Source organism: Mycobacterium gordonae, from assembly GCF_002101675.1.
In the GTDB taxonomy this organism is placed as follows: Bacteria; Actinomycetota; Actinomycetes; order Mycobacteriales; family Mycobacteriaceae; genus Mycobacterium; species Mycobacterium gordonae.
In genome coordinates this window covers 1-55,478 of sequence record NZ_LQOY01000119.1, presented here as the reverse complement: position 1 = coordinate 55,478, position 55,478 = coordinate 1, and the positions used below count along the sequence as shown (strand labels likewise).

The 55,478-nt window shown below is 67.4% G+C and carries 47 protein-coding genes, 1 tRNA gene and 2 pseudogenes; 24 read left to right on the top strand and 26 right to left on the bottom strand.

The genetic code is table 11. The features are described from left to right. A partial coding sequence (locus AWC08_RS36625) for a PE-PGRS family protein (RefSeq protein ID WP_159460009.1) occupies nt 1-1,708 on the top strand: 1,708 nt, incomplete at its 5' end. Between the two features lie 9 nt (nt 1,709-1,717). Here AWC08_RS36625 and AWC08_RS19060 read toward each other — a convergent pair. From AWC08_RS19060 to AWC08_RS19050, 3 genes are read right to left on the bottom strand one after another with little or no spacing between them, the layout of a single operon-like run. Next, the gene (locus AWC08_RS19060) at nt 1,718-2,932 is read right to left on the bottom strand and encodes a GNAT family N-acetyltransferase (protein ID WP_069434849.1); all 1,215 of its coding nucleotides are present in this window, start codon (nt 2,930-2,932) and stop codon (nt 1,718-1,720) included. 26 nt (nt 2,933-2,958) lie between these two features. Further along, nucleotides 2,959-4,419 (bottom strand): FAD-dependent oxidoreductase, encoded by a 1,461-nt coding sequence (locus AWC08_RS19055; RefSeq protein WP_069434850.1) that lies wholly within the window; start codon nt 4,417-4,419, stop codon nt 2,959-2,961. Continuing rightward, nucleotides 4,416-4,817, bottom strand: coding sequence for a hypothetical protein (locus tag AWC08_RS19050; RefSeq protein WP_065133599.1), 402 nt, complete (start codon nt 4,815-4,817; stop codon nt 4,416-4,418). The genes AWC08_RS19055 and AWC08_RS19050 overlap by 4 nt, the downstream gene beginning before the upstream one ends. Before the next feature lie 95 nt (nt 4,818-4,912). Here AWC08_RS19050 and AWC08_RS19045 point away from each other — a divergent pair, with 95 nt between their 5' ends. Next, on the top strand, nt 4,913-5,488 hold the full coding sequence (locus AWC08_RS19045) for a TetR/AcrR family transcriptional regulator (RefSeq protein ID WP_069434851.1): 576 nt from the start codon (nt 4,913-4,915) through the stop codon (nt 5,486-5,488). Here AWC08_RS19045 and AWC08_RS19040 read toward each other — a convergent pair. Genes AWC08_RS19040 through AWC08_RS19030 form a run of 3 tightly spaced genes read right to left on the bottom strand, consistent with a single transcriptional unit; the run spans nt 5,466 to nt 8,458 of the window. Next, complete coding sequence (locus AWC08_RS19040; RefSeq protein WP_065133601.1) at nt 5,466-6,929, bottom strand: flavin-containing monooxygenase; 1,464 nt, start codon at nt 6,927-6,929, stop codon at nt 5,466-5,468. The genes AWC08_RS19045 and AWC08_RS19040 overlap by 23 nt on opposite strands. Further along, nucleotides 6,926-7,870 (bottom strand): patatin-like phospholipase family protein, encoded by a 945-nt coding sequence (locus AWC08_RS19035; protein ID WP_232008062.1) that lies wholly within the window; start codon nt 7,868-7,870, stop codon nt 6,926-6,928. The genes AWC08_RS19040 and AWC08_RS19035 overlap by 4 nt, the downstream gene beginning before the upstream one ends. Before the next feature lie 24 nt (nt 7,871-7,894). Beyond that, nucleotides 7,895-8,458, bottom strand: a complete 564-nt coding sequence (locus AWC08_RS19030) for a PadR family transcriptional regulator (protein WP_065133520.1) — start codon at nt 8,456-8,458, stop codon at nt 7,895-7,897. 121 nt (nt 8,459-8,579) lie between these two features. On the opposite strand from AWC08_RS19030, the gene AWC08_RS19025 reads away from it, so the two are divergent. Further along, on the top strand, nt 8,580-8,990 hold the full coding sequence (locus tag AWC08_RS19025; protein WP_065133519.1) for a nuclear transport factor 2 family protein: 411 nt from the start codon (nt 8,580-8,582) through the stop codon (nt 8,988-8,990). A 2-nt stretch (nt 8,991-8,992) separates the two neighbouring features. Beyond that, complete coding sequence (locus tag AWC08_RS19020) at nt 8,993-10,033, top strand: LLM class F420-dependent oxidoreductase (RefSeq protein WP_065133518.1); 1,041 nt, start codon at nt 8,993-8,995, stop codon at nt 10,031-10,033. 7 nt (nt 10,034-10,040) lie between these two features. On the opposite strand, the gene AWC08_RS19015 is transcribed toward AWC08_RS19020, so the two are convergent. Next, nucleotides 10,041-10,715 carry a TetR/AcrR family transcriptional regulator gene (locus tag AWC08_RS19015; protein ID WP_065133517.1) on the bottom strand — a complete coding sequence of 225 codons (675 nt, stop codon included), beginning with the start codon at nt 10,713-10,715 and terminating at the stop codon, nt 10,041-10,043. Nucleotides 10,716-10,896: 181 nt separating this feature from the next. Between AWC08_RS19015 and AWC08_RS19010 the strand changes: the two genes are divergently transcribed. Continuing rightward, nucleotides 10,897-12,852 carry a flavin-containing monooxygenase gene (locus AWC08_RS19010; RefSeq protein WP_069434856.1) on the top strand — a complete coding sequence of 652 codons (1,956 nt, stop codon included), beginning with the start codon at nt 10,897-10,899 and terminating at the stop codon, nt 12,850-12,852. Nucleotides 12,853-12,893: 41 nt separating this feature from the next. Here the strand turns inward: AWC08_RS19010 and AWC08_RS39415 are convergent. Continuing rightward, nucleotides 12,894-12,989, bottom strand: a pseudogene (locus tag AWC08_RS39415) (TetR/AcrR family transcriptional regulator); the annotation flags it as partial. A 325-nt stretch (nt 12,990-13,314) separates the two neighbouring features. Here AWC08_RS39415 and AWC08_RS19005 point away from each other — a divergent pair. From AWC08_RS19005 to nrfD, 4 genes are all read left to right on the top strand, one after another. After that, nucleotides 13,315-14,466, top strand: a complete 1,152-nt coding sequence (locus AWC08_RS19005; RefSeq protein ID WP_083271329.1) for a cytochrome P450 — start codon at nt 13,315-13,317, stop codon at nt 14,464-14,466. Nucleotides 14,467-14,545: 79 nt separating this feature from the next. After that, nucleotides 14,546-17,818, top strand: a complete 3,273-nt coding sequence (fdh, locus tag AWC08_RS18995; protein ID WP_142283663.1) for a formate dehydrogenase — start codon at nt 14,546-14,548, stop codon at nt 17,816-17,818. Further along, nucleotides 17,818-18,780 carry a 4Fe-4S dicluster domain-containing protein gene (locus AWC08_RS18990; protein ID WP_065133513.1) on the top strand — a complete coding sequence of 321 codons (963 nt, stop codon included), beginning with the start codon at nt 17,818-17,820 and terminating at the stop codon, nt 18,778-18,780. The genes fdh and AWC08_RS18990 overlap by 1 nt, the downstream gene beginning before the upstream one ends. After that, nucleotides 18,777-19,841: an NrfD/PsrC family molybdoenzyme membrane anchor subunit gene (gene nrfD / locus AWC08_RS18985; RefSeq protein ID WP_308203303.1), complete on the top strand. Its 1,065-nt coding sequence runs from the start codon at nt 18,777-18,779 to the stop codon at nt 19,839-19,841. The genes AWC08_RS18990 and nrfD overlap by 4 nt, the downstream gene beginning before the upstream one ends. 6 nt (nt 19,842-19,847) lie before the next feature. Here nrfD and selD read toward each other — a convergent pair whose 3' ends face one another. Continuing rightward, a complete protein-coding gene (gene selD, locus AWC08_RS18980) occupies nt 19,848-20,819 on the bottom strand; it encodes a selenide, water dikinase SelD (RefSeq protein WP_069435585.1) in 972 nt (323 codons plus the stop codon). Between the two features lie 583 nt (nt 20,820-21,402). Here selD and AWC08_RS18975 point away from each other — a divergent pair. The 4 genes from AWC08_RS18975 (at nt 21,403) to AWC08_RS18960 (ending at nt 25,915) form a co-directional block, all read left to right on the top strand. Beyond that, nucleotides 21,403-21,496 (top strand) — tRNA-Sec (locus AWC08_RS18975). Nucleotides 21,497-21,534: 38 nt separating this feature from the next. Then, nucleotides 21,535-22,842: an L-seryl-tRNA(Sec) selenium transferase gene (gene selA / locus AWC08_RS18970; protein ID WP_065137148.1), complete on the top strand. Its 1,308-nt coding sequence runs from the start codon at nt 21,535-21,537 to the stop codon at nt 22,840-22,842. Between the two features lie 11 nt (nt 22,843-22,853). Next, the gene (gene selB, locus AWC08_RS18965; protein WP_244906512.1) at nt 22,854-24,629 is read left to right on the top strand and encodes a selenocysteine-specific translation elongation factor; all 1,776 of its coding nucleotides are present in this window, start codon (nt 22,854-22,856) and stop codon (nt 24,627-24,629) included. Nucleotides 24,630-24,658: 29 nt separating this feature from the next. Beyond that, nucleotides 24,659-25,915: an adenylate/guanylate cyclase domain-containing protein gene (locus tag AWC08_RS18960; RefSeq protein ID WP_065137150.1), complete on the top strand. Its 1,257-nt coding sequence runs from the start codon at nt 24,659-24,661 to the stop codon at nt 25,913-25,915. Here the strand turns inward: AWC08_RS18960 and AWC08_RS18955 are convergent. After that, nucleotides 25,912-26,943, bottom strand: coding sequence for a phosphotransferase family protein (locus AWC08_RS18955; protein ID WP_065137151.1), 1,032 nt, complete (start codon nt 26,941-26,943; stop codon nt 25,912-25,914). The two genes, AWC08_RS18960 and AWC08_RS18955, sit on opposite strands and share 4 nt — an antisense overlap. After that, entirely contained in the window at nt 26,940-28,160 is a 1,221-nt protein-coding gene (locus AWC08_RS18950; protein WP_065137152.1) for an acyl-CoA dehydrogenase family protein, read from the bottom strand. The genes AWC08_RS18955 and AWC08_RS18950 overlap by 4 nt, the downstream gene beginning before the upstream one ends. 80 nt (nt 28,161-28,240) lie before the next feature. Here AWC08_RS18950 and AWC08_RS18945 point away from each other — a divergent pair, with 80 nt between their 5' ends. Next, nucleotides 28,241-29,347 (top strand): NDMA-dependent alcohol dehydrogenase, encoded by a 1,107-nt coding sequence (locus tag AWC08_RS18945; protein ID WP_065137159.1) that lies wholly within the window; start codon nt 28,241-28,243, stop codon nt 29,345-29,347. Here AWC08_RS18945 and dmpG read toward each other — a convergent pair. The 3 genes from dmpG to AWC08_RS18930 are packed head-to-tail and all read right to left on the bottom strand — an operon-like array spanning nt 29,334 to nt 32,073. Beyond that, nucleotides 29,334-30,353 carry a 4-hydroxy-2-oxovalerate aldolase gene (gene dmpG / locus AWC08_RS18940; RefSeq protein WP_065137153.1) on the bottom strand — a complete coding sequence of 340 codons (1,020 nt, stop codon included), beginning with the start codon at nt 30,351-30,353 and terminating at the stop codon, nt 29,334-29,336. The genes AWC08_RS18945 and dmpG overlap by 14 nt on opposite strands. Continuing rightward, nucleotides 30,350-31,273 (bottom strand): acetaldehyde dehydrogenase (acetylating), encoded by a 924-nt coding sequence (locus tag AWC08_RS18935; RefSeq protein WP_065137160.1) that lies wholly within the window; start codon nt 31,271-31,273, stop codon nt 30,350-30,352. Before AWC08_RS18935 ends, dmpG begins: the two co-directional genes overlap by 4 nt. Before the next feature lie 32 nt (nt 31,274-31,305). Continuing rightward, nucleotides 31,306-32,073 carry a 2-keto-4-pentenoate hydratase gene (locus tag AWC08_RS18930; RefSeq protein WP_069434881.1) on the bottom strand — a complete coding sequence of 256 codons (768 nt, stop codon included), beginning with the start codon at nt 32,071-32,073 and terminating at the stop codon, nt 31,306-31,308. A gap of 101 nt (nt 32,074-32,174) precedes the next feature. On the opposite strand from AWC08_RS18930, the gene AWC08_RS18925 reads away from it, so the two are divergent. From AWC08_RS18925 to AWC08_RS18915, 3 genes are read left to right on the top strand one after another with little or no spacing between them, the layout of a single operon-like run. Next, nucleotides 32,175-33,740 (top strand): bifunctional 3-(3-hydroxy-phenyl)propionate/3-hydroxycinnamic acid hydroxylase, encoded by a 1,566-nt coding sequence (locus AWC08_RS18925; protein ID WP_069434882.1) that lies wholly within the window; start codon nt 32,175-32,177, stop codon nt 33,738-33,740. Further along, the gene (locus tag AWC08_RS18920; protein ID WP_069434883.1) at nt 33,737-34,612 is read left to right on the top strand and encodes an alpha/beta fold hydrolase; all 876 of its coding nucleotides are present in this window, start codon (nt 33,737-33,739) and stop codon (nt 34,610-34,612) included. Before AWC08_RS18925 ends, AWC08_RS18920 begins: the two co-directional genes overlap by 4 nt. Further along, on the top strand, nt 34,605-35,591 hold the full coding sequence (locus tag AWC08_RS18915; protein ID WP_069434884.1) for a VOC family protein: 987 nt from the start codon (nt 34,605-34,607) through the stop codon (nt 35,589-35,591). Before AWC08_RS18920 ends, AWC08_RS18915 begins: the two co-directional genes overlap by 8 nt. Here the strand turns inward: AWC08_RS18915 and AWC08_RS18910 are convergent. The 3 genes from AWC08_RS18910 to AWC08_RS18900 form a co-directional block, all read right to left on the bottom strand. Then, nucleotides 35,588-37,825, bottom strand: a complete 2,238-nt coding sequence (locus tag AWC08_RS18910; protein WP_069434885.1) for an NADP-dependent isocitrate dehydrogenase — start codon at nt 37,823-37,825, stop codon at nt 35,588-35,590. The genes AWC08_RS18915 and AWC08_RS18910 overlap by 4 nt on opposite strands. Nucleotides 37,826-38,010: 185 nt before the next feature. Next, on the bottom strand, nt 38,011-39,039 hold the full coding sequence (locus tag AWC08_RS18905) for an NAD(P)H-dependent flavin oxidoreductase (RefSeq protein WP_069434891.1): 1,029 nt from the start codon (nt 39,037-39,039) through the stop codon (nt 38,011-38,013). After that, the gene (locus AWC08_RS18900) at nt 39,036-39,599 is read right to left on the bottom strand and encodes a TetR/AcrR family transcriptional regulator (RefSeq protein ID WP_069434886.1); all 564 of its coding nucleotides are present in this window, start codon (nt 39,597-39,599) and stop codon (nt 39,036-39,038) included. The genes AWC08_RS18905 and AWC08_RS18900 overlap by 4 nt, the downstream gene beginning before the upstream one ends. Nucleotides 39,600-39,779: 180 nt before the next feature. Between AWC08_RS18900 and AWC08_RS18895 the strand changes: the two genes are divergently transcribed. Both AWC08_RS18895 and AWC08_RS18890 read left to right on the top strand, forming a co-directional pair. Then, on the top strand, nt 39,780-40,679 hold the full coding sequence (locus AWC08_RS18895) for an SDR family NAD(P)-dependent oxidoreductase (RefSeq protein ID WP_069434887.1): 900 nt from the start codon (nt 39,780-39,782) through the stop codon (nt 40,677-40,679). A 28-nt stretch (nt 40,680-40,707) separates the two neighbouring features. Then, entirely contained in the window at nt 40,708-41,628 is a 921-nt protein-coding gene (locus AWC08_RS18890; protein WP_069434892.1) for an alpha/beta fold hydrolase, read from the top strand. Here the strand turns inward: AWC08_RS18890 and AWC08_RS18885 are convergent. From AWC08_RS18885 to AWC08_RS18860, 6 genes are all read right to left on the bottom strand, one after another. Continuing rightward, a complete protein-coding gene (locus AWC08_RS18885; protein ID WP_069434888.1) occupies nt 41,610-43,223 on the bottom strand; it encodes an FAD-binding protein in 1,614 nt (537 codons plus the stop codon). The two genes, AWC08_RS18890 and AWC08_RS18885, sit on opposite strands and share 19 nt — an antisense overlap. Before the next feature lie 96 nt (nt 43,224-43,319). Next, nucleotides 43,320-44,057, bottom strand: a complete 738-nt coding sequence (locus AWC08_RS18880; protein ID WP_159460008.1) for a PP2C family protein-serine/threonine phosphatase — start codon at nt 44,055-44,057, stop codon at nt 43,320-43,322. Between the two features lie 11 nt (nt 44,058-44,068). After that, nucleotides 44,069-45,427, bottom strand: coding sequence for an aromatic ring-hydroxylating oxygenase subunit alpha (locus AWC08_RS18875; protein ID WP_069434890.1), 1,359 nt, complete (start codon nt 45,425-45,427; stop codon nt 44,069-44,071). Between the two features lie 9 nt (nt 45,428-45,436). Further along, entirely contained in the window at nt 45,437-47,197 is a 1,761-nt protein-coding gene (locus AWC08_RS18870) for an N-acyl-D-amino-acid deacylase family protein (protein ID WP_085088086.1), read from the bottom strand. 111 nt (nt 47,198-47,308) lie between these two features. Further along, nucleotides 47,309-47,737: an ATP-binding protein gene (locus AWC08_RS18865; protein WP_069434526.1), complete on the bottom strand. Its 429-nt coding sequence runs from the start codon at nt 47,735-47,737 to the stop codon at nt 47,309-47,311. Between the two features lie 48 nt (nt 47,738-47,785). Then, a complete protein-coding gene (locus AWC08_RS18860; RefSeq protein ID WP_065132805.1) occupies nt 47,786-48,163 on the bottom strand; it encodes an STAS domain-containing protein in 378 nt (125 codons plus the stop codon). 266 nt (nt 48,164-48,429) lie between these two features. Between AWC08_RS18860 and AWC08_RS18855 the strand changes: the two genes are divergently transcribed. The 4 genes from AWC08_RS18855 (at nt 48,430) to AWC08_RS18840 (ending at nt 52,205) form a co-directional block, all read left to right on the top strand. After that, nucleotides 48,430-49,479 carry an ABC transporter permease gene (locus AWC08_RS18855; RefSeq protein ID WP_069434525.1) on the top strand — a complete coding sequence of 350 codons (1,050 nt, stop codon included), beginning with the start codon at nt 48,430-48,432 and terminating at the stop codon, nt 49,477-49,479. A gap of 3 nt (nt 49,480-49,482) precedes the next feature. Continuing rightward, nucleotides 49,483-50,475 carry an ABC transporter ATP-binding protein gene (locus AWC08_RS18850; RefSeq protein ID WP_065132798.1) on the top strand — a complete coding sequence of 331 codons (993 nt, stop codon included), beginning with the start codon at nt 49,483-49,485 and terminating at the stop codon, nt 50,473-50,475. 93 nt (nt 50,476-50,568) lie between these two features. Further along, entirely contained in the window at nt 50,569-51,654 is a 1,086-nt protein-coding gene (locus AWC08_RS18845; protein WP_232008019.1) for a catalase family peroxidase, read from the top strand. Beyond that, nucleotides 51,651-52,205 (top strand): cytochrome b, encoded by a 555-nt coding sequence (locus tag AWC08_RS18840; protein WP_069434524.1) that lies wholly within the window; start codon nt 51,651-51,653, stop codon nt 52,203-52,205. Before AWC08_RS18845 ends, AWC08_RS18840 begins: the two co-directional genes overlap by 4 nt. Before the next feature lie 5 nt (nt 52,206-52,210). Here AWC08_RS18840 and AWC08_RS18835 read toward each other — a convergent pair whose 3' ends face one another. Beyond that, nucleotides 52,211-53,152: a CE1 family esterase gene (locus AWC08_RS18835; protein WP_065132800.1), complete on the bottom strand. Its 942-nt coding sequence runs from the start codon at nt 53,150-53,152 to the stop codon at nt 52,211-52,213. A gap of 76 nt (nt 53,153-53,228) precedes the next feature. Between AWC08_RS18835 and AWC08_RS18830 the strand changes: the two genes are divergently transcribed. Beyond that, entirely contained in the window at nt 53,229-53,681 is a 453-nt protein-coding gene (locus AWC08_RS18830; RefSeq protein ID WP_083271275.1) for a MarR family winged helix-turn-helix transcriptional regulator, read from the top strand. On the opposite strand, the gene AWC08_RS18825 is transcribed toward AWC08_RS18830, so the two are convergent. Together AWC08_RS18825 and AWC08_RS36620 are read right to left on the bottom strand one after the other, a co-directional pair. Next, complete coding sequence (locus AWC08_RS18825) at nt 53,569-54,954, bottom strand: acyltransferase family protein (protein ID WP_083271274.1); 1,386 nt, start codon at nt 54,952-54,954, stop codon at nt 53,569-53,571. The genes AWC08_RS18830 and AWC08_RS18825 overlap by 113 nt on opposite strands. A 66-nt stretch (nt 54,955-55,020) precedes the next feature. Then, nucleotides 55,021-55,478 (bottom strand): annotated as a pseudogene (locus AWC08_RS36620) (hypothetical protein); the annotation flags it as partial.

The following is a 55,478-nucleotide window of genomic DNA, read 5'->3' as shown; positions in this document are numbered from 1 at the left end:
TGGCAACGGCGGCAACGGTGGTACGGCCCAAATTACCGCTGGGGGAGCCGGTACCGCGATCGGCGGCGGCGGCGGTGCGGCGACTCACCTCGGTACCGGCAACGCCATCGGCGGCGATGGCGGGGTTGGTGGAGCCGGCAGCGCCGGTGCGGGCGGCTCAGGCGGAACGGGCGGCGACGGCGCCATCAATAACGCATCCTCAAAGGCTGGCGCCACGGGCGGCACCGGCGGAAAGGCCGGCGCCGGTACCACCGGCGGCAGCGGTGGGAGCGGCGGTGCGGCGACTCACCTCGGAACCGGCACGGCCGCAGCGGGTAACGGCGGGCTCGGTGGGAGCGGCAGCACAGGTCAGGGTGGCTCGGGTGGTAACGGCGGCAACGCAACCATCACCAACACGTCGTCAACAAGTGGCGCCACGGGCGGCACCGGCGGCGACGGCGGCACCGGTACCAGCGGCGGCAACGGCGGAAATGGTGGAAAGGCATCGACCAATGGCCTCGGAAACGTCACCCCCGGCAGCGGCGGGAAAGGTGGCACCGGCCTCACGGGTGGCGGCGGCAGCGGTGGCCGCGGCGGCAACGCGGAAGTCAGCAACGCTGCTTCAACGGTGACCGTCACCGGCGGCGCCGGCGGCAGCGGCGGTGACGGGATCAACAACTCCGGACCCACGCTGGGGCGCGGTGGGACCGGCGGCGACGCGAAGACCACCAGCACCACGGCGGACGCCTTCGGCGGCACTGGTGGGGTCGGCGGTGACGCCACTACCGGTACCGGCGGGCGTGGGGGCGGCGGTGGCGAAGCGCTCCACTCCGGGATCGGTACTGGAAACGCGATCGGCGGCGCGGGCGGTTCGGGCGGCGCCGGCGGGACGGGGGGCAGCGGCAACATCATCGACACGGCGTCTTCAGGTAACGCCAGCGGCGGCAAAGGCGGAGCCGGGGGCGTCGGCCCCGCAGGCGGGGGGGCAGGTGGCAGCGGCGGCACCGGGATCAACAGTGGGACCGGGAACGCGGTCGGTGGCACCGGGGCCGACGGCGCCGACGGTGGACTCACCGGTACCGGTGGAAGCGGAGGTTCAGGAGGTTCCGCCCTCATCAGTAACGGCTCGTCTTCGGGAATTGCCATCGGCGGCAACGGGGGAGCCGGACGTGGCGGCACCATCGGTGGAATCGGCGGAAACGGTGGTACGGCCCAAATTACCGCTGGGGGAGCCGGTACCGCGATCGGCGGCGGCGGCGGGATTGGCGGCGACGGCGTCACCGGCGGCGCCGGCGGAAGCGGTGGTTTGGCCAGCACCAACGGAATCGGCAGTGTCACCGGCGGAAACGGAGCCGCAGGCGGAGCCGGGACCAGCGGCGACGGCGGCAAGGGCGGCGCCGGCGGCGCCGCAACCATCAATCAAGTCGCCTCCACGGCTACGGCCACGGCGGGTGCCGGCGGGTCGGGCGGCGATGGCGCCAACGGTGGGACGGGCGGTAGTGGCGGCGCAGCCTCCACCAGCGGGACCGGGTCTGCCAAGGGCGGCAACGGCGGCGGTGGCGGCGACAGCTCGGCGACGAATGCCCAGGGCGGGTTCGGCGGCGACGGCGGCAACGCGCAGGCTGCCGTCGTGGCCAATGCCACGGCTGGCGTCGGAGGCAAAGGCGGAACGGGTGGTCCGCCCGCTGGTCTGCCGGGCGATGACGGGGCCGACGGAGTCGCGTCCTAGAGCGTCTGCTCAGAAGTAGAAACCGGCATACGGTGCGTCGGGCACCGCGAACAGGCGGTCGGCGGCGGCCAGCGCGGCAGCGTCCTCGGCCCGGGCCAGCCCCGCGACCGCGAGGCTCTGCCAGGATGCGCCGCCGAGCAGCACGGTGCCGAGTCCTTCGACGCCGACGTGCACCTGGGCTCGTTGGTCGGTGGGGCAGGCTCCGTCGCCGCTGATGGCGAACGTCGCCGAATTACGTTGCAGCACTGGATCGGTGACCGCTATGACAATGGCGTCGTCATCGTCGTAACTCCGTGCGGCAAGTGCTCGGTGCACGTCGAGGACGCGCAGCCAGGTTTCGTCATGCACGGCTGTCACCTTCGCCGCCCGCCGGTCGCGCAGCAGCAGCGGCAGCGGATCGTCGACCGGCAGCATCCAGAAGACAACGCGGTCAATAAGATCCAGCCCGAACAGGAAACGCAGCAGCCCGAGATGGGCGTCGACGGCGGGCGCGAAGAAGTCTTCGACCGCGATGGTGCGCTGGTCGCTGATGAACCACTGCTCGGTGTCGATCGGACGGTACCGGGCGAACCCGGACTCGGACCCGGGCTCGCCGTGCACAGCGACATAGGCTGGGCCAGAAGAAAATTCGCCTCGCAGCCGACGCGCCTGCCACCACACTGCCGGGCGGTCGATCGTTCCCGGCCGCGCCGGCCGCTGCTCGGCGTAGATGCGCGACAGGGTGTCCCATGCGGTGGCCGCATCCAGCAGCCGGACCGGGCCACCGGTGCCGACGTCGGGACGAAGCGCCGCGCGCGCTGTCTGAACTTCGACCGTTTGTGTCGAACTCGCCACGCCGTAGCCGTAGCGCCCGTAGATCGTCGCCTCCGATGCGCGCAGCGTCGCTACCACCTCGCCGCGAGCAGCGAAGTCGTGCAGCTGCTGGTGCACCAATTCAGTGGCCACGCCCCGGCGGGTGAACGACGGCAGCACCCCGATGTGGGTCACGGCGGCGTGGCTGACGATCGCGCCACCGGGAAGCGTCAGCCGGCTGGTCACGGCGTCCGCGGTGCCCACCAATTGATCGTCGACGAATGCCCCGATGGTGCGGCCGGGTTCGACCAGGGTGGCGATCTGCCCGGGCTGCAGCGCCTGTGCTGGGAATCCGACCATGGCGGTGCGAAACACGTTCAGCGCGGTCAGGAGATCTTCTTCGCGGTCGAGCACGCGGATGTCGGAGCCCATCAGGCCATCATGCCGCCTCGCCCACGCTATGAGTCTGCGGTGCGGGCGCCGCCCACTCGAACTTCTCCACCGGCAGCGCAGAGTGAACCCGTCCACAAGGCCAGCACACCCCGCCACGCAGCCTCGTCCCCGGAAGAGCCGGCCCACGCCACATACCCGTCGGGTCGCACCAGCAGCGCTGGCCCACGGTCGGCCCGCTGCGCCTGCGCCAGAAGGGTGTCTAGCGGCGCAGCCCCGCTCTCGCGAATCAACAAAAAGCCCGACTCGCTGACCCGGCCCTCCGTCAGCGGAACCTGGGTCGCGCGCGTGCCCACGAGCGGGCTCTCACCGCGCCGGCGCCGGTAGCGCAGGGTCGTTCCCGCGAAGCTTCCCGCCACCGCGTCCCGCACCCGCGGAACGCCAAGGAGTCTGGGCGCCAGAAAGTTTCGCACCGCGCGCGCTGGGCGTGGATGCAACGTCACTCCCCGCGCCAGCAGGCCGGACTGGAACAGCACCCGCTTGGCGATGGGATGCCGCTCGTCGTGGTAAGTGTCCAGCACGGCGTCGTCGGCACCGCCCAGCACCGCATCGATCTTCCACGCCAGGTTCACCGCATCCTGGATGCCGGTGTTCATGCCCTGCCCGCCCATCGGGGAATGCACGTGTGCGGCGTCACCGGCCAGGAATACCCGTCCGTGCCGGTACCGTCTGACTTGCCTTTCGTCGCAATGAAATCGGGACTTCCAGGTCACGTCCTGCACCCCGAGATCGACACCCATCGCCGCACCCAGGATGCCGACGATCTCGTCGTCGGACACGGGCTCGGTGTCGGGCACCTGATGGTTGCGATCCCACACCATGGCCCGGTACCAGGAGTCCCGGTTGTAGGGAGCCAGGAACGCGAACATGTCGCGCGTGCTGCCCACCTTCAATCCCTCGCCGGCCGGTGCATGTGCAAGCCTGACATCGGCCAGCACGATCGACGACAGAAGCGTCTTGCCGGGGAAGTCCGCACCCACCAATTCGCGGACCGTGCTGTGCGCCCCGTCGGCGCCGATCACATACCGTGCCCGCCAACACTGGCCGCCACCGGTGGTCACGCTCACCCCGTCCGCATCCTCATCCAGCGCGGTGACCTCGACGCCGCGCCGGATCTCGGCGCCCTGCGCCAGGGCGTAATCACGCAGCGCCGCATCGACATTGGTCTGCGGTGTGACCATCACGAACGGGTACGGCGAGTCGAGGTGGGTGAGGTCGATGCGCGCGCCGCCGAAGATGGTGACGCCCGGCGCCCGGTACGCGTCGGCGAGCAGGTCACCGGCCAGTCCCCGGGCGTCCAGAACCTCCAGGGTCCGCGCCATCGTGGCGAACGCCCGGCTGGCCTGGCTCACCGACGCCCGGCGTTCGAGCACCGTCACCGAACGTCCGGCCCGGGCCAGGTCGCCGGCGGCGGTCAGTCCGGTCGGTCCGGCGCCGACGACGACGACGTCAACCTCATGCGTGGTCATCGGGTCACCGCCTCCGGATACCAGCGACGGATGTCGTCAGGCGTGGACTGGGCGCCGCGGTTGAAGACGAACCGGCAGCCGGGTTGGGTGATGTGCGCGGCGTTGACGATCGACTCGAACAGCAGGGTGTTGTTCGCGACCAGGCGGACACCGGCGCCGATGAGGACGGCGTCGTAGCGGTTGGCTTCCAGCCAGCGACGCGCCTTGTCGGCTCCCGCCTCGCCAAAGTCGATCAGGCAGTTGTCGACCTGATAACCGGCCGCGCGCAGCGCGGCGACGTTGTCGTCGTTGGCCGCCCGCAGCCGCTCCTTGGTCAGTCCGGGGAACTGCGCAAAGTCGGGTGAGGAGTAGTCGATCACCTCGGGATCGAGCCCGATCTGGATGGCTGTGACGGCCATGGCCGCGGCCTCCCGTCTTGAGTTCAACAACTGTTGAAACCAACGTTAGACCCCGGCCGGCGACTGTGTCAACAGCCGTTGAATACACTGCAGTGATGCCCCCGAAGGTGCGTGACGGAGAGACCACCCGAGCGACGATTCTGGCGACCGCACGGTCGCAGTTCGGTGAGCACGGCTTTGAGCGCACCACCATTCGGTCGATCGCCGCGGCGGCCGGCGTGGACCCGGCGCTCGTCATGCACTATTTCGGTAGTAAGGCCGAATTATTCGCTGCTGCTTCACGATTCGACATCACGTTCCCCGACCTCTCCGACGTGGCGCCCGACCGGATTGCCGACGTCCTGCTGCCGCTTTTCGTCTCGGTCTGGGGTCCGGAAGGCCCTTTTCTGCCGCTGCTGCGCGCCGCGGCCACCAATAAGGCAGCCGCCGCGGCGATGCTGGAGGTGTTCGTCGACCGCGTCGCCCCTGCCCTGGCCGCGGCCGTCCCGGACCGGGCCGCTGAGCGGGCCGCACTGGTGGGCGCGCAGGTGCTGGGCCTGGCTACGGCGCGTTACATCCTGTGCATCCCCGCGCTGGCCGAGATGGACGACGCGCAGCTCATCGAGTGGCTGCGGCCGGTGCTCGCGCACTACCTGACGGGGTCGGCGCTCACAGGGTCGACGCCGGCCTGATGTCGAAGTGCGCCGGTTCCGGTGCCGCGAGCATCGACGTCAAGGTCGCCCGGTCCCACGGCCACAGGTCGATCGCGTTGCCCTCGGTGCGGTACCAGGAGTTACAGCCGGTGTTCCAGACCGTCGGTGTCATCGCTTCTGCCACCGCGGCATTGAACTCGTCGGTCGCCTCCTCGGTCACCTCGATCGACGAGGCGGCACCGTCGCGCAGCATTTCCAGGAACCGTGCGACGTAGTTGGCGGTCCGTTCGGCGGAGTACTGCAGCGATATCGATCCGGTGGGGGAGTTCGGGCCCAGCACGGTGAACAGGTTGGGAAACCCCGGAATTGCGGTCATCCGGTAGGCGCGCGGGCCGCCGGCCCACGCTTTGTCGATGGTCAGGCCGTCGCGCCCGGTGATCTCCATGGGCCGCATGTAGTTGTGTGCCTGGAAGCCGGTCGCCAGCACGATGACGTCGGCTCGGCGATGCCGGCCGTCCGCGGTCTGGACTCCGGCCGGGGTCACCTCGGTGATTCGGTCGGTCACCAACTCGGCGTTGCCGGATTGGATTGCGCGGTAGTACGTTCCGGAGACCACCTGACGTTTGCACAGCGGCTGGTAGTCCGGTGTGAGCTTCTCCCGCAACGCGTCGTCGCGCACCTGTAGCCGCAAACACAGCCGGGCATAGTTCTGCACCAGCCGACGTCGCCACGACGGGCGAGTGGTGACGTCGGCCAGAATCCCCGACGCCCACAACAGCGTTCGATACATCCGATCGTGGCCGCCAGGAAACCGTCGCAGTGCTGCGCCAAGTAACGCGCTCTGGCGCAACGACATCGGCGCCCACAGTATCCACTGCGGCGACCGCACATAGTGAGCAATCGAGGCGGCCTCCGGTTGCAGCGCGGAAATGATCTGCACGCCCGTGGAACCCGTACCGATCACCGCGACGTGTCTGCCGCGCGTGTCGACGGCGTCGTCCCAGCGCGCGGTGTGCACCACCGGCCCGGGGAATTCGTCGAGACCGGGGATGTCGGGCGTCGCCGGATGATGCAGTACCCCGGTCGCGCAGACGACCACGTCCGCCTCGATCTCCGCACCGGCGGCCGTGGCCAGCGTCCAGCTCGCGCTGTCTTCGTTCCATTGCGCGGCAACGACTTCGGTGTTCAAACGAATCCGGTCGCCGAGTCCGAGCGAGTCGACCACGTCACGGTGATAGCGCTGAATATCGTTTCCCTCGGCCCAGATGTGCGACCAGTCGGGCTTCGGTGCCCAGCCGAACTGATAGAGCTGCGAGGGCACGTCGCAACGCAAGCCCGGGTAACGGTTCCAGTGCCACACACCGCCGACGTCGGATGCCTTCTCCAGCACGGTGACATCGGCGAAGCCGCGCTGGGTGAACACGTGCAGTGCGGTGATGCCCGCGAGGCCCGCGCCGATGATCACCACGCGCGGGCTCATGCGTCAATCTCGCTGTCCGCCAGGGCCCGACGCACGGTGGCGGGTGCGGTGGTCATCGCCGCCTCGAATGCCGCCCGGCGGCGGGCGCGATTCATGAAGTTGGCGCCCAGGCCGGCCAGATCGCCGGCGGTCGGCATGATCGGGACCACGCGCTGACCGCGGGCCCGCGCCGTGGCGATCTCGTTCCACAGTCCCGCCGACATCGGCCGCCTCAGCAGCCGGTCCTCGAGCACGCCGCCGATGCCCGGCACGCGGACACCGGGTGAAGAGGCCATCGGCGCGACGACATAGATAAGATCGGCGTCATCTGGGCCGACGAGATCCACCGAGGCGGTCGACGCCGCCCCGCCGTCGACGTAAGCGCGTCCGCCGACGGTCACCGACGGCATCCAGCCGGGGATGGCCCATGACGCACGAAGCGCTTCTCCCACCGTGGCTTTCGGCGATCCAGGGGCGCCGAACACGACCCGCCGGCCACCCTGGACGTCATAGGCCACCATCCGGGTGTCCGGATGGGCCAGCCAGCCGCCGGGCGACGAGAATCCGTCAGCCAACCGCTGCAGCCAGCCGGCGTCGCCGCGGCCGGTCGGCGCGATCCCGGTCAGCGCGGCCAGGCCGGACCGTGACCGCAGCAGCGCCGGATTGAGCAGCCGCGGTCGCGGCAACGGGGGCAGCCCGGGCGGTGTGTCGTCCAAGTGGCGGCGCAGCCGGTCGTCGGTGGCCTGGCCGCGGTGCATGGCAACCAGGTCGGCGACCGTCGCGCCGCCGCCGAGCATGGTGACGATCTCGGCACCGGCGGACGTCCCCTGCAGAACGCCAGCCTCGGCCGGTTCACTTCCGGTCTGCTCGGCCAACGCATGCAGGGCGGCCACAATCCACGCGCCACCTATCGTGCCGCCACAGCCGATCACCAGAGCCGTCTTCGAGGCCTTGTTCGTCACGGGTCTCCTCGCATGCCGGGCTGCTTATGCCCGTGCCGGCAACCTGCGTTCGATGATCGTCAGCGCACGCTCGGCCCAGCGGATGTTTTCCTGCTCGAAAGATATGCCACGCAGCAAGGTCAGGTACGGGCCGACCCGCTCGGCCGTCGCGACGAACTCGTCCTCGGTGCGGCCGGCCAGCAGTCGGGCCCGCAGCCGTTCGTAGCGCTCGAGTTTCGCCCGTGCCCATTGCAGGCGTTCGGCGACGGAGTCGCGAACCGCCCGGGTGTCGCCGGCATCGGCGGCGGCGACCTTGATCATCAGGTCATCGCGCATCATCGACGGCTTGGGCGCCCGCGCCGTGAGCTGCTGGATCGCCTCGCGGCCCGCCTCGGTCAGCGAGAACATGCGCTTGTTCGGCCGGCGTTCCTGCTGCACGACCCGCGCTTGGATCAGGCCCTGTTCGGCCAGCCGGTCGAGTTCGCGATAAAGCTGCTGCGGCGTGGCCATCCAGAAGTTGGCGACCGAGGCGTCGAACTCTTTGGCCAGGTCGTACCCCGAGTACTCACGCTCGAGGAGTGCGGTCAGCACGGCATCACGCAGCGACATCCGCCGATCGTACAACGACGCACCTATTCAACAAAGTGATTATTTGCCTATGGACATATGGCGGGTCAGGATCTAGCGTCGATCTCATCTACTCAACAAATTGACTATCTGTGAGGTTTCGATGCACCCCTTCCGTAAAGCCGTCGAGGCACACGACGTGGAAGCCGTTGAGGCGATGCTGGCCGACGACGTCGTGTTCACCAGCCCGATCGTGTTCAAGCCCTACGTCGGGAAGCCGATGACCAGGGCGCTGCTGCGCGGTGTGTTGCGGGTGTTCGAGGACTTCCGGTACGTCCGGGAGATTCACGACGAGAACGGCCGCGACCACGCGTTCGTGTTCGAGGCCGTAGCTGCCGGCAAGCAGGTCACCGGTTGCGACTTTCTGCACTTCAACGAGGACGGTCTGATCGACGACTTCATGGTGATGGTGCGGCCGTTGTCGGCCGCCATGGCCCTGCAGCAGGCGATGGGCGCGCAGTTCGACCGCATCAGCGAAGAGGCGCTGGCGTTCGCCGGAACGCAGGGCGGCTGATCATGCGGATCGGTCTGGCGATCAACTATGCCGGTGGCTTCAAGGAGGTCGCCGCCGAAGTGGCCGACCTGGAACGCGCGGGGCTGGACATCGTCTTTGTGCCAGAAGCGTATTCGTTCGACGCGGTCAGCGCATTGGGATATCTCGCGGCCAGCACCGACCGTGTTCAGCTGGCCTCGGGCATCCTGCAGCTCTACACCCGCACCCCAACGCTGACCGCGATGACCGCGGCCGGACTGGATTACGTCTCCGACGGCCGCTTCACCCTCGGACTGGGCGCCTCCGGACCGCAGGTGATCGAAGGCTTCCACGGAGTGCCCTACGACGCGCCGATCGGGCGCACCCGCGAAGTCATCGAAATCTGCCGTCAGGTGTGGCGCCGTGAGACGCTGAATTACCAAGGGAAGTACTACACGGTGCCGTTGCCGCCCGAGCGGGGCACCGGCCTGGGCAAATCCCTCAAGCTCATCAATCACCCTGTGCGCGAACGCATCCCGATCCTTATCGCGGCGCTGGGCCCCAAGAACGTGGAATTGGCCGCGGAACTGGCCGAGGGCTGGCAGCCGATCTTCTACCTGCCGGAGAAGGCGCACGACGTGTGGGGCGACGCCCTGGCGGCCGGTAAGGCCAACCGTGACCCGGCCCTGGGCGAGCTCGAGGTCTACGCCGGCCCAACGCTGGCCATCGGCGAAAACGTCGAACCGCTCAGGGAATTCGTCAAGCCGCACTTGGCGCTCTACATCGGCGGCATGGGCGCCAAGGGCAAGAACTTCTACCACACCCTGGCCACCAGATACGGCTACGGACCGCAGGCCGACCGCATCCAGGAGCTTTACCTCTCCGGGGACAAGGAAGGCGCCGCCAAGGCGGTCCCCGACGAACTGGTGCGCGACGTCAACCTGATCGGCACCAAGGAGTTCGTCAAGGAACGGGTGGCGGCATTCCGCGCGGCCGGGGTGACGACGCTGAACGTGGTGCCGATCGCGGGGACAGCCGCCGAGCGGGTCAAGCTGATCGAGGAGCTGCGCGGGCTGGTCGACTGAGCCCGCTCTATGACGCGGGGCGGCGGCGAGAGGAAGCGGGAGTCACTGCGACTCCGGTCATCGACGTCATCGCTTCGGCGAAACGCGGATAGATGATGGCCGGCCCGATCCACCGCGCCAGGAAGCGCCGGAGTTCGGCGCCCCGGCGCGGCGGTTGCCCGCGGTCCACGACAAACGAATGCAATATCCGCAGGCAGAGCTCGGAGAGCTCGTCCAGCGCGGTGTCGTCGAAACCGTTGGCCTGCCAGTCGACGTCGTAACGGTGGAGCATGGCGCGACTGAACGTCACCGCCGTTTCCGATGAGATCGACGGGACCGCGCCACCCTGTTGTCGCCTGGTGAGGATGAGCCGGATGCGATCGTCGGCGGCCAGAATCTCTATCGCAAACGCCAGCCCCTCCACCATCGCCTTGACGGGATCCGTCTCACCGCGGACGTGTTCGGCCAGCTGCTCGAGGAAGCCGTCGCCGGATCGCATGGCGGTGGCCAGCAACAGCGCCTCGGTGCCCGGGAAATAGCGGTAGACGGTTTGGCGCGTCACACCGAGAACCCGTGCGACGTCGGCGATGCGCATAGCGGACCCGCGCTCGGCGACGATCGCATCGGCCGCGTCCAGGATGCGGGTGATCGCGTCCTCGTCGGAAGCGGGCGGATTGCCTGCCCAACCGTGACTGCGCGCCACTACCGGCTCGTCCGTGCCGCTGACATGCCGCGATCATATCGGGGGTGAAGCGTGGTCTGTCCGCGTCACGGCTGCGTGGCGGCGATCGAGTACCAGCCTGCGGCGCTTCTCGGCTTTCCGGCGTAGCGATCGAACCAGCGCGCACTGGCAATACGTTCGTCGACATATGTATGGTGGTCCGATGGGTCACCCGACCGGCGGCGACGCGTTGCTCGGTCTGCCGTTCGACGATCCCGACGACGTCATTCGGGAGGCGGTGGCTCAAGCCAGTGTTCCCGCGCTGCTGATGTCGATGGTCCACATGACCGGCGACATCGGCCTTCTCGACGAGTTACCGCGGCCGTTCGCCCTCATCGCGATGGACCTGCAGGGCGCGATGAGCGAGCCCGACAAGGACGCAATCCGTGAGCGTGCCTTCGATGTGATCCGCGACTATCGCGACCGCGGTTGCCCGCCGCCCTTCGTGCCGGATCCCCGCCAGAGGCGGGTGATGTTCGACGCGATCTCCGCCGGGACCGTGACCGAGCAATACGTCGACTATGTGGCCGCTGACCTACGGTTCACCGACGCCGACCAGGACGGTCCGGTGCTCAAGTCATCGCCGAATCAGCGCGCTGATTTCCCGGTCGTCGTCATCGGGTGCGGTGAGGCCGGACTGTTGGCCGGGATCAAGCTCAAAGCGGCGGGAATTCCCTTCACCATCGTCGAAAAGCAGCGCGGGGTCGGCGGGACGTGGTTGGTCAATCGCTACCCCGGCTGCCGGGTGGACATCGCCAATCAGTACTACGCCTACTCGTTCGAGCCGACGGACCACTGGACCCACTACTACTCCGAGCAGCCCGCGATTCTGCAATACCTCAACGACGTGGCAACCCGGCACGAGATCGTTCCACACGTGCGGTTCAACACCGAGGTGACCGGGGCTACCTGGGACGACGACTCGGCCGCCTGGGAGGTGCTCGTTCGCGCCGCGGATGGCCGGGCCGAGACGCTGATCGCCCGGGCGCTGATCTGTGCGGTCGGCCAGTTCAGCAACGCGGTGATTCCAGACATCAACGGAGCCAACACATTCCAGGGGTCATCGTTTCATACCGCAGACTGGCGCTCGGATGTCGACCTGACGGACAAACGGGTAGCCGTAATCGGTGCCGGCGCCAGCGGATTCCAGCTCGTGCCCGCCATTGCGGACACCGCCCGACATGTCGACGTCTATCAGCGCACGCCGCAGTGGATGGCGCCCAACCCGATGTACCACGACGCCGTACCCGACGGCGCGAGATGGGCGATCCGTCATCTGCCCTATTACGGCCGATGGCTGCGGTTCGTGTCGTGGTGGCCACTCGCCGATGCGCTCGACGAGCAGGTCCGCATCGATCCCGACTGGGACAACGGTGGGCTCTCGTGCAACGAGTCCAACCACGCCATCCGCGAGATGTTCATCGCGTGGATGCGGGTTTTCTGCCAGGACGAAGAACTACTGGCCAAGGTCACCCCGAATTACCCGCCAATGGGCAAGCGGACGTTGCAGGACAACGGAACCTGGCTGCGAACGCTGCAACGCGACGACGTCGAACTCATCACCGACCGGATCGCCGAGATCACCGAGGACGGGGTGACCACCATCGACGGCGTCCACCGGCCGGTGGATGTGCTGGTGTGGGCGACCGGATTCGACGTCAACCACCAACTCGGGCCCATCGACATTCGTGGACTCGACGGACTCGACCTCAATTCGGTCTGGGGCGACTCCGCCTACGCATACCTGGGCATCACGGTCCCGGGCTTCCCGAACTTCTTCTGCATGTACGGGCCGGGCACCAACGGCGTCAACGGGGCCAGCATCATCTACAACTCCGAATGCCAGATGCGCTACATCATGGGATGCATCGACATGGTGCTGGCACACGGCCACGGCTCGGCGATGCCCCGCACGGACGTGTGCGACGACTACAACCGGCGCAATCAGGACCGGCTGAAAACTATGGTGTACAGCCACCCGGCGGTCAGCAGCAGCTACTACAAGAACACCGCGGGAGAATTGCCGACACTGTACGGATTCCGCATCTTCGACTATTGGCGATGGACCAGCCGACCGAACGCCGCAGATTACGAACTGCGGCCGCACCGCCATTGCTGACCATACGGCAGTAAGAAAACGTATTGTGTACGTCGGTGCTGTCAGGACGGGTAAGACGGGCCGAGGAAGCGCTCCACCATGGCGCGTTCGTCGGCGGGATCTTTGACCGGCCAGCACCACAAAGCCAAGAAGGCTCGGCGGTGTAGATGCGGTCGGCGGCCTCGTCGTGGCGATCTCCGTCCAACGGCCAGTCCCGCGGCATATCTGGAGTCCCCTGGGTGTCGAGAACATCTCAGATGATTTTCGCACAGTGAGAAATGCCGGCGAAGTTTGTCAGGTTAAGTCGCTGGTGGCGCCCTCCAGCTGAATTCGTGCTCGCGGGCTCGGTGACCGGCGGCTCCTCAACTTTCCGGATTCCTATTGACCCTCTGATCGAGACGATCGAGCCTGAACTGTGTGACTGCCCCCGTGGCCGATCCGCATGACTTCTTCGGCGCCGAAACACTGCAGAACCCCTACCCGATGTACGACCGGATGCGCGCTCAAGCCCCGGTGCATCGGGTGGGGGATTCGGAGTTCTATGCCGTATGCGGCTGGGATGCGCTGATCGATGCCGTCAACCGCGTCGAGGATTTCTCGTCCAATCTCACCGCGACCATGGTCTATCACGAGGACGGAACGGTCACCCCGTTCGAGATGATCGAAGCCGGAAGCCCGAACCACGCGTTGGCGACCGCCGACGACCCCACCCACGCCGCGCATCGAAAGATATTGCTGCCGCACCTTTCTGCCAAGCGCGTCCGGATCATCGAGGACTTCGCCGGGCAAACCGCGGCTCGGCTCTGGGATGAGTCGCTGCGCGACGGGCGGATCGAGTGGATGAGCGCGATGGCGAACCGGCTGCCGATGATGGTGGTCGCCAAGCTCCTCGGTCTGCCGGAATCCGACGTCGACAACCTGATCCGGCTCGGCTTCGCGACCACGACGCTGCTTGACGGAGTCGTGACACAGGCCCAACTCGAAGCGGCTGGCATGGCGGCCTTCGAACTGGCCAGCTACGTTCTCGAGCACTTCGAAAAGGCGCAAAGCACAACAGATTCCGGCCTCATTCAGGACATGGCAGCCCGCTACGCCCGCGGCGAGGTGGATCAGCCCGTCGCGATGGGCATCATGCTCACGCTGTTCAGCGCGGCGGGCGAGTCAACCGCCTCGCTGTTGGGAAGCGCCGCCTGGCTTCTCGCCGACCGGCCCGAGATCCAGCGGCAGGTGCGCGAGCGTCCCGAGTTGTTGAACGCGTTCATCGAAGAGGCACTACGCTACGAGCCGCCGTTCCGCGGTCACTACCGACATGTTTGGCGCGACACGACTTTGGGCGGCGTGGCGCTGCCCCCTGGCTCGCATTTGCTCTTGCTGTGGGGTGCGGCCAATCGGGATCCTGCACATTTCGAGGCGCCGAACGACTTCCATCTGGATCGCAGCGGCGCCCGGGGCCATGTCACGTTCGGTAAAGGCGCGCACTTCTGCATCGGTGCGGCACTCGCGCGGCTGGAAGCGCAGATCGTGTTTCGGATGCTGCTCGAGCGCACCACGTGGCTCGAGGCGGCCGAGGTCGGAGAGTGGTTGCCCAGCATCCTGGTGCGGCGTCTGAACCGGCTCGAATTGTCTGTGGATTGACGCCGAAATCCCGGGCCGATTAGCGCACACTTGCTCCGCGGCGCGCCAGCGCGCCTCCGGCCGCACTAGTGTTGTCGTCATGGGACTCGCCCGACTTTTCCTGGAATGGCCCGTCGTCCGGCAGTTGCGGTCCGGGGATGCTCTGGGCCGTGGTCCGGCCGTGACGTCGAAGCAGACCCGCGCCCTCACCCCGCGTACGACGACCGCCGACCGGGTGGTGCAGAGCATCTGCCCGTACTGTGCGGTCGGCTGCGGGCAGAAGGTGTACGTCAAGGACGAGAGGGTCGTGCAGATCGAGGGTGACCCCGATTCGCCCATCTCCCGCGGCCGGCTTTGTCCCAAGGGGTCGGCCAGTGAGCAGCTCGTCAACTCTCCGGGCCGGCAGATGAAGGTGCTCTACCGCGCGCCTGGCGCCACCGAGTGGCAACCGCTGGAGCTGGACAGAGCGATCGACATGGTGGCCGACCGGTTCGTCGAAGCCCGCCGGAACGCCTGGCAGGACATCGATAAGCACGGTCATCCCCTGCGGCGCACCATGAAGATCGCCGCGCTGGGCGGGGCGACGCTGGACAACGAAGAGAACTACGTCATCAAGAAGCTTTTCACCGCCGCCGGCGCCATCCAGATCGAGAACCAAGCCCGTATTTGACACTCCGCCACGGTTCCCGGTCTGGGAACCTCCTTCGGGCGTGGCGGCGCCACCCAATCACTGCAAGACATGGCCAATGCGGACTGCATTGTCATCCAGGGCTCCAACATGGCCGAGTGTCACCCCGTCGGATTCCAGTGGGTGGAAGAGGCTAAAGCCCGCGGCGCCAAGCTCATTCACGTCGATCCGCGCTTCACTCGTACCTCGGCGGTGTCCAACAAACACATCCCGATCCGGGCCGGATCGGACGTGGTGCTGCTGGGCGCGTTGATCAATTATGTGATCGCTCATGACCTTTGGTTCAAGGAATACGTGTTGGCTTACACCAACGCGGCCACCCTGATCAACGAGAACTACCGGGACAGCGAGGATCTGGGCGGGCTGTTCTCCGGCTTCGATCCCGAGACAGGGCAATACGACATCTCGACCTGGGCGTACGCGGGACAAGAGGATGCGCCCGACCCCGAGCACGGGGCCAGCGCTTCGGCCCGCGCCGCCGGTGATGTGCACGGCAGTGGCGGCCCGCCGCTACCGCACGCCCGCGTCCAGCGCGATGAGACGTTGCAGCACCCGCGGTCGATATTCCAGATCGTCAAGCGGCACTACGCGCGCTACACCCCGGAGATGGTGCGCGACGTCTGCGGCATCAGCGTCGAGGACTTCGACTACCTGGCCCGCGCCGTCACCGAGAACTCCGGCCGCGAACGCACCACCTGCTTCGCCTACGCCGTGGGCTGGACGCAGCACACGCTCGGAGCCCAATTCATCCGTACCGCAACGATTCTGCAACTGCTGCTGGGCAACGTCGGGCGGCCCGGCGGCGGGATCATGGCGCTGCGCGGGCACGCCACCATCCAGGGCTCCACCGACATCCCGACGCTGTTCAACCTGTTGCCCGGCTATCTGTCGATGCCCAAAGCCGGCGTCCACGACACCTACCAGCAGTACATCGAAGCCGTCGGCCCGAAGAACCAGAAGGGTTTCTGGGCCAACGCCGACTCCTACCTGGTGAGCCTGCTCAAGGCGTGGTGGGGAGACGCCGCCCGCGAGGACAACGACTGGGCCTTCGATTACCTGCCGCGGCTGTCCGGCCCGCACGGCACCTATCAGACGGTCATGTCGATGCTCGAAGACGAGGTCGACGGTTACTTCCTGCTCGGTCAGAATCCGGCCGTCGGATCGGCGCACGGCCGGATGCAGCGCATGGGAATGTCGCACCTGAAATGGTTGGTGGTGCGCGACCTGAACCTGATCGAGTCGGCCACCTTCTGGAAGGACGGCCCCGAGATCGCCTCCGGTGAGCTCAAGACCGAAGAGATCGACACCGAGGTGTTCTTCTTCCCGGCGGCCACCCACGTCGAGAAGGCGGGCTCGTTCACCCAGACCCAGCGCCTGGTGCAGTGGCGGCATCAGGCCGTGCAGCCGCCCGGTGACTGCCAGAGCGAACTGCAGTTCTTCATCGAGTTAGGCAAGCGCATCCGGCAGCGACTGGCCGGGTCGACCGACGAACGCGACCGCCCGCTGCTGGACCTGACCTGGGATTACCCCACCGATGAGCATGGCGAACCCGACTCCGCGGCGGTGCTGGCCGAGATCAGCGGCTGCTACTTGACCGGGCCGAAGGCGGGCCAGCCGGTACCGGGCTACACCGAACTGGGCGCCGACGGGTCCACGGCCTGCGGCTGCTGGATCTACTCGGGTGTGTACGCCGAGGGCGTCAACCAGGCCGCCCGCCGCGCCCCGCTAGGCGGCCCGAGCCCGAGCCAGGCGGAATGGGGTTGGGCGTGGCCCGCCGACCGCCGCATCCTGTACAACCGCGCCTCGGCCGACCCGGACGGCAAGCCGTGGAGCGAGCGCAAGCGCTACATCTGGTGGGACGCCGAGCAGCGACTCTGGGTAGGCGATGACGTGCCCGACTTCCCGGTCGACCGCGCCCCGGACGTCCGCCCGGATCCGGACATCGGCGGTCCGGACGCTCTGGCCGGTGACGACCCGTTCATCATGCAGGCCGACGGCAAGGCTTGGCTGTTCGCGCCCAAGGGGCTGGTCGACGGCCCACTGCCCACGCACTACGAGCCGCAGGAGTCGCCGGTGGCCAATGCGCTGTACCCGCAGCAGCAGAGTCCGTCGCGAATCATGTTCCCCCGCAAGGACAATCTGTTTGCGCCCAGCGCCGGTGATCCCGGCGGTGACGTGTACCCATACGTCTTCACCACCTATCGGCTCACCGAACACCACACCGCGGGCGGGATGAGCCGCTGGCTGCCGTACCTGGCTGAGCTGCAGCCGGAGATGTTCTGTGAGGTGTCACCGGAGTTGGCCGCCGAACGCGGTCTGGAACCCTACGGCTGGGCGACGATCGTGTCGCCGCGAGCCGCAATCGAGGCCAAGGTGCTCGTCACCGAACGGATGCGGCCGTTGGTGATCGGCGGGCACACCGTCCACCAGATCGGGCTGCCGTACCACTGGGGAGTGGGCAGTGACGCCGTGGTGAGCGGCGACGCGGCCAACGACCTGCTCGGGGTCGCGCTGGACCCGAACGTGCAGATTCAGGAGTCCAAGGCCGGTTCATGTGACATCCGTCCGGGCCGACGGCCGCAGGGTGAGGAGTTGCTGCGCCTGATCGAGGAGTATCAGTCGCGCGCGGGGGTAACCGTGGAGACCGACAATGTCCGCGTGACACATCCACAACGGGAGGGCTGATGACGCAGCTGGTCGAATCGACCGACCCCGGTGACGACGTGGGGTGGCCGGATCCCAAGCCGCGCAAAGGTTTCTTCACCGACACCTCCATCTGCATCGGCTGCAAGGCGTGCGAGGTGGCCTGCAAGGAGTGGAACCGCAACCCGCGCGACGGTGACCTGGAGATACTCGGCTCGTCCTACGACAACACCGGCCAGCTGGGCGCCAGCACGTGGCGGCACGTCGCGTTCGTCGAACAGGGCCCCGACCGCATCGAGCAGGCCCGCGAGTCCGGGCGTGCCCTGGTGAGTCTGGGCATGCCGTCCGTGGCTGAACGGGTGGACACCACTCCGCCGGATACCCCCGAGTTCCGTTGGCTGATGGCCTCGGACGTCTGCAAGCACTGCACCCACGCCGGTTGCCTCGACGTGTGTCCGACGGGTGCACTGTTCCGCACCGAATTCGGCACCGTCGTCGTGCAGCAGGACGTCTGCAACGGGTGCGGCACCTGCGTGGCCGGCTGCCCGTTCGGCGTCGTCGAACGACGCAGCGACGGCACTTACGCAACACCCGCCAAACGGTCGGAACGGCCGGAGCATGAGTTCGTCACCGGAGTGGCCCAGAAATGCACGCTCTGCTATGACCGGCTGCTGGAAAACCAGACGCCGGCCTGCGCTCAGACCTGCCCGACGACCTCGATCAAGTTCGGCGACCACGACCACCTCGTCGCCCAAGCCCGCGAACGGGTCGCCGCGCTGCACGCCGACGGCATGACCGAGGCGCGGTTGTACGGCGCCAACGAACACGACGGCGTCGGCGGCACCGGGTCGGTGTTCCTGCTGCTCGACGAGCCTGAGGTGTACGGGCTGCCGCCGGACCCGCGGGTATGCACGGCGGATCTGATGACCATGTTCAAGCGGGCCGGGGTGGCCGCCGCGGGAATGTTCGCCGCTGGCGCCGTTGCCTTTTGGCGGGCGCGGTGAGCACCTCCGAATACGACAGCCTGCGACCACCCTCGGGCGGCAAGCGTCGACGGGGCGACGGCAAGGGGCGCCGGCGCGACGAGTCGTTGATGGTCCCGGAGGCCGAATTCTCGTCGTACTACGGACGTCCGGTGGTCAAGCCGGCACCCTGGGGCCACGAAGTCGCCGCGTATCTGTTCCTCGGTGGGGTGGCCGGCGGATCCGGGCTGTTGGCCGCCGGTGCTCAGCTGACAGGACGAAAGGTGTTGCGCCGCAATACCAGGCTGGCCGCCCTGGGCGCCGTCCTGCTGGGGGCGGTGGCGCTGGTCAAGGATCTGGGCCGGCCCGAGCGGTTCGTCAATATGCTGCGCACCTTCAAGCTGACCTCGCCGATGAGCATCGGCTCCTGGATTCTCAGTTTCTTCAGCGCGGGCATCGGAGTGGCTGCGGCGGCTGAGGTCGACCGGATGACCGGCGAGCGTCTGCCGCTCGGTCCGCTGCGGCCCGTGCTGCGCGCCATGGAAGGGCCGGCCGGTCTGGAGGCCGCGCTGTTCTCTCCGCCGCTGGCGGTCTATACCGCAGTGTTGTTGTCCGACACCGCAACCCCGACGTGGAACGCCGCCCACAAAGACCTGCCGTTCGTCTTCGCCAGCTCGGCGAGCCTGGCCGCGTCGGGGTTGGCGATGATCACCACCCCGGTCGCTGAGGCCGGACCCGCCCGCACGCTGGCCGTCATCGGCGCGGTGAGTGATCTGATCTCGGCGAGATTCACCGAGTACCGGATGGACCCGGTCACCAGAGAACCGCTCCACCAGGGCAGGCCCGGCTGGCTGCTGCAGACGAGCGAAATACTCGCCGCCGCAGGCGGTTTGGGCGCCCTGCTCGGTGGCGGGCACCGCGGCATAGCCGCGGTATCCGGCGCGACGCTGCTGACGGCGTCGGCGATGCTGCGGTTCGGGTTCTTCGAGGCGGGCCTGGAGTCGGCGCGGGATCCCCGCTACACGATCGAGCCGCAGAAGCGCCGGCTCGCCGCGCGCCGGGCGGCTGGGATCACCGACGACTCGATCACCACCGCTAATTGAAGCGGCTTAACGGATTTCGATGCCGCGGCCGCTTACGGTGTGCCCGATGACGGGATAGCCGGGCAGCTCGCCCACCACCAGCAGCCCCCCGGAGGTCTGAGCGTCGGCAAGCAGCAACAGGTCGTCTTCGGTCACGTCGGTCGCGGTTCGCAGCTGGGGCCGCACCCAGTCGAGATTGCGGCGGGTGCCGCCGGAGACGAAGCCGTCTTTCAGCGCCACGCGGGCTGCCTCGAGCACCGGCACCGCGGCGCGGTCGACGACGGCGCCGACGCCGGAGGCCCGGCACAGCTTGTGCAGATGTCCCAGCAGTCCGAAACCGGTGACGTCGGTGGCCGCCCGGGCTCCGGTCGTCACCGCCGCCTGCGCGGCGTCGCGATTGAGCCGGGTCATGACGTCGATCGCTTCCTGGCACACCTCGCCGGTCTGCTTGTGCCGGTTGTTCAGCAGTCCGACGCCGAGCGGTTTGGTGAGTGTCAGCGGCAGACCCGGCTCGGCGGCGTCGTTGCGCAGCAACCTCGCGGGTTCGGCCACCCCGGTGACGGCCATGCCGTACTTGGGTTCCGGGTCGTCGATGGAATGGCCACCGATGACGGGGCAGCCCGCTTCCGAGGCCACCGCCAGGCCGCCGCGCAGCACTTCGGTCATCAACTCCAGCGGCAGCACGTCACGCGGCCAGCCGACGAGGTTGATCGCGATCACCGGGCGCCCGCCCATCGCGTAGATGTCCGATAACGCGTTGGCCGCGGCGATCCGGCCCCAGTCGTAGGCGTCGTCGACGACCGGAGTGAAGAAGTCCGCGGTGGACAGCACCGCCAGATCGCCGACCAGGACAGCGGCGGCATCGTCACCGTCGTCCAGACCCACCAGCACATCGGGGCCGGCCTGACCGGTGAGCCCGCGCACCGCCTGCTCAAGCTCGCCGGGTGGGATTTTGCAGGCACAGCCCCCGCCGTGCGCATAGCCGGTGAGCCGCGTCATGTTCCCGAGCGTACGTGGGCGGGCCCGCACCGGTTCTTGTCGCGGCGCGGTGGGCAGATCGCGATGCGGCGCAAGAATCCCGCAAGAATTACGCGAACCTCCGGCAAGCGACCGCCCGTAGAACTAACCACATGTTGCGATTAACTCTTGTGGGTCTGACCGCGGTCGGCTCTCTGCTCATCGGTCCGGAACTGGCTGCAGGTACCGCTCACGCTAATCCCGCACCGATGGTTTGCCAGGATGGAAGCACGTTAGCCACCCCAACGAACAGCTGCACCTACCAATGGTGCCCAGGCTCACCGATCATGAAGCACATGCCCAATTGGGACATGACCGTCTGCCACCCTTGGTATTTCGATCAGAACAGCCCGGTGACCGACTCGGTCATCATCGAAGGATTTCCGCCGCCGTATCCGCCAGGGCCGCCATGCATACCCCTGATCACAAGACTCATTTGCGAGTGACTGAAGGGGCAGTCGCCGGCAGGGAAAGGCCGGCCCGAGCAATCTCCGGCCGCCCCGCCGCGCGAGCTGCCCACCTCACCGCGACCCCGGCTCACCGCCCGGCCTGTACGTTTACCCGTGGAGGCGTTTGGGTTCCTGGTGGTCCCCCCGGTCTTCAAAACCGGTGAGATCGAGCATCTCGGTCTGGCGGGTTCGATTCCCGTCCGCCTCCGCTTTTGCTTCAAAAGTGAAAGCCCACCGAGAGAGGTCACGTGACGCAGCTCGACCCGCGCCGACTGATCCCGCGCACGGATCAGTTGCTGGCCCTACCGGCTGTGCAAGAGCAGCGAGAAAGGCTGGGCGACAAGGCTATCCGCGTGACGATACGCGAAATCCAGGAGCGGGCACGGCACGGCGCCCTGGGGCCCGACCAGGTGCCTGAGGCACTTGAACACGCACTGGCCGCCCAGGCCACCACCTCGTTGCGGCCGGTGCTCAACGCCACTGGTGTCGTCGTCCACACCAACCTCGGCCGCGCACCGCTGGGCGCGGGCGCGGTCGCCGCCTTGGTGGCCGCGAGCGGCTACGTCGACGTCGAACTCGACCTCCCCACCGGCACCCGCTCCAAACGTGGCGTCGCAGTGCGTGAAGCGCTGCGGACCGCCTGCCCGGCGGCCGAGGACGCCCTCGTCGTCAACAACGGTGCCGCCGCCCTGGTGCTGGCGACCACCGCGCTGGCCGCCGGCAAAGACGTGATCATCAGCCGCGGGGAGCTCATCGAGATCGGTGCCGGTTTCCGCCTGCCTGACCTGATCGCCTCGACCGGTGCGCGACTGCGCGAAGTCGGCAGTACCAACCGCACCCACCTCCACGACTACGAGGCGGCGCTGGGTCCGGAAACCGGCTGCGTGCTCAAGGTGCACCAGAGCAACTTCCGGGTGGAAGGGTTCACCGCCGCCGCGTCCCTCGCTGAACTGCGTGTGTTGACCGCGAACCGGCAAGTCCCGCTGATCGCGGACCTGGGCAGCGGGTTACTCGAGCCGGACCCGGTGCTGCACGTCGAGCCCGACGCCGCCACGTCACTCACCGAGGGCGCCGACCTCGTCATTGCCAGCGGCGACAAGCTGCTCGGCGGACCACAGGCCGGAATCCTCCTCGGCCGCGCCGACCTGATCACCACGCTGGCGCGCCATCCGCTGGCCCGGGCGGTCCGCGCCGACAAACTCACCCTGGCCGCCCTTGAGGCGACGGTGCGCGCCGGCAGCTCCCCGGTGACCGCGGCACTGCACGCCGACAGCGACCGGCTGCATACCCGGGCCCAGCGGCTGGCCGAGGCCGTCGGGGCGAGTGTGGTTGCCCACGACGGCCGAGTCGGTGGCGGCGGTGCGCCCGGCGTTCCGCTACCGGGTTGGGCGGTCCGCCTGCCGGAGTCGGCCGCCGCACTGCTGCGGGCCGGCCGGCCCGCAGTGCTACCCCGCGTGCACGACGGCGCCTGTCTGCTGGACCTGCGCTGCATTCCCGAGGCGGACGACGACCGCCTACTGGTGGCGGTGCGCGCGGCGCTGGGTGAGCAGCCCTGAGCACCCATGTCGTGGCCACCGCCGGCCACGTGGACCACGGCAAGAGCACGCTCATCCACGCGCTCACCGGCATGGAGCCCGACCGCTGGGAAGAGGAGCGGCGCCGCGGTCTGACCATCGACCTCGGCTTCGCCTGGACCACCCTGCCGTCCGGGCGCCAGGTTGCCTTCGTGGATGTACCCGGCCATCACCGGTTCCTGGGCAATACCCTCGCCGGCCTGGGTCCGGCGCCGGTGGTGTGTTTCGTCGTCGCCGCCGACGAGGGTTGGCAGGCGCAGTCCGACGACCATCGCGATGCCGTTGCCGCGCTTGGCATCCGGCACGGCCTCATCGTGATCACCCGCGCGGACCGGGCACCCGAGCGCGACGCCGATGCGCTCGCACGGGCCCGCGCCGAGTTGGCCGACACCGGCTTGCGCGGTGCGCCGAGTGTCATCGTGTCGGCCGTCACCGGCACCGGGCTCGCCGACTTGCGGACCGCCCTGGACGGAGTGCTCGCGCAGGTCCCGGCGCCGGAGACCACTGCCCGGGTGCGGCTGTGGGTGGACCGTTCCTTCACCATCACCGGCGCCGGCACGGTGGTGACCGGCACGTTGTCGGCCGGGACGCTGGCCGTCGGCGAGCGACTGGAACTGCTGACCGCGTCGCGCACCCGATCGGCGACGATCCGCGGGTTACAGAGCTGCGGGCAGCCGTACCCCACGCTCGCACCGGTGGCGCGGGTGGCGCTGAACCTGCGCGGCGTCCCGCGCGATGCCGTCCGCCGCGGTGACGCGCTGCTCACCCCCGGCGCGTGGCCCAGCACCCGGCTACTCGACGTACGGCGGATCTCCGGCGGTCCGTGGGGCGAGGCCCCGACGCAGCTAATCGCCCATGTCGGCACGGCGGCCGTGCCGGTGCGGCTGCGGCCGTTCGATGACGATCACGGCCGGCTCACCCTCGACCGGAACCTGCCGTTGGTGCTCGGAGACCGACTGGTGCTGCGCGACCCGGGCAGCGTGCGGCTGCTGGGCGGCGCCGAGGTGCTCGATGCCGAACCGCCCGCCTTGCGCCGGCGCGGCGACAGCGCGCGCCGGGCCGCGGCATTGGTCCGGTCGGGGGCCGGCGGTGACGTCGAGGTCGAGGTGGCGCGCCGCGGAGCCGTGCGGGAGACTCACCTGCGCCGGCTGGGGTTGCGACCGCAGACGGTGCCGGCTCACATTTTGGCCTTCGACGGTTGGTGGGTACACGGCCCGACGTACGAGACGTGGCAACGTCGGCTGCGGGCCGCGGTGGACGAGGTGCGCGCGCGAGATCCCCTGAGTGACGGCCTGTCTCGCGGTGCCGCCCGCGACCTGCTGGCGCTGCCCGACGAAGCTCTGCTCGACGGCGTCGTCCGTGCCGCCGGGCTGGAGCAGCAGGGGGGCACCATCCGGTTACCCGGCACCCGCAGCGACCTCGGTGGCGCCGAAGCGTCTGTGAACGAGTTGGAGACCAGACTGCGAGCCGAGCCGTTCCGGGCACCCGAGGCCTACGAGTTGCAGGCGCTGAACCTCGGCAGCCGGGAACTGGCCGCCGCCGAACGCGCCGGGCGGCTGTTGCGATTGGGCGACGGTGTGGTGCTGTTGCCCAACGCCCCCGCTCTTGCGATGCGCGCTTTGGCCACGCTCGAGCAGCCGTTCACCACAAGCCAAGCACGCCAAGCGCTTAGCACGACCCGGCGGGTGGTGATCCCCTTACTCGAGCACCTTGATGCGCGCGGTTGGACAAGGCGACTCGACGCCGGTCACCGCGAAATCGCGCGTTGACCCGGCCGCCGCCGGGCTATTCTGCACCTATGGCGCTCGAAGCGCGTTCAGCGGCGGCGGTGCCGGTCACAAGTCGACGCCGCCGCCTCCCGCCACGTATGGCGGCATATCCCAAAAGCGTTGCCCGCCAGCAGCGCGTGCTCACCCGGGCCAGCCGGATCGGCGCCGTGGTCAGTGCCTTCTACACCTTGCTCGGGATATTCATCGGGCGCGATGTACTGGCGATCACGCTGCTCAGCGCCGTCAGCACGGTCATATACCTCGGGATCCCGCTGCTGTACCGCTACGGGGAACTGGTTGCGCCAATGGTTTTCATCATCGCGGCGTATGTGTTCATCACCGTTCTCTGCTTACGCATCGGCACTGGAACCGGGATTCAGTTCTACTACCTGGTGGGTGCGTCGATCGCCGTGCTGGTCCTCGGCATCGACCACATCGCGCTGGCCTCGGTGGCGGCTGCCGTGGGAGCGGTACTAACGGTGGCATTGCAGCTGACGGTGCCCGAAAATACGGGCGTGCAACCGGATTGGGCGTATGCGATCGGTTACATGGTGTCGGTGGCCACCTCATGGCTGATGGTGATCGCGATCGTATGGTCGGCGCTGCGCGAAATCACCCGCGCCGAGCGGGTGATCGAAGCGGAATACCTCAGGTCCGAGTCGCTGCTGGCGAACATTCTGCCCGCGAAAATCGCTGAGCGGTTGAAGGATCCGTCTAGGACGGTGATCGCCGACAAGTATGACGACGCCTCGGTGTTGTTTGCCGATATCGCCGGGTTCACCAGTCGCGCGAGCGACACCGCACCCACCGACCTGGTCCGATTTCTCGATCAGCTGTACACCAAACTGGATGCGCTGGTCGACCGGCACGGTCTGGAGAAGATCAAAACCAGCGGCGACTCGTACATGGTCGTCAGCGGTGTACCGGATCAGCGCCCCGACCACCTCGAGGCGCTGGCCCAGCTGGCACTGGATATGGCGGATGCGGTCGCGGACCTGAAAGATCCACGGGGGCGGGCGGTTCCACTGCGGATCGGTCTGGCTGCCGGTCCGGTGGTCGCCGGAGTGGTGGGGGCGCGCAAGTTCTTCTACGACGTGTGGGGCGATGCCGTCAACGTCGCGGCCAGGATGGAGACCACCGACGTCGAAGGCCGCATCCAGGTGCCCCAGGACGTCTATGACCGCCTCAAGCGTGACTTCGTGTTCGAGGAGCGCGGCGACATCGACGTCAAAGGTAAGGGCGTGATGCACACCTGGTACCTCGTCGGTAGAGCACCGCGGCGTTAAATCCCGGCTGCGTCGGCGATTTCGCGTGCTTTCTGCACCCGGGCGTCGATCCACTCGACGACCGGAGTTCCGGCCGACGCCTTGTTCTGAGGTACGTCCATCGCGCGGCGCATCACGCCCTCGGCGATGATCGCCAGCTTCCAGAGGCCGAGTACGTGCCAGTACTGCAATGCGGCGGCATCGCGTCCCGTTTCGTCCAGGTACAGCCCGGTCATCTCCGCCCGGTTCGGGAACCCGTCCAGCGTCGACGGCGCGTAGTCGCCGCTGAGCGCTTCACCCGGTTCCGCCCAGTAGGTGAGCAGGCTGCCCATATCAGCCAGCGGATCGCCCAGCGTCGACAGTTCCCAGTCCAGCGTTGCCACGATCTCGCCGGTCTCCGGCGACGTGATCAGGTTGCGCAGGTGAAAATCACCGTGCACCAGACTGACTTCCCGCTGCTCGGGCGCGGCGGCGGCCAGCCGGCGGGTGAGGTCGTCGAGTTCGGGCAGTTCGCGGGTCTTCGAGAGCTCCCACTGCCCGGCCCAGCGTTTGAGCTGACGCTGCGCATATGGCTTGTGGCTGGCCAGGTCGGCGAGTCCGACCTCCTCGAGGTCGACGGCGTGGATCTTGGCCAGGGTGCGGGGTAGGTCCACGGCGATCTGCTGCCGTTGCCGCGGCGTCAGTGCTTCGGCGACGCTCATCGTGTCGACCACGAGCCCTTCGACGAATTCCATCAGCACCAGCGGCACGTCGCAGAACTCGGAATCGGTTGTGGTGGACAGGATCTGGGGAACCGGGACGGGGGTGTCCGCCAGCGCCGCGATGATGCGCGCTTCCCGCAGCACGTCGTGCGCCGAGGCCAGCAGATGCCCCAGCGGTGGACGGCGCAGCACCCAGGAGCGGCCGGCGGCATCGCTGACCCGGTAAGTCAGGTTCGACTGTCCCAGGCCGATCCGCTGAAACTGCAGTGGCGCCTGGAACTCGATGCCGAGCGTCGTGAGCCAGCGCGCCACCGCGTCCGGGTCGAGGCCGACGACCCCTTCGGTCACTGCTCTGTCGCTTTCCGGTACTTGCGCAGTTCCTGGCTGGCGATCGCGCGCTTGTGCACCTCGTCGGGCCCGTCGGCCAGTCGCAGCGTGCGCAGGTGTGCCCACGCCATGGCCAGCGGGAAGTCGTCGGTGACGCCACCACCGCCGTGCACCTGGATGGCGCGGTCGACGATCTTGAGCGCGATATTCGGCGCCGCGACCTTGATGGCCGCGATCTCGGTCCGGGCCGCTTTGTTGCCGACCGTGTCCATCAGGTACGCGGCCTTCATGGTGAGGAGCCGGATCATCTCGATGTCGATGCGGGCCTCGGCTATCCAGTCCCGGATGTTGGCGTTGGCGCTGACCGGCTTGCCGAAGGTGACCCGCGACTCCGCACGCCGGCACAGCAGTTCCAGTGCCCGTTCGGCCATGCCGATCGCCCGCATGCAGTGGTGGATGCGGCCTGGGCCTAACCTCGCCTGGCTGATCGCGAACCCCTCGCCCTCGCCCTTGAGCACGTCCTTGGACGGCACCCGGACGTCCTGAAAGTCGATCTCGGCGTGGCCCTCGCGGTCCTGGTAGCCGAACACCGACAGATTGCGCCGCACGGTGACGCCGGGGGCGTCGATGGGCACCACCATCATCGACTGCTGGCGGTGCACCGCGGCGTCCGGGTCGGTCTTGCCCATCACGATCAGCACCTTGCAGTTGCGGTGCATTCCGTTGGAGGCGAACCATTTCCGCCCATTCAGGACGTAGTCGTCACCGTCGCGGAGCATCGACATCTCGACATTGGTGGCATCCGAGCTCGCGACCGCCGGCTCGGTCATCGCGAACGCCGACCGGATCTTGCCGTCCAGTAGGGGCTTGAGGTAACGCTCTTTGTGCTCGTCGGTGCCGAACAGCGTGAAGACTTCCATGTTGCCGGTGTCCGGGGCGCTGCAGTTGCATGCCTCGGAGGCAAGGTGGCTGCGACCCATGATCTCGGCCAGTGGCGCGTACTCGAGATTGCTCAGCCCCGGTCCCCACTCGGGGTGCGGGTGAAAGAGGTTCCACAGCCCGCGCTTTCGCGCCTCGGTCTTGAGGTCTTCCAGGATCGGCGGGTGGAAGTGCGGGTCGCCGGCCTCCCGCATCTGCTCGTCGTAGACGGCCTCGGACGGGTAGATGTGCGAATCCATGAACTCGAGCAGGTCCGACTGGTACTGCTGGGCGCGCTCGGAGATATCAAACAGGGACATACTCAGTGGTCTACACCACCAACGAGGTGATGCCGCCCGCGGCATCGCCAACCGGGCATCCCGCGCGTTACCGTCGAGCGATGAAGACAACTGCCGCGGTCCTCATCGAAGCGGGCCGGCCATTTGAACTCATGGAGCTCGACCTGGACGGTCCCAGAGCGGGCGAAGTCCTGATCAACTACACGGCGGCCGGGCTGTGTCACTCCGACCTGCACCTCACCGACGGCGACCTGCCGCCGCGCTTCCCGATTGTCGGGGGCCACGAGGGAGCAGGGGTGATCGAAGACGTCGGGCCGGGCGTGACCAAGGTGAAGCCCGGCGACCATGTCGTGTGCAGCTTCATCCCCAGCTGCGGCCACTGCCGCTACTGCTCGACCGGCAGGCAGAGTCTGTGCGACATGGGCGCGACGATCCTCGAAGGCTGCATGCCGGACGGATCCTTCCGGTTCCGCAGCGGCGGAACCGATTTCGGCGCCATGTGTATGCTCGGCACCTTCGCCAAGAAGGCCACCGTCTCGCAACACTCGGTGGTCAAGATCGACGACTGGCTACCGCTGGACGTCGCCGTCCTGGTCGGCTGCGGCGTGCCGACGGGATGGGGCAGCGCCACCTACGCCGGTAATGTTCGGCCCGGCGACATCACCGTGATCTACGGGATCGGCGGAATCGGTATCAACGCCGTCCAGGGCGCGCTGCACGCCGGCGCCAAGTACATCGTGGTCGTCGACCCGACAGCGTTCAAACGCGATACCGCGCTGAAGTTCGGTGCGACACACGCTTTCGAAACGGCTGAGGCGGCCGCCGAGAAGATCAACGAACTGTCCTGGGGCCAGGGCGCCGACCAGGCCATCGTCACCGTCGGCACCGTCGACGAAGACGTGATCTCGGCGGCGTTCGACGCGGTGGGCAAGGGCGGCACCGTCGTCGTGGTGGGCTTGGCCGACCCCGCCAAGGCGACCGTCCACGTCTCGGGGGGGATGCTGGTGCTGGGCGAAAAGACCATTCGGGGCTCGTTGTTCGGCTCGGCCAACCCGCAGTACGACATCGTCCGCCTGCTGCGCCTGTACGACGCGGGCCACCTCAAACTCGACGAACTGGTGACGGCGAAGTACCAACTCGAAGACGTCAACCAGGGCTATCAGGACTTACGGGACGGCAAGAACATCCGGGGCGTCATCGTTCACTGAGGTTCTGGGCTGTGAGGTCCAGGGCGATGTCGACCAGCATGTCTTCCTGCCCGCCGATCATGCCGCGGCGGCCGGCCTCTTCCAGCAGTGTCCGGGCATCGATGCCGTAACGGGCGGAGGCATTCTCGGCGTGCCGCAGGAAGCTGGAGTACACGCCCGCGTACCCCAGGGTCAGGGTCTCGCGGTCCACCCGGACGGGCCGGTCCTGCAGCGGACGGACCAGATCGTCGGCGGCGTCCTGCAGCGCATGCAGGTCGCAGCCGTGTGGCCAGCCCAGTTTGTCCGCGGCGGCGACGAACACTTCCAGCGGCGCGTTGCCCGCGCCGGCGCCCATTCCGGTCAACGACGCATCGACCCGGGTGGCCCCGTGCTCCACGGCCACCATCGAGTTGGCCACCCCCAGCGACAGGTTGTGGTGCGCGTGGATGCCGATTTCCGTTGCCGCTGAGACCCTTTGACGTACTGCATCGACACGCTCGGCGACGTCGCGCATGGTCATCGCACCCCCTGAGTCGACGACGTAGATGCAGGTGGCGCCGTAGCTCTCCATCAGCGCGGCCTGTTCGGCCAGTGCGGCCGGGGTGGTCAAGTGGCTCATCATCAAGAAGCCGGCGGTATCCATGCCGAGTTCGCGCGCGGCCGAGATGTGCCGGGCGGAGATGTCGGCCTCGGTGCAGTGCGTGGCGACACGGACCACGGTGGCGCCGGCGCGGCGTGCGTCTGTCAGGTTGCGCACACTGCCGATTCCGGGCAGCACCAGGGTCGCGACCCGCGCCCGCCGGACCACGGCCGCGACGGCCTCGATCCATTCCAGGTCGGTGTGCGCACCGAAACCGTAGACGCAACTGGAGCCGGCCAATCCGTCACCGTGGGCGACCTCGATGGAGTCGACGCCGGCAGCGTCGAGGGCGGCGGCAATCGTCACCGCCTGCCGCAACGTGTACTGGTGCTGGATGGCGTGCATCCCGTCGCGCAAGGTGACGTCGCTGACATAGAGGCCAGTCATGTTGCGGCTCCGACCGTTTGACGGGCGATGTGCTCCGCGGTGGCCTGCGCGGCCGATGTCATGATGTCGAGGTTGCCGGCATATGGGGGCAGGTAGTCACCCGCCCCCGCGACTTCGAGCATTGTGGTGACGCGGGTTCCGGTGAACTTGCCGGTCTCGGGAATGTACAACGGGCTTTCGGCGGTGAAGGTTTCGAACTGCACACCCTGGGTGAGCCGGTAGCCCGGCACGTAGGCGTTGACCCGGGCCACCATGTCGGCGATCGACGCCTCGATCGCCGCATGATCGGCATTCCCGTCAACCAGACAGTAGACGGTGTTGCGCATGAGCACCGGGGGGTCCGCGGGGTTGAGGATCATGACGGTCTTGGCCCGCTGCGCCCCGCCAACGGATTGCACGGCAGCCGAGGTGGTTTCGATGAACTCGTCAATACCCGCGCGGGTCCCGGGGCCCGCGGACTTCGACGAGATGGCCGAGACGATCTCGGCGTAGGAGACGATGCCGTGCGCGGCGACCGCGGCTACGATCGGCACCGCCGACTGGCCGCCGCAGGTCACCATGTTCAGATTGTTGACGTCGTGGTGTGCGTCGAGGTTGACCACTGGGACGCAGTAGGGGCCGACGGCGGCCGGGGTGAGGTCCAGCATGCGCACCCCGGTCGGTTGCAGACGCGCCCAGTTGGCGCGGTGGGCTCCGGCCGAGGTGGCGTCGAACACCAGCCTGATATCGGCGAAGTGCGGCATGGACAGCAGTCCGTCCACGCCGTCGGCCGTGGTGGGCACGTGGAAGCGCCGGGCGCGCGCCAGTCCGTCGGACCGGGGGTCGACGCCGGCCATGGCGGCGAGGCGAAGCGGGCCGTCGCTGCGCAGGAGCTTGATCATCAGGTCGGTGCCGATGTTGCCCGAGCCGATGATCGCCACCGGCCAATCGTATTGCGCCATAACAGTTTCCTCTATTCGAAGGCGAGGGACACGGTGCCGAGTGTGTCGATGGTGGCGGCGGCGACGTCACCCCGCGTCACGAATGCGGCTGTGGTGAACGATCCGGACATGACGAATTGGCCGGCGACCAGTTCGGTGCCGTATTCGGCCAGCGTGTTGGCCAGCCAGGCGACGGCGGCTGCGGGGTCGCCCATCACCGCATCGCCGGTGCCGCGGTCGATCTCGGTGCCGTTGAGGACCAGCGATGCGGCGAGCTGCGGTAGGCGCACGTCGCCGGTAAAGGGCACCCACTCGCCGATAGCCACCGCGCCCGAACTCGCATTGTCCGCCACGGTGTCGACCAGGGTGAGTCGCCAGTCCGCGATGCGGCTGTCGACGATCTCGAGCGCCACGGCCACGGATTGTGTTGCGGCGTAGACATCCGCGGCGGTCACGCCTGGGCCGCGTAGCGAATCCCCCAGCAGAAAGGCGATCTCGGGCTCCACTCGCGGACTGCAGAATCGCGAGATGTCGACGCTTTCGCCGGCTATCACCATGTCGTCGAGGATGAACCCGAAATCCGGTTCGCTGACGCCGAGCAGTGCCTGCATGGGCTTCGAGGTCAGGCCGATCTTGCGGCCCACCAGCAACGCGCCGGCGCCGATGCGTCGCCGCAGATTGAGCTGCTGAATCGCATAGGCATCCGCGAGGTTGAGTCCGGGAGCGCATTCGGTCGGTGGGCGGATCGGGGCGCGATCGCGTGCGGCGATCCAGAGCGCTTCGGCGGTATCGGTGAGCACGAGATCTCCTAAGGTCTTGACTCTGTAGCGATCATTACATTACCGTAGGGATCACTACGGTACAAGTGTCGACGACGACACCCAGAGAATGAGAGTCAGCAGTGAGCGATTCGGGATCATCAGCCTGTTCCGCCCCGGCCTACGACGTGGCGATCGTCGGTTACGGGCCCGTCGGTGCCACGGCCGCCAACCTGTTGGGTCGGCAAGGATTGAAAGTTGTTGTCGTCGAGCGTGATCCGGACGTCTACAACCGGGCGCGGGCCATCTCCACCGATGAGGAGGTGATGCGGATATGGCAGTCGGTGGGCCTTGCCGACCGGCTTCAGCAGGACATGCTGCCCGACCGCCCGGTCGCTTTCGTGGACGCCGACGGAGCCCCGTTCTACGAGACGATCATCGCCGGGCACGGTTGCGGGCATCCGCCGCAGCAGTTCATCTATCAGCCGGCGGTCGACCATGTCCTACGCGAGGGAGTGGCCCGTTTCGACAACGTCGAGCTGATGCTCGAGCACGAGTGCCTGCGGGTCGTGAACAAAGGCGACCACGTTGAGTTGATGCTGGCCGATCTCCGCTCCGACCTGTTCAAACGGGTCCGAGCCCGTTACGTGATCGCCGCTGACGGCGGCTCGTCACCGACGCGCGGGCAACTGGGTGTCGGGTATTCGGGCAAGACGTATACCGAGCGGTGGGTGGTCATCGACACCGAGGTGATCAAAGAATGGGACGCCCACGACCGGCTCAGGTTCCACTGCAATCCCGCTCGCCCCACCGTCGACTGCCCGACACCGCTGGGACACCACCGCTGGGAGTACCCGGCCCGTTCCGGGGAGTCGGACGAAAATCTGGTCAGCGATGAGGCCGTCTGGAAGGTGCTCAATGAACAGGGCATCACCGACGAGCACGTCAAAATTCTGCGCGCGGTGATCTACAGCCACCATGTCCGCACCGCCGACCGGTGGCGGGTGGGCCGGGTGTTCCTAGCCGGTGATGCCGCACATGCCATGCCGCCGTGGATCGGACAGGGCATGGCCGCGGGAGTCCGCGACGTCGCCAACCTGTGCTGGAAGCTGGCTGCGGTGCTACGCGGGCAGGCACCCGAAGCACTGCTCAATTCCTATGAGACAGAACGCAAACCGCATGTGATCGAGGTGACCAGGCGGGCCGTGCTGATGGGCCGCGTCATCACCGAGCACAACAAGATGCTGGCGGCCGTCCGTAACCACTTACTCCGGGCGATCACCAAAGTGCCGGCGATAACCCGGCAGGGCCAAAAGCTGTACTGGGTCCCCGAGGCTCACTACCCTGACGGATTCTTCGCCTCCGGCGGTCACAAAGCGCAGGGGCGGCAGATCATTCAGCCCTGGGTTGCCGACGACTCCGGCGCCGAGACGCGCCTCGACGACCTTCTGCAAGGCCGCTGGACCTTACTGCATACCGGTGCCCTACCGGCCGGCGCGCAGGCGTGGATAGGGCGCGGCGTCATTGACCGCCCGGTCCGCGACGCCACCCTGACCGCCTGGCTCGGCCAGCACAAGGCTGCCGCGGCAATTGTGCGCCCAGACGGATTCATCTATGCCGCAGCGGATTCCGGGCAGGCGTTGCCGCCACCACCGCAGGGCCTGTACTGCGCCGACACTTCAGTCCTGGTGAACGGAGTTCCGGCATGACCAGCACCGAATTGGCCGAACGGACGGTCGTCGTCAACGGCCAACCGATCTTCTACGCCGCGACCGGCAGCGGACGCCCCGTTGTGCTGCTGCACGGTGGCGGGCCCGGCGCCTCGGGTTTGTCGAATTACTCCCGCAACATCGACGCACTGGCACAGCGGTTCCGGGTGATCGTTCCCGACATGCCCGGTTACGGGCGCTCCACCAAGACGCTGGACCAGTCCGATCCGTTCGGCCACCTCGCCGCGGCGATCCGCGGCCTGCTCGACGAACTAGGCCTTCCGACCGCGCATCTGATCGGCAACTCCTATGGCGGTGCCGCGGCACTGCGCCTGGCCCTGGACAGCCCAAACCGGGTGGACAAGCTGGTCCTGATGGGACCCGGGGGGATCGGTACCACCCGGGCGCTGCCCACTGCCGGGCTCACCAGTCTGCTGTCCTATTACGGCGGCGAGGGCCCGAGCCGGCAGAAGCTTGCGACGTTCATCCGCACCTACCTTGTGTACGAGGGCGATTCGGTGCCGGACGAGCTGATCGACCTGCGCTACGAGGCGTCGATCGAACCCGAGGTGGTCGCCAATCCACCGTTGCGCCGCCCTTCGGGACCGCAAGCGTTGCGCACGCTCTGGCGCATGGACCTCACCCGCGATGCGCGGTTGAAGCGTCTGCAGACACCGACTTTGGTGCTGTGGGGACGTGACGACAAGGTCAATCGACCCGCGGGAGGTCCGATGTTGCTCAACATGATGCCCAACGCCGAACTGGTGATGACCTCTCATACCGGCCACTGGTTGCAGTGGGAACGCGCGGAGTTGTTCAACCAGTTGGTCAGCGAGTTCCTGCAACCGGATTCGAGGTTGGCTCATGCGTGATGTGTTCGGCCAGGTGCATCTGGGCTACCTCGTCATCGAGACCAACCAGTTCGCGCAGTGGCGCAGATTCGGTCGCGATGCCCTCGGCATGCACCTCGACGACGCCCTGCCCGACGTTCAACGATTCCGGCTCGATGACCATGAATGCCGCTTCTTGCTGCGGCGCGGGCCCGCCGAAGACGTCACCGCGCTGGGCTGGGAAGTGGACGACCACAACGTGTTTGACGAAATCCTGGCCCGCGTCACCGGTCACGGTGTCCCCGTGGCCGATGGCACCGGGGAGGAGTGCGCATTGCGTGGTGTCGAGCGCTTGGTGCGTTTCCCCGGGCCCAACGGCCTGACCCAGGAGATCTTCACCCGGGCGAAGATCAGCACCGTCCCGCTTCACATCCGCGGCGGATTCGTCACGGGTGCTGCGGGATTGGGTCACGTCGCTCTCACCAGCAAGAAGCCGGAGCAGGTGCGCGGCTACTACCAGACGGTGTTCGACGCCCGGCTGAGTGACTTCATCGACGAAACCATCAGCGGGCTGAAGTTCAAGATCCGCTTTCTGCGGGTCAACGAGCGTCATCATTCGGTGGCGATCGCGGCCGTCAACCGGTTGCCGATCAACCCGATTCGCACCCGCGTGCAGCACTGCAACATTCAGGTCGCCGACCTTGACGACATGACTACGGCCTATCAGCGGGTCAAAGAACTCGGCTTCGAGATGGCGCTCGGCGTCGGCCAGCACACCAATGACCGGGAACTGTCCTTCTATGCGGTGACGCCCTCCGGCTTCGAATGGGAGGTCGGCTGGAACCCGATCGTCGTCGACGAAACCACGTGGGAGCCGACGACTTACCAGGGCATCAGCATCTGGGGTCACACGCCCGAAGGGCAGACGATCCTGGACAAACTCGCTCAGTTCAAAGTCGGCGCGCAGTCGTTGTGGCACCGGGAAGGCACGGTGCCCGCCCTGGCAGGAGCCACAAACTAGTCCCGCGCGGCTGCCAGCGCGTCGTTGAGCGTCTTGCTCGGCCGCATCACCGCTGTGGTTTTGTCCGGGTCCGGGTAGTAATAGCCACCGATGTCGGCCTCCTCGCCCTGTACCGCGTTCAATTCGCTGACGATGGCGTCTTCGTTCTTGGCCAATGCGTCGGCGAGCGCGGCGAAGTGCTTCTTCAGCTCGTTGTCGTCGTCCTGCGCGGCGAGCTCTTGGGCCCAGTACAGGGCGAGGTAGAACTGGCTGCCCCGGTTGTCGAGCTCGCCGGTCTTGCGGGACGGGCTCTTGTCGTTCTCCAGCAGCGTGCCGATCGCGGCATCCAGCGTCTTGCCCAGGATCTTGGCGCGCTCGTTGCCGGTCTTGATGCCGATGTCCTCGAAACACGCGCCCAGCGCCAGGAATTCGCCGAGGGAGTCCCAGCGCAGGTGGTTCTCCTCCACCAGCTGGTGGACGTGTTTGGGCGCCGAACCGCCGGCCCCGGTTTCGTACATGCCGCCGCCGGCCATCAACGGGACGATGGACAGCATCTTGGCGCTGGTGCCCAACTCCAGGATCGGGAACAGGTCGGTGAGGTAGTCACGCAGGATGTTGCCGGTGGCGGCGATGGTGTCGAGGCCGCGAACCAGTCGCTCCAGGGTGTACCGCATGGAACGCACCTGAGACATGATCTGGATGTCGAGTCCCTCGGTGTCGTGTTCTTGCAGGTACGTCTTGACCTTCTTGATCAGTTCGTTCTCGTGCGGCCGGTACGGGTCGAGCCAGAACAGCACCGGCATCCCGGAGTTGCGCGCCCGGTTGACGGCCAGTTTGACCCAGTCGCGAATCGGTTCGTCGCGAACGATCGGCATCCGCCAGATGTCACCTTCTTCGACGTTCTGGCTCAGCAGCACCTCGCCGGTGTCGATGTCGACGATGTTGGCGACGCCCTCCTCGGGAATCTCGAACGTCTTGTCGTGCGAGCCGTATTCCTCGGCCTGCTGTGCCATCAGTCCGACGTTGGGGACGGTGCCCATGGTCCTCGGGTCGAACTGGCCGTTGGTCTTACAGAAGTTGATGATCTCCTGATAGATCCGGGAGAAGGTGGACTCCGGGTTGACGGCCTTGGTGTCCTTCGGCCGCCCGTCGGCGCCCCACATCTTGCCGCCGGCACGGATCATCGCCGGCATGGAGGCATCGACGATCACGTCGCTGGGCGAGTGAAAGTTCGAGATGCCCTTGGCCGAGTCGACCATCGCCAGTTCGGGCCGGTGCTCGTGGCAGGCATGCAGGTCGCGGATGATCTCGTCGTGCTGTGACGCCGGAAGCGACTCGATCTTGTTGTACAGATCGACCAACCCGTTGTTGACGTTGACGCCCAGCTCGTCGAACAACTCCTGGTGCTTCTCGAAGGCGTCCTTGTAGAAGATGCGTACCGCGTGCCCGAACACGATCGGATGGCTGACCTTCATCATGGTCGCCTTGACATGCAACGAGAACATCACGCCGGTCTTGCGTGCGTCCTCCATCTGCTCTTCGTAGAAGTCGAGCAGTGCCTGCCTGCTCATGAACATGCTGTCGATGACATCGCCTTCGAGCAGCTCGACCTTCGGCTTGAGCTCGAGCGTCTCCCCGCTCTTGGTCTCCAGCACCATCTTCACGTTGCGCGCCCGGTCCAGCGTCATCGACTTCTCGCCGTGGTAGAAGTCGCCGTGCTTCATGGTCGCCACGTGGGTGCGCGACGCCATCGACCACTCGCCCATGCTGTGCGGGTGCTTGCGCGCGTACTCCTTGACCGCCTTCGGGGCGCGACGGTCGGAATTGCCCTCGCGTAGCACCGGGTTCACCGCGCTGCCAAGGCAATTGGCGTAGCGCTTGCGGATTTCCTTTTCCTCGTCGGTCTTGGGATTCTCCGGGAAGTCCGGGATGTTGTAGCCCTTGCCCTGCAATTCCTTGATGGCCGACACCAGCTGCGGCACCGACGCGCTGATGTTGGGCAGCTTGATGATGTTGGTGTCCGGGTCCTGAGTCAGCTTGCCCAGCTCGCCCAGGTTGTCCGGGACGCGCTGATCCTCGCTGAGCCGGTCGGGGAACTGTGCCAGGATGCGGGCCGCCACCGAGATGTCACTGGTCTTGATGGTGATGCCCGCCGGTTCGGCGAAGGCCCGGACGATCGGCAGAAATGCGTAGGTCGCCAGCAGTGGCGCCTCGTCGGTCAGCGTGTAGATGATGGTCGGCTGCTCGGCGCTCATGCGTGTTCTCCCGGCGTCAGTTGAGGTGTTGACGGGCCTAGCGTTGTCGCGGCTCCTAGTATCGCGGCGCGCTCTATCGGGCATACCCGCAGGGTCGGTTTTGCCTCAGCGCAGCGGGTCAAACCTGATGGGTAGGTGACGCCTCGCGCGTCCAACTCGTCCAGGAGGCGGCACGGCACACCTGATCACAGCTTGCCGGCGAGGCGCCCCAGGATGTCGGCGGTGGGTTCGTCGGTCGCGTGCCGGTAGCCGGTGCCCGCCCACAGGTGGACGAAGTCCGGTTGACCGGCAGCGGCCGCGGCCTTGCGCAGCGGGCTGGTGAGGTGGTGGATGGCGGGATAGCCCCACGGCGCGTCGGCTTCGTGCGCGTCGATGAAGGCGTTGCGCAGGCCGCGGGCCGGCCGGCCGGTGAACGCGCGGGTGAGCACGGTTTCGGTGCGGGCCGGGTCGACCAGGGCCGCCTGGTGGGTGGGCGATGCACCGCTTTCGGTCGCGCGCAGCAGGACGGTGCCGACGACGGCCGCCGCGGCGCCGGCGTGGATGACCTCGGCCACCGCCTGCGGGGTGGCCAGGCCGCCACCAGCGATAACCGGAAGCTCGACCGCCCGGGTGATCTCCGCGACGAGGGTGGTGATCGGGGTCGGGACCAGCGGCTCGGTCGGGGTGAGGGTGCCGGAATGCCCGCCCGCGGTGTGGGCCTGGACCGCCAAGGCGTCGACGCCGGCGTCTCGAGCGGCAATGGCCTCAGTCCGGTTGGTGACGGTCTGCACGACGATGGTGTCCGCCTCCTGCAGCGCCTTGATCACCCGCGGCGACGGGATGCCGAACGTGAAACTCACCAACGGGACCGGATCGTCGAGGAGCAACTGGATCTTGTCGTCGAAACTATCGTCGTCTTCGATCGGTTCGGTCGGCAGCGTCAGGCCGAACCGCACGGCGTCGCGTTGGATCTCATCGGCATACCAGCGATAAAGCTCGGCGTCGACCGGCAGTGGGTTGGGTGCAAAGACGTTGACGCCGAACGGGATCGATTCGGCGCGCACCTGCCTGAGTTGTTCCTCGACGGCGTGCACCGTCTTGTAGCCGGCCGCGACCATGCCCAGACTGCCGGCGCGGCCCGCGGCGATCACCATCGCGGCAGTGGTGGGGCCGCCGGCCATCGGCGCGGCCAGCACCGGCAGGGCGATTCCGACTTGCGACAGCACGGTGATCAGCTCCGGCGCAGACCGTCCAGGGCGACATCGGTCACCCGCTCGGCGAGGTCGGCGTTGTATCCCTGCATCGCCTGACATCCGACCAGCAGTGTTTTCACTTCGGGCACACCGACATCCGGCCGGGCGGTACCGGCATGCTGGGCGGCGTGCAGCAGCTCGGCCAGCATGGTCAGGAATTCCTCCTCGGCCTGGGGGACTGCCTTGTTGACGTCGATCCCGATGCCGGCCAGAGCTTCGACCAGGCCCCGGTCGGCGGCGCCCCACTGCAGCACCATCGATCGCAGGAATGTGAACAACGCCTGGCCGGAGTCCTCGGACTTCAGCAGGGCGCGTCCCTCGTCGATCATCTGCCGCATGCGATCGGCGATCACCGCCTGGAACAGCGCGTCTTTGGTCGGAAAGTGGCGATAGACGGTGCCCGCACCCACGCCGGCGCGGCGCGCGATCTCGTCGATCGGGACCGACAAACCCTCGGCCGCGAACGTCTGGTAGGCGACGTCCAGTACGCGCGCTCGATTGCGGGCGGCGTCGGCCCGTACCGGCCGCTCGGCGGTCGCCACTTCAGACCTCCCTGATATCGAGTGTTGACAAAGCGGGGCGTGCGTTCCGTATAGTCGTACCAAACGGAGCGCTCGCCCCGTTTACCGAGTACCTTACGCGATGATCCTGCGCAGAGGGTGGCGCCAACCCGCACTTTGTCGCCCTCACCGCAGAGTCAACGGCTACAAGAGGAGTTCCCCGTGACTAAATGGACCGCCAACGACATCCCCGACCAGACCGGCCGCACCGCCGTGGTCACCGGCGCCAACACCGGCCTCGGCCTCGAAACGGCCGCCGCCCTCGCCGCCCACGGGGCACGCGTGGTGCTGGCCGTGCGCAACCTGGACAAGGGCAAGCAGGCCGTCGACCGCATCACCACCGCAACGCCGGGTGCTCAGGTCCAGCTGCAGGAACTGGACCTCGGCTCGTTGGCGTCCGTACGGGACGCCGCCGCGCAACTGCGGTCCGATCACGACCGCATCGATCTGCTGATCAACAACGCCGGCGTCATGTACCCGCCCAAGTCGACCACTGCCGACGGTTTCGAGATGCAGTTCGGCACAAACCATCTGGGCCACTTCGCATTGACCGGGCTGCTGCTGGACCGGCTGCTGCCCGTCCCTGGTTCGCGCGTGATCACGGTCAGCAGCGTGGGGCACCGCATCCGTGCCGCGATCCATTTCGACGACCTGCAGTGGAAGCGCAGCTACAGCCGGGTCGGCGCGTACGGGCAGTCCAAGCTCGCCAATCTGCTGTTCACCTACGAACTGCAGCGCCGCCTGGCCCCGCACGGCACGACCATCGCGGCGGCGGCGCATCCGGGCGTTTCAGACACTGAGTTGATGCGGCACATGCCGACACTGATCGGCCGGGTGGGCAAACCTTTCTTCCAGCCCGCCGAACTCGGCGCGCTGCCCACCTTGCGGGCCGCCACCGACCGGGCGGTGCAGGGCGGTCAGTACTACGGCCCGGACGGGTTCCAGGAAGTCCGCGGCTACCCGAAAGTCGTTGCCTCCAGCAAACAGTCGCACGACGAGGAGCTGCAGCGCCGGCTCTGGGCGGTGTCGGAGGAGCTGACCGGGGTCAGCTACCCGGTGTAGACCCGACGCGGTGCGCTTCAATGGGCCGATGCGCGCGTTGAGCACGTTCCTCCTGTTGGTCTCCCTCGCGACGGCGGGCTGCACCGGACCGCACGGCAGCAGCCCCGCCGCGGGCGCAGGAGGTGACTTCGCCGGGCCGGTGGAGATCGGCAGCGGACGGCACCTCTACCTGCAATGCCGCGGACGGGGCAGTCCGACCGTCATTCTGGAGTCCGGCTACCACAACTCGGCGGACCCGTGGAGTGCATCCGACGCCGCGACGCCGGCCGTGGGACCTGCCGTGTTGCCGGCGCTGTCCGGCGCGCACCGGGTCTGCGCCTACGACCGGCCCGGAACACTTCGCAATTCCGACCCGCCCACCCTTTCCGGCCGCAGTTCCCCGGTACCGATGCCGCGCACGGCCAGTGACGTGGTGAGCGACCTGCACAAGTTGCTCGACGCCGCACACCTGCCCGGGCCCTACGTGCTCGTCGGCCACTCGCTGGGCGGGTTGTTCATTCGGCTGTACGCGCAGACCTACCCCGAGCAAGTGCGGGGACTGGTCTTCGTCGACGCCTTCGCCGCCGAGATTCCGGAGTTGTTGGGATCCGACTGGCCGGCCTATCGGCGGGCGCTGGACGGGCCACTGCCGCAGTTTGCGGATTCACCGTCATTCGAGATCGTGGACATCGACCGCAGCGTCGCGCAGGTTGCCGCCGCGCCACCGGTGCCGGCTGTTCCGGCCGCGGTGCTGACCAGGACGGAACCCTTCATCATTCCGCCCGACCTGCCCGCCGAGAAGGGCGAGAAGCTGGAGCAGGCCTGGCGCGATGCGACCACCGATCTGGTCGCCCTGCGTCCCCAGACGCCGAGGATCTCCGCCACCGGCAGTGACCATTTCGTCCAGTTGCACCAACCGGATTTGGTCACTGCCACCGTCGATTTGGTGATTCAGAGGTCGGCGGGTTGAGCCGCGGCGGCATGCTTGCCGGCGCGCCTACCCGCGTACACGCAGTCGGCGAGCGAGAGCCCGCTGACATAAGAGTTGGAGCAGATTCCCGTCGCGGTGCGTCCCGCGCTGTACAGCCCCGGGATGGCCGTTCCGCTGCCGTCGAGCACCGCTCCGGTGCCTTCGTCGACCCGGATGCCGCCGAGAGTCAGCATGGGCGTCGGGTTGAGTAGGTTCGGCCGGATCGAGATGTTGAGCAGTGTGAAAGGCGGTTGATCGATCCGGCGGACGAAGTCCGCCGGCTTGCCGACGGGGTCCGCGATACCGGTGTCGATGGCGTTGTTGTGCGCCTCGACGGTGGCGACCAGGCCATCGGGATCGATGCCGGCGCGTTGGGCGGCCTCGCGCAGCGACGCGCCTTTGACTGAGTCGAGGAAAATCAGCGCTGCGGACTGGGCGCGCTGAAACCACAACGGCTGCTTCAGCATTTGCCGTCGCGCCTCCTTCAGCAGCGCGGCGTCGGCCAGCAGCCAGCCCTTGCCGTGGTGGTGCCGCACCATCTGATAGCCCACCGCCGCACCGTAGCGGCTCTCGTCGATGACGCGTTGGCCCTGCTCGTCGACGATGATCGCGCTGATGAAAGCGCTTGGGGGAGTGATGAATCGCCACGCCGACACGTTGTCCATCCGTTCGGTGACGGCGCCGGCGCTCTGCGCCATCGCGATACCGCTGCCGTCGTCCCCGCTGGTGCCGAGCTGAAGTCCGCCTAAGTACTGGGGCGCAAAGCGTTTGACCCATTCGGTGTTGGCCATGTAGCCGCCGGCACAAATGATCACCCCGCGCCGCGCCTGGATCCGCACCGGCCGGGCGTAGCGGCGTTCCAGCGCTCGCAGGCGACGCTCCACCAGGGCGCGCAGCGGCGGGTAGTAGATGCCGGGCTTGGTCGACAGCCCGGCCAGCCTCGAATACCGCTGCTGAATGCGGGCCGGGGCGTGACGCATCGTCGTCGCCTCCACCCCGACCACCCGGCCGCCGGAGTCCTGGATCAGCTTGTTGACCGTCGTGTGCGGCGAGAACCGGGCCCCGAGGGCCAGAGCCGATTTCGCCAAGGGGCCGTACATCTTCTTGCCGGAAGTGCCTTTGCCTTTCACTCGGTGTCCGCGTTGCACGGGTGGCGTCACGGCGCGGAACGCACCGGCGTTCTCACTGCCCGAGTGGTACAGGTAGTAATGGTTGTTCGGGTAGGACGTCTTGTAGGGACACACCGTGGAATCGAACGGCACCCCGTAATCGCTGAGCCAGCGGATCATTTCGGGGCTGCCCGCCACGAATGACTCCAGGGTCTGCGGGCTGACGGCGTCACCGACCTCGAGGCGCAGATACGTCAGCATCTGCTCGTAGCTGTCGCTCACACCGGCCTTCTTCTGTACCCAGGTACCGCCGCCGGCGTAGATGATTCCGCCGGACACGGCGGTCGACCCGCCCCCATTGGCGCGATCGAGCGCAAGCACATCGGCCCCGTTTTCACGCGCTGCGATGGCCGCGCAGGTCCCCGCTGCGCCGAAGCCAACCACCACCACGTCGGCTGATTCGTCGAAAATCGTCAATTGATCCATGCCCGACCCCGATCCGGCTCACTTTGCGGTGCGTTGCAAAGTATCAGTCCCGCGGCGATCTGTGGGCGGCACTCGACGGTGTTGACGGAAGTCTCGTCACTGCGGCGGAATCGCCACCACCACCGCCGTGACGTTGTCCGGCCCGCCGGCCTGCAGCGCGGCGTCGATCAGCGCCCGGCAGGCGTCGTCAGGTTCGGGATGCGACTCCAGGATCTGCGCCAGAGTCGGGTCGTCGACCACTCCGTGCAACCCGTCGCTGGACAGCAAGATGCGGTCGCCGGGAAGCAGGTCCACCGCCGCGGAATCGGGCAGCGCTCGCGGAAACATCGCCACATGCCGGGTCAGAATCGCCCGTGCGGGGTGACGCTCGGCCTGCTCGATCGAGACCTCACCGGCGTCGATCAGGTCCTGAATGACGCTGTGGTCATGCGTGAGTTGTTGCAGCTGTTGGTCGCGGAACAGGTAGGCCCTGCTGTCGCCGAGATGGCCGACCAACGCCCGTGTTCCCACCACGAGGACTGCCACGACCGTGGTGTTGGCGCCGGCGGCACGGTCGTCGGTGGCCGCGAAAGCGCGGAAGTCGTCGCAGTACTCGACGAGGGCGCGTCCCAGCAGTTCGGCGGCGTCCTCGCCGCCGAGGTCATCAGGCTTGAGATGGCGGCTCACATACGTCGGCAGCAACTCGACCACCAAGCCGGCCGCCAATGCGCCGTCGGTGCTGCACGCCACACCGTCGGCCACGATGAACAGCGACTGCTCCGGATAGGCTCCCCAGCTGTCCTGGTTGCTGGCGCGGATCCGGCCGATGTCGGACAAACCGGCGAACGTCGGCACTCGGGCCGCCGTCATAGCTGACGGCCGGTGTCGCCGCCGGTCATCCGCTCGGAGTCGGGCAGATCGAGGTAGCGCTCGAGATTGCGGTGCATGTTGATCACACGCCGCTCTTCGCTGGACAGCACCAGGTGAGTGAAGCCGGGTTGATGCAGGCCGCGCTGCAGGCCCGGAAGCACCCGAATGTCCTGAGTGAGCACGATGCCGGGTTCTGCATCCCCGGCCGGCACCCGCACATCGGTCGGCTTGTTGTGTCCGGCCCCGGGCGCCATGCGCGTCATCAGAAACATGGTCAGCTCGCCGTGATCGGGATCGGGTCCGGGCCGCGACGTCATGATGGTCAGGTGGTCGGCGTTGGCCAGGAACGTCATGTTCGGAAAGACGTTGTACTGGTGTAGCCGGGTGACCCGGTCGGTGTCGGCCCAGTCCAGGTCGACGCCCCGGCCGGCGGCGAAGGAGCGGGTGTGCGCCGCGATGAGGTCGGCGACCGTCTGTCCCGGCTGCCGGTCCGCGGCGGGGAACGGTGTGCCCGCCGACGCGCCCATCAGCGCTCCCTGGGTGTAAACGTATGCGTCCCATACTTCTTCGTCGCTGAGCTCACCGTCGAAACGTGGACTCGGCACACCATACGGTTGATCCGACTTACCGGCGTGCCGCCAGATCTGTTGTGGCGAATGGACGTCGTCTACGCAGCGCAGAAGTTCCGGATGCAGTGTCTGGATGTGGTAAGTCTCGCTGTAACCATCGGCGATCGTCTTCCAGTTCGCCTCGACCTCCACGGTAAGTGTTGCATAGCAACGGAAATCGCCGATGCGGCACCAGGCGATGTCCCGGGGAATCTCGTCCAGGTATTCGGCGAGCGGCATCGCGTCGAGGTCGAGGTTGACGAAGACCATGCCCTCGAAGGTGTCGACCCGGGCTGCCACCAGCGGGAAATCGGACATGCGCAGCGCGCCGAAACCTTTGCGATCGGGCACTCGCTTGAGCGCGCCGGCCAGATCCCAGGTCCAGCCGTGGTAGCCGCATTTGAGTTCGCGTAGACCCGAACCCGAGCCCACGCACAGTGAGTTACCGCGATGACGGCAGGCGTTCTGGAACGCGCGCAGCGACCCGTCCTCGCCCCGGACGATGAGCACTCCGTATGGCCCGCAACGGTATTCGAAGTAGTCACCGGGCTCGGCCACATGGTCGACCATGCAGGCGACCTGCCACACTCTGGGCCACATTCGCTGCACCTCGAGCGCCGCAAACTCCGGAGAGTAGTAGCGCTCGGCCGGCACCAGAGTGGGCGAGGGCGGTGGGGTGCCGATCGCGTCCTCGTCGCGGCTGCGAACGGGGGCCTTCGCGCCGGCGTGGACGAGGCGTGTCTTCACGTGGGCAGCTTAACGCGCCCCGCGTACCAGGCGGCCGGGACGGGCGCCGGTGTCGACGTCCTTGCGGCGGGTCACGGTGCCGCTGACGATGGTTGCCGCATAACCGCTGGCGCTCTGCAGAATTCGCCGCCCACCGGCCGGCAGGTCATAAGCCATCGCCGCGGGGTGCAGGGTCAGAGCGTCGAGATCGATGACGTTGATGTCGGCCTTCTTGCCCGGCTCGATGGTGCCGCGGTCGCTGAGGCCGAACAGGTGGGCGGTGTCGCGGGACTGTTTGCGGATCACATACTCCAGCGACAGCTTCTCACCGCGGCTGCGGTCCCGGGCCCAGTGCGTCAGCAGGAAGGTCGGATAGGAGGCATCGCAGATCATTCCGCAGTGGGCGCCCCCGTCGGACAATCCCAGCACCCCGGCGGGGTGCAGCATCATCTCGCGGATCGCGTCGTGATTGCCGTCGGCGTAGTTGAACAACGGCAACATCAGCATGGCCGTCGCGTCGCCTTCGAGCATCAGGTCGTAGAGGGTGGACAGCGGTTCCTCGCCGCGCGCCGCCGCGATGGCGGCGACAGTGCGGTCGGGGGTCGGCTCGTAGTCCGGCGGATTGCCGAGCGCATACAGCCGTCCCAACGAGTGCTGCACCATCGCGAACATGCCGTCGAACAACACGGTCGGGTCCAGCGGCAGGTCGTCCTCGGAGAGGATTGCGGCCTTCACCGCGGGATCGGCCAGGCGCTGGGCAAGCTCTTCGCGGCTGCACTGCGCCTTCAGGCGCCGGTAAGTCGGTCGGTGCGTGAAGCCGTGGTGGCCCTGGAAGCCGATCATCATGCCGAACGGGCGCGCGGCGATCTGGGGGTGTAAGCGGCTGCCTTCGGCGTGCGCGGCCGCGGACACGTCGAGCTGCTCGCGCCACAGCTTCGGGTCGGCGTCGACCTGGATCAGGGCAAAGGACACCGGCCGGTCGATCTCGCGACTCAACCGGCGCATCCAGTCCAGTTCTTTCTTGGGGCCGACGATGTCCTCGCCTGCCGCCCCCTGCGGCGCCAGCTCGAAGACCGCCTGGCCGCCGGCGGCCATCGCCCTGCCCAGCCCGAACAGCTCCTCTTCGGCGGCGAAGGTGCCGGGCACGGGTTCGCCGTCCATCGCCACGTGCGCCAGGGTGCGAGATGTCGAGAACCCGAGCGCACCGGCCTCCACGGCCTCTCGGACCAGCCTGCCCATCGCCTCGATGTCCTCGGCAGTGGCCGGCTCGTTGCGCGCACCCCGCTCGCCCATCGCGTAGGCGCGGATCGCGCCATGGGCGACCTGGCTGCCCACGTCGATCGCGAACTGTTGCTTGCCGATGGCGTCGAGGTACTCGGGATAGGTCTCCCAACCCCAGGTGATGCCCTCGGTGAGCGCGGTGCCGGGGATGTCTTCGACACCCTCCATCAGCTTGATCAGCCAGTCCTCGGTGCCCGGCCGGACGGGGGCGAAGCCGACCCCGCAGTTGCCGGTCACCACCGTCGTCACACCGTGCCCGCTCGACGGCTCCAGCAGGCTGTCCCAGCTGACCTGGCCGTCGTAGTGCGTGTGGATGTCCACGAACCCCGGGGCGACGACGTGCCCCGTCGCATCGATGGTCTCGGCCGCCTCACCGGCTAGCGCCGGGCCGTCGCCGTCGCGGCGCATGACCTCGACGATCTTGCCGTCCTTGATGCCGATGTCGGCGCGATACCGCTGCGCACCGGTGCCGTCCACGACGGTGCCACCGGTGATCTTCAGGTCGAACATGATTGCCTCCGAGGCAAAGAACTGGCCATTACGCTACGATGCGTAGCGTATGTAGTGACGGTATGCGTCGCATCCGCCTCAGTCAATGAATCCGGAGGAAGTCTCGCTGCGTCAGTGAGCGGGCGCGGTGAGCCGTTTCCACTTCAGCGTCACCTGCGTGCCCTGCGGAGTGCCGTCGATGTCGGCTTCGTCGGCAAGGACGCGCATCAAGGGAATGCCGCGGCCTCTGGTCAAGTCCCTCGTGCCGGCGCGCTGCCGCCACCGGCCCCGATCCCTGACCGTGACGGCGAGGGTGTCCGAGCTGGCGTCATAGGCCGCGTTGACGTCCATCGTTCCCGGGGGGGTGTCGGTGTAGGCGAACTCCGCCGCGTTGGCCAGTGCTTCGCTGACGGCCAACACCAGATCACTGAATCGCTCGGCGCCCAGGGTGAAGTGCCGGTCGAGCCAATTGCGGAACTCGACGCGGATCCGGTGTGCGCTGAGCGCGTCGGCGGCCACCCGCATGCGGACAAAGCGGGACCGGTCGTCGAGAGGCGTCATGAGCGGGCCTACAGTCAGCGGGTCCAGCCCTCCCGGCAAGAGACAGGCTCAGGCACCGGCGATCCAGCTAAGCGCGTTATCCAGGGTGCGGTGCAACGACAGCAGGCTGTCGATGCCCATCAGTTTCATCGGACGGCTGGTGGCCGCACCGTCGGCCACGACGGCGAAGCGGGTGGGCGCCGACACCTCGGCCTGCCCGTTCACCAGAACACTCAGCCCAGCCGATGCCAGAAACTCCACCTTGGTGAGGTCGACGACCAGTGCCGCGGGCTTGGGAGCCAACGCCGTCTGTATCGCCTCAGCCAGCTGCGGAGCGCTGAGCATGTCCACTTCGCCCGAGACAGCAAGCACGACGGCCCCGTCTGTCTCGTACTGCTCGACTTCGAATGGGGCTCGATTCGCTGTATCGCCGGGTTGATCGACCATGCTGTATCTCAAATCCATCCTTGCGGGAAAACGCTCGTTTTCAGACAACCACGCAAAACCGGGGCTGTTGCTTCAACCCGCCGAACACCACCAATCCTGCGCCGGCAAAAGCAGCGCTACGGCAGTTAACCGCGACCAATTCTAGGTCACGCGGCATAAACGCCCGAATCGCGGCGTCCGGCGGCCCGCTCGGAAGGGCCTCCTGCCTGATAACGCGGCCTGGACAAAAGCCGTCCGGGGGTTGTGCACGTTGGTAGCGTCTGGGGATGCTCTTTGCTGCCCTGCGTGACATGCAATGGCGGAAGCGGCGCCTCGTTATCGCCATTGTCAGCACCGGACTGATCTTCGGGATGACGCTCGTGATGAGCGGGCTCGCGAATGGCTTCACCGTCGAGGCCCGCAATACCGTCGATTCGCTGGGCGTCGACGCTTTCGTGGTGAAGGACGGCTCGGCCGGACCTTTTCTGGGGTCGACCCCGTTTCCCGACGTCGACCTGGCCCGGGTGAGAAGCGAGACCGGCGTTTCCGCGGCGGCGCCGCTGGGGTGCGTCGGAACGATCATGAAAGAGGGCGCGTCGACGCGGAACGTCACCGCATTCGGGGCGCCCGAGCACGGACCCGGGATGCCGCAGGTTTCGGAAGGCCGTGCGCCGTCCCGGCCCGACGAGGTCGCCGCATCGAGCACGCTGGGCCGCCACCTCGGCGACACCATCCAGGTCGGTGCTCACACCCTCAAGATCGTCGGCATCGTGCCCAACTCGACGGCGCTGGCCAAGATCCCCAACATCTTCCTGACCACCGAGGGCCTACAGCAGGTCGCCTACAACGGGCAACCCATGGTCACCTCGATCGGCATCGACGGCACCCCGCGTGCCCTGCCGGCCGGCTACCGCACTTTCGACCGCGACGGCGCCGTCAAGGACCTGATCCGGCCGCTGAAGGTGGCGGTCAACTCGATCACGATCGTGGCGATCCTGCTGTGGATCGTGGCGGTGCTCATCGTCGGATCGGTCGTGTACCTGTCCGCGCTGGAGCGGGTACGCGACTTCGCGGTGTTCAAGGCGATCGGCACGCCGACTCGTTCGATCCTGGCGGGTCTGGCGCTGCAGGCGCTGATCGTCTCGCTGCTGGCCGCGGTGGTAGGGGTTATCCTTTCCAAGCTGTTGGCGCCGTTGTTCCCGATGGTCGTCGCGGTGCCGTCACTCGCCTACGTGCTACTACCGGTAGTTGCCATCGTCATCGGCCTGTTGGCCAGCCTTGCCGGGCTGCGGCGCGTGGTGGCCATTGATCCCGCTCTCGCGTTCGGAGGTCCCTAAGCAGTGGGCGATCTCAGCATTCAGAACCTGGTCGTCGAGTACTACAGCGGCGGCTACGCCCTGCGACCGATCAACGGGCTGAACCTCGATGTGGCGTCCGGCTCCCTGGTGATCCTGCTCGGGCCGAGCGGGTGCGGGAAGACCACCCTGCTGTCCTGCCTGGGCGGCATTCTGCGCCCCAAGTCCGGCGCCATCAAGTTCGACGACCTCGACATCACGACCCTCGACGGCGCCGCGTTGGCCAAGTACCGGCGGGACAAAGTGGGCATCGTCTTCCAGGCATTCAACCTGGTGCCCAGCCTCACCGCGCTGGAGAACGTGATGGTGCCGATGCGTGCGGCCGGCATGTCGCGGGCCGCATCGCGCAAGCGGGCCGTGGAATTGCTCGAGCGCGTCAACCTCGGTGAGCGCATGAAGCACCGCCCGGGTGACCTGTCCGGCGGTCAGCAGCAACGCGTCGCGGTCGCCCGCGCGATCGCACTGGATCCGCCCTTGATCCTGGCCGACGAGCCCACCGCCCACCTCGACTTCATCCAGGTCGAGGAGGTGTTGCGGCTGATCCGGGAGCTCGCCGACGGCGACCGGGTAGTGGTGGTGGCCACCCACGACAGCCGGATGCTGCCGCTGGCCGACCGCGTCGTCGAGCTGACACCCGATTTCGCCGAGACCGATCGGGAGCCGGAGACGGTTGAGTTGAAGGCCGGCGAGGTGCTCTTCGAGCAGAGCACGATGGGTGAGCTGATCTACGTGGTGAGCGAGGGCGAGATCGAGATCGTGCACGAAATGGCGGACGGCGGCGAGGAACTATTCAAGGTGGTCGGGCCCGGGGACTACTTCGGCGAGATCGGGGTGCTGTTCCACCTGCCACGCTCGGCGACCGCGCGCGCTCGCACCGCCGCCACCGTGGTCGGCTACACGGCACCGGCATTCCGGGAGCGGCTGGGCGCCGGCGGACTGCGCGACCTGATCGAACACCGGGCGCTCGGCAGCGACTGATCGACCCGTTGAACCTATCGCCGCACCGCTTCGTGGTGCGCTGGGAGCAGAAGCCTTGAGACTGTGTCGGGACAGTGCGGAGAGGACGGCGGAATGGGACCGGGCGAGGACGAGGATGCTCCGGAGCGCGCCGCGCTGACGCGGCGAGGGGCCTTGCTGGGGATGAGCGCGGTCGCCGGCTTTGCCGCCGTGGACGTCGCCGGTTTCGGTTACACCGGCGGCTGGCTGCGCCCCGGCGCTCTGACCCCCGGCCGGTTCACCGACCGCTTCGAGGACATTTACGGGCGCCACGACGGTTTCCGCCGCAACCACGCCAAAGGGCTCAGCGCCACAGGAACTTTCGAGAGCAACGGGTCGGGCACGGCCATTTGCCGGGCCTCGGTGTTCCGGCGCGGCACGGTGCCGGTCGTCGGGCGGTTCTCGCTGGGCGGCGGGCTGCCCGATCAGGCCGACAAACCCGACACGGTGCGCGGTTTGGGCCTGTTGTTGCAGACGTCGGACGGTCAGCAGTGGCGCACCGCCATGATCAACCTGCCGGTGTTCACCGACAGCACACCGCAGGGTTTCTACGAGCGGCTGTTGGCGTCCAAACCGCAGCCCGACACCGGCAAGCCGGACCCGCAGCGGATGGCGACATTCCTGGAGCGCCATCCCGAGACCGCAGCGGCGATGAAGATCATCAGACAGGCACCGCCCAGCGCGGGCTTCGCGGGCAGTACCTTCAACGGCCTCAACGCTTTTCGATTCACCAACGCGGCGGGCGCGACCGTTGCGGTGCGCTGGTCGCTGACTCCGATCGACGATGGCGACCAGCCGCCCGTGCCACCGCCGTCCGGCAATGACTACCTCTTCGACGAACTCATTCACACCGTGGCGCAGCGGCCGGTGCGCTGGCGCCTGGTCCTCACCATCGCAGAGCCCGGGGACCCCACCGACGACGCCACCAAACCCTGGCCCTCGACTCGCCGCACCATCGACGCGGGCACCGTGATCATCTCCGCGGTGCAGACCGAAGCGCCAGGCAACGCCCGGGACATCAACTTCGACCCGACGGTGCTGCCGGACGGAATGGACCTGTCGGACGATCCGATCCCCAGGGCCCGGGCGGGTGTGTACGCGCGGTCCTTCACCCGTCGTGCCGGAGAACCGAAGTCGCCCAGCGAGGTTCGCGTGTCATGAGCGAGAAACTAGTTGACTCACCGCGGTTCGCCGTTCCGTCGCGGATTCTGCACTGGCTGATGGCCCCCATGGTCATCGCTCAGCTGCTCATCGGGGTCACCATGGTCGCCTCACTGAGCCTTTACCCGCTGCTGCTGGCGATTCACCGCCCGCTGGGTGTGTTGATCCTGATCGTCGCGGTGATCCGCCTGATCAACCGGTGGACCCACACCCTGCCGCCGTTCTTGGCCACCATGGGCCCAGCCGAACGCCGTATCGCCTCATATTCGGAATATCTGCTGTACGGCTTGCTGTTCGTTCAGCCGCTGACGGGGTGGGCGATGCTATCGGCCGCGCGCAATCCGATCGTCTCCCTGGGGCCGTTTCACCTGCCCGGCATCGCTCCGCACAACATCGACATCTACGCGGTGCTGCGCCAGGCGCACGGAATTTTCGCCCTGCTGCTGTTCCTGGCCTTCACCGCGCATGTCAGCGCGGTTCTCTTTCACACCTTCGTACTGCGAGACCGCATCATCGACCGAATGGCGGTGTGGCCCACCAAACGTCGCTGACTGCTTCAGCGGTGGTGCTGACTGAAGAACTGCCAGATGGTGTCGGTGGCGTCCAGCGCCGTGGACGGTTGCGGAAGGCCCAGCCGCTCCAAGACGGGACCGCGGACTCCACCGGGCCATTGGTGGCCGGCGTCGGCCACCGAGATCAACTCAACGGTGCGGCCCTGCGGGCACACGGCCGTCTCGGTGGTTACCGCGCCGGCGGTGGTCGAGGTTGGCGCTGCGCAGCTGTCGATGGCGCGCCACGCGGCCGTCACAGTCGGCACCGGTAAGCCGTCGACCCGCGGAGTCCCGTTGATTTTCAAGGCCTTTCCGGGACCACCGTTATAGGGAACACTCGCGTCGGCGGTGCCGTGGATCTGCAGCACCGAGGTGGGGCGAGCCCGTGAACAATCGGTGACCAGGGTGCCCGCCACCGGCGCGATCGCGGCGAACAGATCCGTCTCACACGCCATCCTCAGTGCCATCATGGCGCCGTTCGACATTCCGGTGACGTACACCCGGGCCGCATCGACGGGCGTCTGCCCTTTGATGGCGTCCACGACCGCGCCGATGAATCCGACGTCGTCGAGGTTTGTTTCGGACGGATTGCCGCAGCACGAGCCGGCGTTCCAGGCCCGGCCCTGGCCATCCGGGTAAGCGACCAGGAAATGCCCCTTGTCGGCCTCGGTGTCCCAGCGGTACGAGCTCTCGGCCTGGGCGCCGCTGCCGAATCCGCCGTGCAGCATCACCACCAGAGGTGCGGCATCCGACAACCCCTGCGGCCTATACACGTGGAACGTCCGAGTGGTGCCGGCCCACTCGATGCTCTGCGAGGACTTACCGACTGGGATGGTCGGGTGTTCCGGTGACCCGACGGCGTGGCCGCCGCCGAAACAACCTCCCAGCAGCACGGCCAGTGCCGCGATGAGGACAACGATGCAGGCCCGGGCGTAGCGAGATGCCATCCGCCCATGGTGACAGCCGCACCCGAGAATGACAAGTAACTTGTCAAAAATTAATCTGATGGCAGACTCTGCAGTCATGCGAGGTCACGCAGACGCTCAGTGGGAACCCACGGTGCCCGCCCTGGTGCAACGGTTGGCGGCCGCCGGGCGTCCGCGGCTGCAGAGTGCGTTCGCCGCGGCCGGGCTGGACGGGATTCGCCCGGCGCAAGCGGTGGCCCTGGTGCCGCTGGCCACCGGTGGTTTGCACGCCTCCGACCTGGCCGACCGGTTGGGGGTGAGCCGCCAGGCGGTCGCTCAAGCCATTACGGTTCTGGAGCGGCACGGTTACGTCACCCGGGAATCGAACCCCGGCGACGCCCGCACCAGAATCATCGAACTCACCCCGCGTGGCCGCCAGACGCTGCGCGTAATGCGTTCTACCGCACTCGAATTGGAGGGGCACTGGGAGCATGTGCTCGGGCAGCGCCGACTGAGCGAACTGCGTACGACGCTGCAGATGCTGCTGGCCGCTCCGGACTCCGACGGCTGAGCAGCCGCGCGGCCAGCAGCGCCGCCAGCATCACCGTGACGCACACCAGCCCGTCGTCCTTCAGTCCCCACTTCACCGCGGCGAGCAGTGCCGCCCCGGCCACACACAACAGCGCACCGACCGCGTGGCCGCGCCGGACCGACGTGACACCAAGAGCGCCGTCCCAGCCGGGCAACGGCCTGTTTTCCAGCGGGCGCAGCGCCACGAACAGCACCGCCACCACGCCGATCATGATGAACAGCTGCTCGAACGTCACCGTGAGAAAGTCCGGTTGACCCGGGAAGCGTGGGTGCCCGAAGGTGTCGAAGAGCACGTGCACCGCCAACAATGCGGGCATGTGCCACAAGTAGAGCGTCATCGCCCCGGAGTTGCCGATCACCGTGAACCACCACACCCGTGGCCGACGCGCCCACCGGTTGATCGCCGGCGCTGCCGCGATCGCCAACGCGCTCAACACGATTGCGTGCCCGGCGAGCAACAGCGACGGCGGGCTCATGTTGGGCAGGCGCATACCCTCGATGCCGACCAGGCTCAGTTCGTACGGCCCCCAGTTAAGCAGGGCCACGTTCACCAGGAGTAGCAACGCTGCGGCGACCAGCGCCGCGCGGCCGGTGACCAGCCGGCGCCGGTAGGCGACACCGAACATCGCGGGGATCAGCCAGGCCGCGAGATTGAGGTAGCCGAGCGGTGCCGCCGCAACCCAGTGCAACCGGACCGCGTCAATCAGCGCGACCATCGCGTAGGTGCCGGTGACCCCGGCTACCAGACGGGCCGGTGTGGTGATCCGGGACAAGACCGGCATCGCGGCCAACACCAGCACGTAGACGCCGAGGAACCACAACAACTGAATGCTGATGCCGGCGACAGGTTCGTAAACATGTTGCGGCAGAAAGGGATAAAGAACGGCCAGGGTGACCGCCCAAAATGCGAAGTAGTAGAACACCGGCCGGAACAGCCGGGTACAGCGCGTCATCAACCAGGTTCCCCAGTCGCTACTTGGCTGCCAGGACGCCACGCACGCCGCGGCGCCGGCGAAGAAGAACAGCGGCATGATCTGGAAGATCCACGTCAGCGCCTGAAACACCACCGAGGTGGTGAGCAGGTTGTCCCAGATCAGCACGCCGCCGCGGATGATGCTGATGGCCATCACGGTGTGGCCGATAACGACGCCGACGAGGGCGGTGATGCGGATGACGTCGATAGCGCGATCACGGTCAGAAGGGGTGCGCGCGCCCAATTCAGTGGGGCTGAGAAAGCCCATCAAAGTGGTCATCCAAGCAGCTTTGCCGTTCGGCGCGGGGCCCTGCCTGCGTAGTTCTACCCGTCTCGGGCGGTAGGTCTACGGGCCGAGGCCCTCGGCCCCCTGCAGTCCGGGCCGGCCGAAGTATTGGCCGCCACTGCCGCCCGCCCCGCCGTGTGCGGGATCGAAACCGGCGCCACCAGCGCCGCCGTCGCCGCCGTCGCCGACGAATTGCGCGCTGCCGCCGCTGCCGCCGGCTCCCCCCGATCCGTTGGCGAGAGATGCTTGCCCGCCCTGACCGCCCTGGCCACCGTTGCCGAATTGCCCGCCGTCACCACCGTCACCCCCGACGCCGCCGCGCAGGGCCGTGCTGGATCCGTACCCGTCGCCGCCGGCCCCGCCACTGCCGAAGTACTGGCCGCCGTTCCCCCCGTTGCCGCCGTCGCCTCCGCCCGCGGGGCCGAAGGCGCCCGCGCCACCGGCGCCACCGTTGCCGAACCACCCGGCATTGCCGCCTTGGCCGCCCCAGCCGCCGGTCATGTTCGCCCCGCCCAGCC

What these genes read in the sequence shown, in the direction of transcription:
- AWC08_RS19005 (WP_083271329.1), top strand. Translation starts at nt 13,315, where the DNA reads ATGTACGACCGGATGCGCGCTCAAGCCCCGGTGCATCGGGTGGGGGAT.
- AWC08_RS18855 (WP_069434525.1), top strand. Translation starts at nt 48,430, where the DNA reads ATGCTCTTTGCTGCCCTGCGTGACATGCAATGGCGGAAGCGGCGCCTC.
- AWC08_RS18945 (WP_065137159.1), top strand. Translation starts at nt 28,241, where the DNA reads ATGAAGACAACTGCCGCGGTCCTCATCGAAGCGGGCCGGCCATTTGAA.
- AWC08_RS18840 (WP_069434524.1), top strand. Translation starts at nt 51,651, where the DNA reads ATGAGCGAGAAACTAGTTGACTCACCGCGGTTCGCCGTTCCGTCGCGG.
- AWC08_RS18915 (WP_069434884.1), top strand. Translation starts at nt 34,605, where the DNA reads ATGCGTGATGTGTTCGGCCAGGTGCATCTGGGCTACCTCGTCATCGAG.
- dmpG (WP_065137153.1), bottom strand. Translation starts at nt 30,353, where the DNA reads ATGACTGGCCTCTATGTCAGCGACGTCACCTTGCGCGACGGGATGCAC.
- AWC08_RS19055 (WP_069434850.1), bottom strand. Translation starts at nt 4,419, where the DNA reads ATGACCACGCATGAGGTTGACGTCGTCGTCGTCGGCGCCGGACCGACC.
- AWC08_RS18910 (WP_069434885.1), bottom strand. Translation starts at nt 37,825, where the DNA reads ATGAGCGCCGAGCAGCCGACCATCATCTACACGCTGACCGACGAGGCG.
- AWC08_RS18865 (WP_069434526.1), bottom strand. Translation starts at nt 47,737, where the DNA reads ATGACGCCTCTCGACGACCGGTCCCGCTTTGTCCGCATGCGGGTGGCC.
- AWC08_RS19060 (WP_069434849.1), bottom strand. Translation starts at nt 2,932, where the DNA reads ATGGGCTCCGACATCCGCGTGCTCGACCGCGAAGAAGATCTCCTGACC.
- AWC08_RS18950 (WP_065137152.1), bottom strand. Translation starts at nt 28,160, where the DNA reads ATGTCCCTGTTTGATATCTCCGAGCGCGCCCAGCAGTACCAGTCGGAC.
- AWC08_RS19010 (WP_069434856.1), top strand. Translation starts at nt 10,897, where the DNA reads ATGGGTCACCCGACCGGCGGCGACGCGTTGCTCGGTCTGCCGTTCGAC.
- AWC08_RS18890 (WP_069434892.1), top strand. Translation starts at nt 40,708, where the DNA reads ATGCGCGCGTTGAGCACGTTCCTCCTGTTGGTCTCCCTCGCGACGGCG.
- AWC08_RS18920 (WP_069434883.1), top strand. Translation starts at nt 33,737, where the DNA reads ATGACCAGCACCGAATTGGCCGAACGGACGGTCGTCGTCAACGGCCAA.
- AWC08_RS19045 (WP_069434851.1), top strand. Translation starts at nt 4,913, where the DNA reads ATGCCCCCGAAGGTGCGTGACGGAGAGACCACCCGAGCGACGATTCTG.
- AWC08_RS19050 (WP_065133599.1), bottom strand. Translation starts at nt 4,817, where the DNA reads ATGGCCGTCACAGCCATCCAGATCGGGCTCGATCCCGAGGTGATCGAC.
- AWC08_RS18825 (WP_083271274.1), bottom strand. Translation starts at nt 54,954, where the DNA reads ATGACCACTTTGATGGGCTTTCTCAGCCCCACTGAATTGGGCGCGCGC.
- AWC08_RS19030 (WP_065133520.1), bottom strand. Translation starts at nt 8,458, where the DNA reads ATGTCGCTGCGTGATGCCGTGCTGACCGCACTCCTCGAGCGTGAGTAC.
- AWC08_RS18960 (WP_065137150.1), top strand. Translation starts at nt 24,659, where the DNA reads ATGGCGCTCGAAGCGCGTTCAGCGGCGGCGGTGCCGGTCACAAGTCGA.
- AWC08_RS18845 (WP_232008019.1), top strand. Translation starts at nt 50,569, where the DNA reads ATGGGACCGGGCGAGGACGAGGATGCTCCGGAGCGCGCCGCGCTGACG.
- AWC08_RS19025 (WP_065133519.1), top strand. Translation starts at nt 8,580, where the DNA reads ATGCACCCCTTCCGTAAAGCCGTCGAGGCACACGACGTGGAAGCCGTT.
- selD (WP_069435585.1), bottom strand. Translation starts at nt 20,819, where the DNA reads ATGACGCGGCTCACCGGCTATGCGCACGGCGGGGGCTGTGCCTGCAAA.
- AWC08_RS19020 (WP_065133518.1), top strand. Translation starts at nt 8,993, where the DNA reads ATGCGGATCGGTCTGGCGATCAACTATGCCGGTGGCTTCAAGGAGGTC.
- AWC08_RS18870 (WP_085088086.1), bottom strand. Translation starts at nt 47,197, where the DNA reads ATGTTCGACCTGAAGATCACCGGTGGCACCGTCGTGGACGGCACCGGT.
- AWC08_RS18835 (WP_065132800.1), bottom strand. Translation starts at nt 53,152, where the DNA reads ATGGCATCTCGCTACGCCCGGGCCTGCATCGTTGTCCTCATCGCGGCA.
- AWC08_RS18830 (WP_083271275.1), top strand. Translation starts at nt 53,229, where the DNA reads ATGCGAGGTCACGCAGACGCTCAGTGGGAACCCACGGTGCCCGCCCTG.
- AWC08_RS18990 (WP_065133513.1), top strand. Translation starts at nt 17,818, where the DNA reads ATGACGCAGCTGGTCGAATCGACCGACCCCGGTGACGACGTGGGGTGG.
- AWC08_RS18860 (WP_065132805.1), bottom strand. Translation starts at nt 48,163, where the DNA reads ATGGTCGATCAACCCGGCGATACAGCGAATCGAGCCCCATTCGAAGTC.
- AWC08_RS19040 (WP_065133601.1), bottom strand. Translation starts at nt 6,929, where the DNA reads ATGAGCCCGCGCGTGGTGATCATCGGCGCGGGCCTCGCGGGCATCACC.
- AWC08_RS18885 (WP_069434888.1), bottom strand. Translation starts at nt 43,223, where the DNA reads ATGGATCAATTGACGATTTTCGACGAATCAGCCGACGTGGTGGTGGTT.